51 protein-coding genes (2 of these 51 cut by a window edge) are annotated in these 57,671 nt (G+C 67.8%); 18 read left to right on the top strand and 33 right to left on the bottom strand.

The features are described 5' to 3' along the window. Window positions 1-769 carry the 5' end (the start) of a GMC family oxidoreductase gene (locus tag AB0L97_RS08685; protein WP_364426593.1) on the bottom strand. It extends 953 nt beyond the left edge of the window, so 769 of the gene's 1,722 nt are visible here — the first part of the coding sequence; it begins with the start codon at window positions 767-769; its stop codon lies off the left edge, out of view. Between the two features lie 187 nt (window positions 770-956). Here AB0L97_RS08685 and AB0L97_RS08680 point away from each other — a divergent pair, with 187 nt between their 5' ends. After that, window positions 957-1,655 (top strand): WHG domain-containing protein, encoded by a 699-nt coding sequence (locus AB0L97_RS08680; RefSeq protein WP_364426590.1) that lies wholly within the window; start codon window positions 957-959, stop codon window positions 1,653-1,655. Window positions 1,656-1,773: 118 nt separating this feature from the next. After that, window positions 1,774-2,694: a nitronate monooxygenase gene (locus AB0L97_RS08675; protein ID WP_364426794.1), complete on the top strand. Its 921-nt coding sequence runs from the start codon at window positions 1,774-1,776 to the stop codon at window positions 2,692-2,694. A 5-nt stretch (window positions 2,695-2,699) separates the two neighbouring features. Here AB0L97_RS08675 and AB0L97_RS08670 read toward each other — a convergent pair whose 3' ends face one another. After that, entirely contained in the window at window positions 2,700-2,894 is a 195-nt protein-coding gene (locus tag AB0L97_RS08670; protein WP_355074114.1) for a hypothetical protein, read from the bottom strand. A 34-nt stretch (window positions 2,895-2,928) separates the two neighbouring features. Beyond that, window positions 2,929-4,248, bottom strand: a complete 1,320-nt coding sequence (locus AB0L97_RS08665) for a family 1 glycosylhydrolase (protein WP_364426586.1) — start codon at window positions 4,246-4,248, stop codon at window positions 2,929-2,931. Between the two features lie 462 nt (window positions 4,249-4,710). Here AB0L97_RS08665 and AB0L97_RS08660 point away from each other — a divergent pair, with 462 nt between their 5' ends. The 4 genes from AB0L97_RS08660 (at window position 4,711) to lexA (ending at window position 9,228) form a co-directional block, all read left to right on the top strand. Next, a complete protein-coding gene (locus tag AB0L97_RS08660; protein ID WP_364426583.1) occupies window positions 4,711-5,169 on the top strand; it encodes a nitroreductase family deazaflavin-dependent oxidoreductase in 459 nt (152 codons plus the stop codon). 62 nt (window positions 5,170-5,231) lie between these two features. Next, window positions 5,232-7,526 carry a molybdopterin-dependent oxidoreductase gene (locus AB0L97_RS08655; protein WP_364426580.1) on the top strand — a complete coding sequence of 765 codons (2,295 nt, stop codon included), beginning with the start codon at window positions 5,232-5,234 and terminating at the stop codon, window positions 7,524-7,526. Next, on the top strand, window positions 7,523-8,536 hold the full coding sequence (locus AB0L97_RS08650; protein WP_364426577.1) for a LysR family transcriptional regulator: 1,014 nt from the start codon (window positions 7,523-7,525) through the stop codon (window positions 8,534-8,536). Before AB0L97_RS08655 ends, AB0L97_RS08650 begins: the two co-directional genes overlap by 4 nt. A gap of 29 nt (window positions 8,537-8,565) precedes the next feature. Beyond that, window positions 8,566-9,228 (top strand): transcriptional repressor LexA, encoded by a 663-nt coding sequence (lexA, locus tag AB0L97_RS08645; RefSeq protein ID WP_364426574.1) that lies wholly within the window; start codon window positions 8,566-8,568, stop codon window positions 9,226-9,228. Between the two features lie 135 nt (window positions 9,229-9,363). On the opposite strand, the gene AB0L97_RS08640 is transcribed toward lexA, so the two are convergent. The 13 genes from AB0L97_RS08640 to AB0L97_RS08580 form a co-directional block, all read right to left on the bottom strand. Next, on the bottom strand, window positions 9,364-10,839 hold the full coding sequence (locus AB0L97_RS08640) for an NAD(P)/FAD-dependent oxidoreductase (RefSeq protein ID WP_364426571.1): 1,476 nt from the start codon (window positions 10,837-10,839) through the stop codon (window positions 9,364-9,366). Then, window positions 10,836-12,596, bottom strand: coding sequence for a DUF3556 domain-containing protein (locus AB0L97_RS08635; protein WP_364426568.1), 1,761 nt, complete (start codon window positions 12,594-12,596; stop codon window positions 10,836-10,838). The genes AB0L97_RS08640 and AB0L97_RS08635 overlap by 4 nt, the downstream gene beginning before the upstream one ends. A gap of 32 nt (window positions 12,597-12,628) precedes the next feature. Further along, complete coding sequence (locus AB0L97_RS08630; RefSeq protein WP_364426565.1) at window positions 12,629-14,107, bottom strand: AMP-binding protein; 1,479 nt, start codon at window positions 14,105-14,107, stop codon at window positions 12,629-12,631. 132 nt (window positions 14,108-14,239) lie between these two features. After that, window positions 14,240-15,469 carry a helix-turn-helix domain-containing protein gene (locus AB0L97_RS08625; RefSeq protein WP_356964427.1) on the bottom strand — a complete coding sequence of 410 codons (1,230 nt, stop codon included), beginning with the start codon at window positions 15,467-15,469 and terminating at the stop codon, window positions 14,240-14,242. A 16-nt stretch (window positions 15,470-15,485) separates the two neighbouring features. After that, entirely contained in the window at window positions 15,486-16,112 is a 627-nt protein-coding gene (locus tag AB0L97_RS08620; RefSeq protein ID WP_364426561.1) for a TetR/AcrR family transcriptional regulator, read from the bottom strand. Window positions 16,113-16,195: 83 nt separating this feature from the next. Then, window positions 16,196-17,293, bottom strand: a complete 1,098-nt coding sequence (locus tag AB0L97_RS08615) for an acyl-CoA dehydrogenase family protein (protein ID WP_364426558.1) — start codon at window positions 17,291-17,293, stop codon at window positions 16,196-16,198. Next, window positions 17,290-18,483: an acyl-CoA dehydrogenase family protein gene (locus AB0L97_RS08610; RefSeq protein ID WP_364426555.1), complete on the bottom strand. Its 1,194-nt coding sequence runs from the start codon at window positions 18,481-18,483 to the stop codon at window positions 17,290-17,292. The genes AB0L97_RS08615 and AB0L97_RS08610 overlap by 4 nt, the downstream gene beginning before the upstream one ends. 22 nt (window positions 18,484-18,505) lie before the next feature. After that, window positions 18,506-18,958 carry a MaoC family dehydratase gene (locus tag AB0L97_RS08605; protein ID WP_364426552.1) on the bottom strand — a complete coding sequence of 151 codons (453 nt, stop codon included), beginning with the start codon at window positions 18,956-18,958 and terminating at the stop codon, window positions 18,506-18,508. Between the two features lie 17 nt (window positions 18,959-18,975). Next, complete coding sequence (gene fabG / locus AB0L97_RS08600; protein ID WP_364426549.1) at window positions 18,976-19,737, bottom strand: 3-oxoacyl-ACP reductase FabG; 762 nt, start codon at window positions 19,735-19,737, stop codon at window positions 18,976-18,978. Between the two features lie 41 nt (window positions 19,738-19,778). Further along, window positions 19,779-20,762 carry an NADPH:quinone oxidoreductase family protein gene (locus AB0L97_RS08595; protein WP_364426790.1) on the bottom strand — a complete coding sequence of 328 codons (984 nt, stop codon included), beginning with the start codon at window positions 20,760-20,762 and terminating at the stop codon, window positions 19,779-19,781. A 10-nt stretch (window positions 20,763-20,772) separates the two neighbouring features. Beyond that, the gene (locus AB0L97_RS08590; RefSeq protein WP_355074089.1) at window positions 20,773-21,528 is read right to left on the bottom strand and encodes an SDR family oxidoreductase; all 756 of its coding nucleotides are present in this window, start codon (window positions 21,526-21,528) and stop codon (window positions 20,773-20,775) included. A 25-nt stretch (window positions 21,529-21,553) separates the two neighbouring features. Continuing rightward, window positions 21,554-22,771, bottom strand: coding sequence for an acetyl-CoA C-acetyltransferase (locus AB0L97_RS08585; RefSeq protein WP_355074087.1), 1,218 nt, complete (start codon window positions 22,769-22,771; stop codon window positions 21,554-21,556). A gap of 663 nt (window positions 22,772-23,434) precedes the next feature. Further along, window positions 23,435-23,938, bottom strand: coding sequence for an SPW repeat protein (locus tag AB0L97_RS08580; protein WP_355074085.1), 504 nt, complete (start codon window positions 23,936-23,938; stop codon window positions 23,435-23,437). Between the two features lie 143 nt (window positions 23,939-24,081). Between AB0L97_RS08580 and AB0L97_RS08575 the strand changes: the two genes are divergently transcribed. Further along, window positions 24,082-24,504, top strand: a complete 423-nt coding sequence (locus AB0L97_RS08575) for a MarR family transcriptional regulator (RefSeq protein ID WP_355074084.1) — start codon at window positions 24,082-24,084, stop codon at window positions 24,502-24,504. 528 nt (window positions 24,505-25,032) lie between these two features. Here the strand turns inward: AB0L97_RS08575 and AB0L97_RS08570 are convergent. Further along, the gene (locus AB0L97_RS08570) at window positions 25,033-26,748 is read right to left on the bottom strand and encodes an alpha/beta-hydrolase family protein (RefSeq protein ID WP_364426542.1); all 1,716 of its coding nucleotides are present in this window, start codon (window positions 26,746-26,748) and stop codon (window positions 25,033-25,035) included. A gap of 687 nt (window positions 26,749-27,435) precedes the next feature. Here AB0L97_RS08570 and AB0L97_RS08565 point away from each other — a divergent pair. Together AB0L97_RS08565 and AB0L97_RS08560 are read left to right on the top strand one after the other, a co-directional pair. Then, window positions 27,436-27,558, top strand: a complete 123-nt coding sequence (locus tag AB0L97_RS08565; protein WP_364426539.1) for a hypothetical protein — start codon at window positions 27,436-27,438, stop codon at window positions 27,556-27,558. 267 nt (window positions 27,559-27,825) lie between these two features. Continuing rightward, on the top strand, window positions 27,826-28,596 hold the full coding sequence (locus tag AB0L97_RS08560; protein ID WP_364426536.1) for a 2-phosphosulfolactate phosphatase: 771 nt from the start codon (window positions 27,826-27,828) through the stop codon (window positions 28,594-28,596). A 13-nt stretch (window positions 28,597-28,609) separates the two neighbouring features. On the opposite strand, the gene AB0L97_RS08555 is transcribed toward AB0L97_RS08560, so the two are convergent. From AB0L97_RS08555 to thrS, 6 genes are all read right to left on the bottom strand, one after another. Beyond that, window positions 28,610-29,227: a TetR/AcrR family transcriptional regulator gene (locus AB0L97_RS08555; RefSeq protein WP_364426533.1), complete on the bottom strand. Its 618-nt coding sequence runs from the start codon at window positions 29,225-29,227 to the stop codon at window positions 28,610-28,612. A 61-nt stretch (window positions 29,228-29,288) separates the two neighbouring features. Next, window positions 29,289-30,797, bottom strand: a complete 1,509-nt coding sequence (locus AB0L97_RS08550; RefSeq protein WP_364426530.1) for an NAD(P)/FAD-dependent oxidoreductase — start codon at window positions 30,795-30,797, stop codon at window positions 29,289-29,291. Continuing rightward, a complete protein-coding gene (locus tag AB0L97_RS08545) occupies window positions 30,794-31,651 on the bottom strand; it encodes an SDR family NAD(P)-dependent oxidoreductase (RefSeq protein WP_364426527.1) in 858 nt (285 codons plus the stop codon). Before AB0L97_RS08545 ends, AB0L97_RS08550 begins: the two co-directional genes overlap by 4 nt. Continuing rightward, window positions 31,635-32,540 carry an alpha/beta hydrolase gene (locus AB0L97_RS08540; protein WP_364426524.1) on the bottom strand — a complete coding sequence of 302 codons (906 nt, stop codon included), beginning with the start codon at window positions 32,538-32,540 and terminating at the stop codon, window positions 31,635-31,637. Before AB0L97_RS08540 ends, AB0L97_RS08545 begins: the two co-directional genes overlap by 17 nt. After that, complete coding sequence (locus tag AB0L97_RS08535; protein ID WP_364426521.1) at window positions 32,537-33,880, bottom strand: cytochrome P450; 1,344 nt, start codon at window positions 33,878-33,880, stop codon at window positions 32,537-32,539. The genes AB0L97_RS08540 and AB0L97_RS08535 overlap by 4 nt, the downstream gene beginning before the upstream one ends. 110 nt (window positions 33,881-33,990) lie before the next feature. After that, entirely contained in the window at window positions 33,991-35,211 is a 1,221-nt protein-coding gene (gene thrS, locus AB0L97_RS08530; protein ID WP_364426518.1) for a threonine--tRNA ligase, read from the bottom strand. Window positions 35,212-35,462: 251 nt separating this feature from the next. Between thrS and AB0L97_RS08525 the strand changes: the two genes are divergently transcribed. The 7 genes from AB0L97_RS08525 (at window position 35,463) to AB0L97_RS08495 (ending at window position 45,609) form a co-directional block, all read left to right on the top strand. Next, a complete protein-coding gene (locus AB0L97_RS08525) occupies window positions 35,463-36,761 on the top strand; it encodes an ABC transporter substrate-binding protein (RefSeq protein WP_364426515.1) in 1,299 nt (432 codons plus the stop codon). Then, window positions 36,758-38,572 carry a hypothetical protein gene (locus tag AB0L97_RS08520; protein ID WP_364426512.1) on the top strand — a complete coding sequence of 605 codons (1,815 nt, stop codon included), beginning with the start codon at window positions 36,758-36,760 and terminating at the stop codon, window positions 38,570-38,572. The genes AB0L97_RS08525 and AB0L97_RS08520 overlap by 4 nt, the downstream gene beginning before the upstream one ends. 31 nt (window positions 38,573-38,603) lie before the next feature. After that, entirely contained in the window at window positions 38,604-40,346 is a 1,743-nt protein-coding gene (locus tag AB0L97_RS08515) for a tetratricopeptide repeat protein (protein ID WP_355074061.1), read from the top strand. Between the two features lie 130 nt (window positions 40,347-40,476). Beyond that, entirely contained in the window at window positions 40,477-41,631 is a 1,155-nt protein-coding gene (locus AB0L97_RS08510) for a formyltransferase family protein (protein ID WP_364426508.1), read from the top strand. 201 nt (window positions 41,632-41,832) lie between these two features. After that, on the top strand, window positions 41,833-42,774 hold the full coding sequence (sigJ, locus tag AB0L97_RS08505) for an RNA polymerase sigma factor SigJ (RefSeq protein ID WP_364426505.1): 942 nt from the start codon (window positions 41,833-41,835) through the stop codon (window positions 42,772-42,774). Between the two features lie 81 nt (window positions 42,775-42,855). After that, entirely contained in the window at window positions 42,856-44,043 is a 1,188-nt protein-coding gene (locus tag AB0L97_RS08500) for an FAD-dependent oxidoreductase (protein ID WP_364426502.1), read from the top strand. 975 nt (window positions 44,044-45,018) lie between these two features. Further along, entirely contained in the window at window positions 45,019-45,609 is a 591-nt protein-coding gene (locus AB0L97_RS08495; RefSeq protein ID WP_364426499.1) for a hypothetical protein, read from the top strand. A 172-nt stretch (window positions 45,610-45,781) separates the two neighbouring features. Here AB0L97_RS08495 and ligD read toward each other — a convergent pair whose 3' ends face one another. From ligD to AB0L97_RS08465, 6 genes are all read right to left on the bottom strand, one after another. Further along, window positions 45,782-46,723 carry a non-homologous end-joining DNA ligase gene (gene ligD / locus AB0L97_RS08490; protein WP_364426787.1) on the bottom strand — a complete coding sequence of 314 codons (942 nt, stop codon included), beginning with the start codon at window positions 46,721-46,723 and terminating at the stop codon, window positions 45,782-45,784. A 128-nt stretch (window positions 46,724-46,851) separates the two neighbouring features. Next, window positions 46,852-47,511 (bottom strand): TetR family transcriptional regulator, encoded by a 660-nt coding sequence (locus AB0L97_RS08485; protein WP_364426496.1) that lies wholly within the window; start codon window positions 47,509-47,511, stop codon window positions 46,852-46,854. Then, on the bottom strand, window positions 47,405-48,910 hold the full coding sequence (locus tag AB0L97_RS08480) for an MFS transporter (RefSeq protein WP_364426493.1): 1,506 nt from the start codon (window positions 48,908-48,910) through the stop codon (window positions 47,405-47,407). Before AB0L97_RS08480 ends, AB0L97_RS08485 begins: the two co-directional genes overlap by 107 nt. Before the next feature lie 232 nt (window positions 48,911-49,142). After that, a complete protein-coding gene (locus AB0L97_RS08475; protein WP_364426490.1) occupies window positions 49,143-49,436 on the bottom strand; it encodes a hypothetical protein in 294 nt (97 codons plus the stop codon). Between the two features lie 295 nt (window positions 49,437-49,731). After that, entirely contained in the window at window positions 49,732-50,937 is a 1,206-nt protein-coding gene (locus tag AB0L97_RS08470; RefSeq protein WP_355074040.1) for a site-specific integrase, read from the bottom strand. Between the two features lie 257 nt (window positions 50,938-51,194). Further along, entirely contained in the window at window positions 51,195-51,440 is a 246-nt protein-coding gene (locus AB0L97_RS08465; RefSeq protein WP_364426486.1) for a hypothetical protein, read from the bottom strand. A 391-nt stretch (window positions 51,441-51,831) separates the two neighbouring features. Here AB0L97_RS08465 and AB0L97_RS08460 point away from each other — a divergent pair, with 391 nt between their 5' ends. Beyond that, window positions 51,832-53,421: a carboxylesterase family protein gene (locus AB0L97_RS08460; protein WP_364426784.1), complete on the top strand. Its 1,590-nt coding sequence runs from the start codon at window positions 51,832-51,834 to the stop codon at window positions 53,419-53,421. Between the two features lie 105 nt (window positions 53,422-53,526). On the opposite strand, the gene AB0L97_RS08455 is transcribed toward AB0L97_RS08460, so the two are convergent. From AB0L97_RS08455 to AB0L97_RS08445, 3 genes are all read right to left on the bottom strand, one after another. Then, window positions 53,527-53,712 carry a hypothetical protein gene (locus tag AB0L97_RS08455; RefSeq protein WP_364426483.1) on the bottom strand — a complete coding sequence of 62 codons (186 nt, stop codon included), beginning with the start codon at window positions 53,710-53,712 and terminating at the stop codon, window positions 53,527-53,529. A gap of 272 nt (window positions 53,713-53,984) precedes the next feature. Beyond that, complete coding sequence (locus AB0L97_RS08450; RefSeq protein WP_355074036.1) at window positions 53,985-54,668, bottom strand: type 1 glutamine amidotransferase domain-containing protein; 684 nt, start codon at window positions 54,666-54,668, stop codon at window positions 53,985-53,987. A 114-nt stretch (window positions 54,669-54,782) separates the two neighbouring features. Then, window positions 54,783-55,364: a TetR/AcrR family transcriptional regulator gene (locus AB0L97_RS08445; RefSeq protein ID WP_355074034.1), complete on the bottom strand. Its 582-nt coding sequence runs from the start codon at window positions 55,362-55,364 to the stop codon at window positions 54,783-54,785. A gap of 61 nt (window positions 55,365-55,425) precedes the next feature. Between AB0L97_RS08445 and AB0L97_RS08440 the strand changes: the two genes are divergently transcribed. After that, window positions 55,426-56,709: an NADH:flavin oxidoreductase/NADH oxidase family protein gene (locus AB0L97_RS08440; protein WP_364426478.1), complete on the top strand. Its 1,284-nt coding sequence runs from the start codon at window positions 55,426-55,428 to the stop codon at window positions 56,707-56,709. A 166-nt stretch (window positions 56,710-56,875) separates the two neighbouring features. On the opposite strand, the gene AB0L97_RS08435 is transcribed toward AB0L97_RS08440, so the two are convergent. After that, window positions 56,876-57,671, bottom strand: the 3' portion of a protein-coding gene (locus AB0L97_RS08435; protein WP_364426475.1) for a sigma-70 family RNA polymerase sigma factor. Its footprint extends 146 nt past the window's final position; only the last 796 of its 942 coding nucleotides appear in the window; its start codon lies beyond the right edge, outside the window; the stop codon is at window positions 56,876-56,878.

The following is a 57,671-nucleotide window of genomic DNA, read 5'->3' as shown; positions in this document are numbered from 1 at the left end:
GCGTGCGAGGTTGCTTGCGAATCCAGGCGCCGGTACGAGCGGTGGACACGTCCCACGTGCCGTCCGGGTGCGGACGCAGTTCGGTGACCGTCGTCATCGGGATGACTTCGGCGCCCGACTGCTCGGCCAGGTACAGGTAGTTCTTCACGAGCGTGTTCTTCGCGCCGTACTTGCAGCCCACCATGCAGTCGCCGCATTCGACGCACCCGGTGCGCTCCGGCCCGACGCCGCCGAAGTAGGGGTCGGGCACGGTCTTGCCCGGCTCGCCGAAGAACACGCCGACCGGCGTCTGCACGAAGGTGTCGCCGACACCCATGTCGTCGGCGACGGCCTTGAAGACCTCGTCGGCGGGCGTCATGTGCGGGTTCCGCACCACGCCGAGCATCTGCTGCGCCCGCTCGTAGTACGGGGTGAGTTCGTCGCGCCAGTCGGTGATGTCACGCCACTGCGGGTCGCGGAAGAACGGCTCCGGCGGCACGTACAAAGTGTTCGCGTAATTCAGCGATCCACCCCCGACGCCAGCGCCGCCGAGGATGAGGACGTTGCGCAGCGGATGGATGCGCTGGATTCCGTAGCAGCCGAGTGCGGGCGCCCAGAGGAACTTCTTCAGCTCCCAGCTGGTCTTGGGCAGTTCGTCGTCGGCGAAGCGCCGGCCCGCCTCCAGTACGCCGACCTTGTACCCCTTCTCCACCAGTCGAAGCGCGGTGACGCTGCCGCCGAACCCGGAACCGACGATCAGCACGTCGAAATCCGTCGTCCGCTGGTCCATGTGGAACTCCTCGATCGTGTCGCCAGTGACTCGGCTAACACTACTCCCGGGTAAGTAACGGTTCGCAAGTCGGCTCGAACCAGCCGATCACTCCGGTGATCAGCGGTGCCGGTGGTCGCCCGCCCCGATTAAAGAGCGATGCTCTCAATAGTTGACAACGCTCTCGGATGCGCGCATCGTTTCTGTTATGCCGACGACACCCCGCGCCCGCGCCAGGGCCCAGACCATGAACGACATCGTCCGGATCGGGCGCGAACACCTGGCGACCGAAGGCGCCGCCGCCTTGTCCCTGCGCGCGGTCGCGCGTGACCTCGGCGTGGTCTCCTCGGCTGTCTACCGGTATGTCCGCAGTCGCGACGAGCTGCTGACCCTGCTCGTCGTGGACGGCTACAACGCCCTCGGCGACGCGGTCGACGAGGCGCTGGCCGAGGCCGGGGACGATCCGATCGACGGGCTGCGGGTTCTGGGTCGCACGGTGCGGCGTTGGGCACTGGCCGAACCCGCTCGCTACGGGTTGTTGTTCGGTACGCCGGTTCCCGGCTACGACGCACCCGCCACCGAGACTGCCGCGCCGGGCACCCGGGTGATCGCCGCGCTGCTGACCCTGTTCGCTCAGGCCCATCGTGCCGGCCGACTGGCCGCGCCCGGTAAGGAGCCGCGGATCTCCGCGCCTCTCGCGGGCAGCTTCGCGGTGATCCGCGACGAGTTCCCGCTCGAGGTGCCCGACTGGCTGGTCGTCCGCGGCGTAACGTTCTGGGTCGGCCTGTTCGGGGCGGTGAGCGCGGACGTCTTCGACATGTACGGCACCAACACTTTCGCCGACCGCGACGAATTGTTCGAACTCCAGCTCGACGGACTGCTGGACATGCTCGGTTACCGCGGGTGACCACCCGCGGTGACCGGGCGGCCCGGCACTGTTCATGGCACGGTGTGCTGCGATGGAACTCGTGACGATTCCCGGCGAACAGTTCCCCGCACACGACGCGATCGCATGGGCGCACCGGATGGGTGCGCGCATTCCACTGGTCAATGCGCCGATGGGGGGTGTGGCGGGCGGACGGCTCGCCGCGGCGGTGACCGCGGCCGGCGGGCTCGGGATGATCGGGATGGGCAGTGCCGGATCGGTCCGGGCGCTGCAGCGGGAATTGCCGCACCTGCGTGGCATCGACGGCCCGTTCGGCATCGGGCTGGTCGATTGGGTGGTCGCCGGGGAGCCGCGACTGCTCGAGGTCGCGATCGAGGCGCGTCCCGCACTGATCTCGGTGAGCTTCGGGGAAGACTTGGGCTGGGCCGCCCGAGTCGCGGACGCCGGGATCGTCCCGGCCACTCAGGTGTACAGCAAGCAGGACGCGCGGCGTGCGCAAGCCGCCGGTGTCGGCGTCCTCGTGGCCCGCGGCGTGGAGGGTGGTGGGCATGGCGCCGTGAACGCGTCGCTGCTGCCGCTGCTGGAAGAGGTGCTGGACGCGGTAACGGTCCCGGTGCTCGCGGCGGGCGGCATCGGCGCACCGGGGGATCTCGCCGCCGTGCTGCGCGCCGGGGCCAGTGGCGCATGGCTCGGCACCTGCCTGGCGGCCTCCTCGGAATCGCTGCTGTCGGATGCGGGCCGTCGTGCTCTGATCGAGGCACGCGGCGACGACGCGGTGCTCACCCGCGCGTACGACGTGGGAATGGAATTGCCTTGGCCCGCCAGGTTTCCCGCGCGGGTGCTGCGCACCGGGTTCACCGACCGGTGGACCGGGCGAGAAGAAGAGCTCGCCATGGACGCGGCGGCCAAGCGCGCTCTCACCGCGGCGCTCGCCGCTGACGATCCCGCCGTCGCGCCGATCGACGCGGGGCAGGGGGTCGGCCTGATCACCGCCGTGGAACCGGCCGCGCGCGTGCTGGAGCGGCTGTGGGCGGGGGCGACCGGATCGGTCGTGAGCTGAGCGGTTCAGTCCTCGCTGCTGGTTCGCTCACCGAGATAGCGGATCAACTCGGGATCGGAAGAGACCAGGCGGTCGACCTCCTCTCCGCCCGTGCACTGGTAGAGGGCGACGGTGACCGAACCGGGCCGGCGTCCGGTGACCCGCCAGATTCCGCCGGAATCGGCCCAGCGCCGCAGCACCGCGACGGGATCGTCGGTCATCGTCCACCTCCACTCGATGGTGTGCCCCGAAGTGTCACCGCGGGACGGTGACCGGGTCGGAACAGCTGGCGGGCGCGTCGACGAAGGAACAATCCTTCGGCGCACGGGTCGGCCGGTAACCGGGCGCGACGCCGCCGGTCCGGGTGATGTCGGTGTATGCGGCCACCGCGTCCGTCGGCTTGCGCGTTAGGGCGGGATCGGTGAGGACGTCGACGGTGTAGAGGCCGAAACGTGGTGTGTAGGAGCCCCACTCGTAATTGTCGGTCAAACTCCAATAGTTGTAACCTATCAAGTTCATGCCGTCGTCCTTGGCTCGCTGGAGCCAGTAGACGGTGTCGCGGAGTGAGTCGGCGCGGCTGTATCCGTCCGCGCGGGGCAGGCCGTTCTCGGTGGGCATCCCGTTCTCGACTATGTAGAGCGGCTTACCGGGGAACTGACGCGCATAGTGTTGCAGCGCGTAGTAGATGCCTTCCGGCTGCAGCGGGTTCTTCCACAACTCCGTGAAACTCGCCGTGGCGGTGAGGCTGTCGGGGGAGAGGCCGTAGTAGTAGTCGATGCCGATGTAGTCGAGCTTTGTGTCGAGCCTGTCCACCAGCGGCTTGTTCACCACATCCTCACCGCCAGGGATGTAGGCGACATTGCTGGTCACCATGGCGCCCGGTTGTACCCGGTGGATGTAGTCGTAAATGCTGTTGTGCGCCTGGGCGATCCGGTCTTGCATCGCGGGCGCGGCCGCGGGCGAAAGTCCGCCGTGGCGCAGTTCGTTCAGCAGGTAGAAGGTCGGCTCGTTGAACGTCACCCACAACGGCTGGAACGGGGCGTAGCGATCGACGACCGCTCGTGCGTTGGCCAGCCAGTCCTCGACGAGGCCCGGGTTGTTCCAGCCCCCGCGGTCGACCGCCCAGCCCGGGTAGACCCAGTGGTCGATGGTGATCATGGGACGCATGCCGGCAGCCGTGATCGCGGCGACGACATCGTCGTAGAACTTCAGCCCCTCGAGGTCCCACTTGCCCGGTTCGGGCTGGAGGCGTGCCCACTCGACGCCGATGCGGTACACCTTCACGCCCAGATCGGCCGCAAGGGCGATGTCGGAGCGGTAGCGCGCGTAGAAGTCGATCGAATCCCGGTAGGGGTCGGTCGTTTTCCCGGACGCGACGTAGCGGGACCAGTTGCTGTCCGGGGCATGGCCTTCCGATTGATATCCCGACGAGGCGACGCCCCAGAGGAAATCCGGGCCCATCGGGGTGACCGCGGCGGGCGGCTCGGGGCGGGCGGCTGCTGGGGCGGCGCCTCCGAGCAGTACCGCGGCGACGGCCACCAAGGCGGCAGAGACATGGCGGCGGTGTGAACGCATCGAACTCCTGTTCCGAAAGGGGCTGATCCTCGTCGTCCTTCGGGTGCTCGAACCAGGGTGGGGGAGGACGGCACGGGGGACAGGGTAACTGGTCGCTTGTCCGTTTTCTCGAAAGTCGGGGAGGGGTGCGCTTCGAGTACTTGCGCGGAACGGAGTTGCGTGGAGGGCGATATGGCGGAGTCCAAATAACATGTTGATACGTAGATATTCGCATTCAACTATGCATCGACCTCAAAGTCACGCAACACTTCCGTAGCCACCAAACAGTCATGCGCCACAACTCCGCCTAGGACGAGACAGGCGGCGATCGCGAAGATCAATACTTCGCAATGGATATCGAAGACCGAGAGGCCGACTGTGCATAGATGTTGGTACGAGGTGTTAGATCTGTTGTAGAGCGCCTGCCAGCCTGCGAGTCGTACGGAGAGGTGTCCTGAAGTGGTGTCTAATCCGTTGCCGCGCGTGGCGAGACGGCTCGCTCAGCAGCGCTGGGTGATGCGGTCGGCGCCGGTCGTGCTCCGACTCGAGCGCGTGATCCGGCGGGTGAGCGGCGGGCGAAGGGGTGTCCTGGATCTGGCGGGGTTGCCGTCCATCGAGGTCACGGTGCCGGGTCGGAAGACGGGGATCCCGCGGACCACGTCGTTGCTGTATGTGCCGCATGGTGCGGACTTCATCGTCCTCGGCTCGAATTGGGGGAGTGCCGAACATCCGGCGTGGTCGGCGAATCTGCGTGCCGCGCAGACTGCCTCGGTCCGGCACGAGGGTGAGCAGTTCCTGGTCGCGGTGCGTGAGATCGACGGTGTGGAGCGCAAGCCCTTCTGGGATCTGGCGGTCGAGTTCTGGCCAGGTTATGCCATGGAGTACGAGCTCTCCGGCGGCCGTGTGTTCCGGATCTTCGAGCTGCGCCGTAAATCCGGCTGAGGTGGCGTTGGTGGGGGGACGGGCGGCGCCGCGATGTCGGTGGGGCCGATTACGGTGGGGCGGTGACCACGCATCTGACCCACTGGGGCGCGTTCGAGGCGGACAGCGACGGTGAACGACTGACGGAGGTCCGGCCGTGGCGTGGTGATCCGGAGCCGATGCCGTTGATCGGGAACGTCGCTTCTGCGCAGCACCACCCCACTCGGATTGATCGGCCGTATGTCCGCCGGGGTTGGCTGGAGAACGGGCCGGGGCCGGGGCGGCGCGGTTCGGAGGCTTTCGTTCCGGTGTCGTGGGAGCGGGCGTTGGACCTGCTGGCCGGTGAGCTCGGCCGGGTGTACCGGCGGTATGGGGCGGAGGCGGTGTATGGCGGTTCGTACGGCTGGGCGAGTGCGGGGCGGTTCCATCACGCGCAGAGTCAATTGCACCGCTTCCTGAACTGTCTCGGCGGCTACGTCCGGCACGTGAACAGTTACAGTCTGGGCACTTCGACGGTTTTCCTGCCGCACGTCATCGGCGACATCGGCTGGTTGACGCAGCAGGCGACGGCGAAGGCGGTACTGGCCGAGCACTCCGAACTCGTGGTGGCCTTCGGCGGTCTGTCACCGAAGAACGCGGCGGTGTCGCCTGGTGGCGTCTCCCGGCACAACGTGCGGGGCTGGATCACGGCGGCGCGGGAGCGGCGCTGCCGGTTCGTGTCGATCAGTCCGTTGCGCGACGACACCCCGCCGGAGAGCGAAGCCGAGTGGATCGCGCCGCTGCCTGGCACCGACGTGGCGATGATGCTTGCGCTGGCTCAGGTGCTGGACGCGGAAGGCTTGGCGGACACGACGTTTCTGCGTGAGTACACGGTCGGCTTCGAGCGTTTCGCGGCGTATCTTCGTGGCGCGGTGGATGGAGTCGTCAAGGATCCGGAGTGGGCCGCGGCGATCACCGGTGTGGGGGCGGAGCGTATCCGGATGCTGGCGTGCGAGATGGCCGCCGCTCGAACTCTGGTGACGGTGAGTTGGTCGTTGCAGCGGGCGCGACATGGTGAGCAGCCGTTGTGGGCGGGTGTGGTGCTGGCGGCGATGCTTGGGCAGATCGGCCTTCCCGGCGGCGGGTTCGGGCATGGTTACGGATCGGCCGCGGGCGTCGGGGAACCGGCGCGCGGGCCGGTGCCGCGACTTCCGCAGGGGCGCAACGGTGTCGATGCCTTCATTCCGGTCGCGCGGATCGCGGACATGCTGCTGAATCCGGGTGCGCCCTATCGGTACAACGGTTGGGATCTGGTGTATCCGGATGTGCGGTTGGTGTATTGGTGTGGCGGCAATCCGTTCCATCACCATCAGGATCTGGCCCGTTTGCGAATGGCGTTCGAACGGCCGGACACGGTGGTGGTGCACGATGCGTTCTGGACGGCTACCGCGCGGCACGCGGACATCGTGTTGCCGTCGACGATGTCCATCGAGCGCGATGACTACGGCGCGGGGGAAGGTGACCGGTCGTTCTTTCCGATGCGAGCGCTGACCCGCCCGCCTGCCGAGGCGCGCGACGATTATCGGATCTTCGCCGAGATGGCGGATCGGCTCGGGGTCGGCAAGGAGTTCACCGAAGGACGTTCGGTCGCGGAGTGGCTGCGGCATCTGTACGAGGGGTGGCGCGTAGAGCAGTCGCGTGCGGGACAGGAGTTTCCGGATTTCGACGCGTTCTGGTCCGGCGAGGCCCTCGAGCTTCCGGTGCCGGACCCACGGCAGGTGCTTGCCGCGGACTTTCGCGCAGACCCGGACCGGTACCCGCTGAGCACGCCCAGCGGGAAGATCGAGATCTTTTCGTCGACGATCGATGGCTTCGGGTACGTCGATTGCCCGCCGCATCCGGTGTGGCTGGAGCCGGAGGAGTGGCTCGGTGGCGCGGCGGCGGAGCGGTTCCCCGTGCAGTTGGTGGCGAACCAGCCGCGGACGAAGTTGCACAGTCAGCTGGACGTGGGCGCCTATAGCCAGTCGGTGAAGATCTCCGGGCGGGAACCGATCCGGATGCATCCCTCGGACGCCGAGGCTCGCGGTCTGCGTGCCGGTGACATCGTGCGGGTGTTCAACGATCGGGGTAGTTGCCTGGCGGGGTTGGTCGTGGACGAGGGGGTGCGAGCCGGTGTCGCGCAGCTGTCCACCGGCGCGTGGTACGACCCCGACCCGGCGGATCCGACGTTCTGCCGTCACGGTAATCCGAACGTGCTGATCGCCGACCGCCCGTCCTCGACGCTCAGCCAAGGGTGCGCCGGGCAGCTCACTTTGGTGGAGATCGAGCGTTATGCGGGCCCGCTCACGCAGGTGGAGGTGGTCCGCCCGCCGGAGCGGACGGGCGCGGAAGCGTTGTGAGGTCGCCGAGCAAGGCGGAGGTTGCCTGGTCGATGGAGGTGATGGTGGATCTGGATCTGGCGGCGTTGCGGGCGTTCGTCGCTGTGGTGGAGGAGGAGCAGTTCGGTCACGCCGCCGCTGTGCTGGGTATCAGCCAGCAGGCGGTGTCCAAGCGCATCGCGAAACTCGAATCGCAGTTGGGTGCGGAGCTTTTCGAGCGTGGACGCGGTGGCAGCGCGCCGACCGCCGCGGGTCTTCGGCTGTTGCCGCATGCGCGTTCACTGCTCGTGGGCGCCGAGGCGGCGGTGCGGTCCGTGCGCGAGCGGGTGCGGCCGTTGCGGGTGGCGGTTCTGGGTAAGCGTATGGCCGCGACGGAGTTGATGGAGTTCTATCTCGCGCGTCATCCGTGCTGTGAGACCGAGATCGTCATGTCGAACATGATCACGACGTCGCGGGAGGCGCTGCGCAGCGGTCTGGTCGACGCGGCCTTGGCCCGCGCGCACGGCGGCCCGGTGGCGTTGCCCGGTGACATCGTTGCGGCTCCGGCGTATCTGGAGCCGCTGTATCTGCTCGTGGGTAAGGACCATCCGTTCGCGGGCCGGTCGACGATCGGGTTGCGGGAGGTCGCGGGGCATCCGGTGTGGGTGCCCGGTGCGGCCGTGCCGTCGGAGTGGGCCGATTTCTATCGAGAACTCAGCGCGTTCAGCGGGATTCCGATCGATACCGGGGGTCCGCTGGAGAATATGGCGGGGATCGTCGAACGTATCGCGGATTCGTCGTCGTTGGCGACCTTCGCCGGTGACGGCGGGCAGACGCCGTGGCATCCGAATGTGCGGCGGCTGATGATCGTGGATCCCATTCCGGCCTATCCGCTGGCGCTGTTGTGGTCGGCGGGTGACCGGCATCCGGGATTGCGGCATTTGATCGAGCATGTCGCGGAGAGCTACAACCGGGATACCGCCGCCGCCTGCTGGGTTCCCGAACCCGATCAGGAGTTGTTCGGCGTGCCCGGTGTGGTGGCCGGTCCGTAGTGTCGGCCCGTGCCTCTACCATTCCCCGGGTGACCGGATACGATCCGCTCGACGCGTTCGAGCACCTCGACACCTCGACGTTGCCGCCGCGCCAGCAGCGGATTCTCGCCACGATTCGGGACTGGGTTCTGCGGTACGGGTATCCGCCGAATACGCGCGAGATCGGTGACGCGGTGGGTCTGCGGTCGGCGTCGTCGGTGTCCAAGCATCTGAAGAGCTTGGAGGAGCGTGGTTTTCTGCGCCGCGGCCGGACGGTGTCGCGTCCGATCGACGTGCGGATGTTCCTGCGGGCTCCGGTGCGGCGGGAGACGGCGGAGGATTCGGTGGCGGTGCCGGTGGTCGGCGATATCGCGGCGGGTGCTCCGATCCTGGCCGAGGAGCATGCCGACGACACGATGACGTTGCCGCGTGAGTTGGTCGGCCGTGGCACGGTGTTCGGGTTGCGGGTGCGTGGTGATTCGATGATCGACGCGGCGATCTGTGACGGCGACGTCGTGGTGGTGCGACAGCAGCACGAGGCGCATTCCGGTGAGATCGTGGCGGCGATGATCGAGGGAGAAGCGACGGTGAAGGTGTACCGGCGGCGTAGCGGTCATGTGTATCTCGAGCCGCGCAATCCGGCCTACGAGGTGATCGACGGTGACGAAGCGGTGGTGCTCGGCAAGGTCGTGTCGGTGATGCGGCGGGTCTGAGCTCGGTGCGCTTGCTCGGTGGGCGTCGCGTTGACCGGTGCAGGGGTCTGGACCGACAGGGGATCGCGGTGGTCGAGCAGGTCGGGGCCTTGCTTGTCCCAGTAGCCGCCCAGGTCGACGCGACGCGCGCTGCGATCAATGTTCGGGGGAGTTCGGGCCGTTCCCGCCGCGCGGCACTGCGGATCGATGCCTCGGTGGGGCGGCGAATTCTCGCAGGGCCGCGACCGCGGCGTTGTATCCGCTCATCCCGTGCGCTCCCGGCCCTGGCGGGACGGCGGCCGAGCAGATGAACATCCGGTTCGCCACATGATAGGGGCGCCTGGTGATGCGTGGTCCGCCGAAGACCAGCTGGCGGATGCTCTTGTCGCCGGTCAGGATGTCTCCGGCCACATAGTTGGGATTGTAGGCCTGCATGTCGATGGGGCCTACGACGGTGGTGGCGAGGATGCGGTCTCGGAACCCCGGTGCGAACCGCTCGACCGCGTCGAGCATTACTTCGGTGATGTCCTCCGAATACCCTTGTGGCACATGGGCATACATGTCGACCGGGTGCACGTTTCCTTGTGAGCGTGTTGGGTCGGCGAGGTACTGCTGTCCGACGATGATGAACGGTCGGTCGGAAAGCCGACCTCGATGCACAGCGCGTTCGGCGCGGACCACGTCAGCTGCGCTGCCGCAGATGTGCAGGCTTCCCGACTTCCTGGCGTGCGGGCTGGTCCACGGAATGCCGCCCGCTATGGCCAGGCTCATCTTGTATGCGGCGGGCCCGTGCCGGAAGCGCCGGTACGCCCGGGCGACCCGTGACGGCAGCCGGTCACCGGCGATGTCGGCGATAGCGGCCGGGGCAAGATCGAACATCACGAGGTCGGCCGGCGGCAGTCGGTCCAGCGACTCGACCCAGAACCCGGTCTCGATCTTTCCGCCCAGATCTCTCAGCGCCGCCGCCATGGCTTCGGTGATGGCGCGTGAGCCGCCCACCGCGACTGGCCACCCGTAGCGATGGCCCGCGGTGGTGATGCCGAGACCGATCGCCGCGGACAGGATCCGGTGCTGTGGTTGCCAGCCGTGCGCCATGTTCCCGGCGAACAACGCCCGTCCCCGCTCGGTCCGGAACAGCCGTCCGAGTGCGGCGGCGGGGATCAGGGTCGGGATGCCGAATCGGGCCAGCCGCAGCGGATGTGACGGTATCCGTAGGAGTGGTTGCATGACGTCCTTCGCCAGCAGTTCGTATCCAGCGGCGGGGTCGGCGAACAGGCGGCGCCAGATCGGCCCGTCCGGCCCGAGGCCCGCCGCGGTCTCTTCGACGGATTGATACAGCACTGCCGCTGTTCCGTCGTCGAGCGGGTGAACGCAGTCGATTTCCGGCCATGCCCATTTCAATCCGTAGCGGGCCATGTCGATTCCGGCGAAGAACGGTGAGCCGACGGCCATGGGGTGGGCCATGGCGCAGTGGTCGTGCAGCAGACCGGGGAGGGTCAGTTCGCCGGAGCGGGTGCCGCCGCCGATGGTGGCGGCACCTTCCAGCACGGTGACGTCGACCCCGTGCCGGGCCAGCGTCACGGCGGCAGCCAGTCCGTTCGGGCCGGAGCCGACCACGATCGCCGTGGTCATCGCGCACGCGCCGAGGGCAGATCCTGGGTGTCGTCGTGGTGGAGAGGATGAACCGGGAACAGATCGTCCGGCTCCGGCCATGGCTGGCGGGCAAGCATGTCCTCGACCAGTACGTAGCCCTCCTCGATGACGCCGGTTCTGGCATCGATGATGCGGTATGCCTGGCGTTGCCGGTGGATGGGCTGAGATTCGAGGACGACGACGCGAAGCTCGCCCTCCTCGAACTGGCAGCGCCGCTGCAGCGCTGTCAGCAGTTGTTCGTTGTGCAAGTGCCCTTCACCGAAGTTCCAGCCCAGCAGCGGGCCTGCGACAATCTCTCCGTCGCGGACGGCGTAGTCCTCCGGGTTGTCGACGGCGCGTGCGATGAGGCCGTTGAGTGCCCGGCCGTGGGTGTGCATCGATCGCCAGCCGAGCCCGGTCTGGATGAGGATGTCGGCGGTCTCGGGGCCGTACAGCTTGGTCAGCTGGGTGACCGGCAGCGCGGCGCTCATGGTGACGTGCTGCTCGAGTTTCAGCTCGGCGTCCCCGCGGAAACACCAGGCGCTTGTGGCCCAGTTGCCTGCGTAGTAGCGCATCGATGTCAGGAACGAAACCCATTGCGGCCGAATATGTCCCACGACCACGACAAGTGCGGAGAAGAGGATCATCGCGAGCACCAGCGGTGATCGAAGCTGCTGGACGTGGATGTAGCCGTAGTGTCCGAACAGGTAGAACAGGCTGAAGATGAAGAAGATGTTCCATTCCAGCGGCACGCCCATCGGGACGGTGGAGATGATGTGCAGGTGGAAAACGGCCATGAAGATGATCGCCGCCCAGGTCAGTGGGCCGCCGTGGCCGAGGAACACGAGGTAGGCGGGAACCAGGTATTCCACGACGGTGCCGCCGTGAGCCAGCAGAGCCGGGATACGTGACGGCCGCAGGTCCTGCGGTGGGTTGCGGTACATCTTGCGCTCGAGCCATCCGAGTCGCATGACGGGGCTGTTGCTCATCATGACGGCGACCACGTGCCCGAAGTGATGGTTGAGCTTGGACGTGGCCGCACCCCACCACAGTGCCAGCATGACCAGCTTGAATCCGATCACCATGTCGGCGAAGGGGACGAAGAACATCAGCAGCATCAACAGGTAGTGCTCGGGGCGTGCGGCCAGAAACACCGTCTTGTCTCGCAGCCCGAGCACGCAGAGGGCGATGACCAGAGCGACGACGACCATGGGATCGAGCAGGCCTACATGGCCGCCGTCCACCGGCGGAACGCCGCGACCGGAGGCGAGCAACGCCTGGATTCCGGATCCGAGGACGACCGCGTACAAGGCGACATCGATGAGCCCGCGCTCGTCACCACGGGTGAACGGCACCTTGCCCGGCCATGGCGGCAGCCGCAGGGTGCCGGGACGCAGGAAGTACAGCAGCCCGCCGAGTGGCGGCAGGAACCGCATGGTGAGCGGTCCGAATCCGCATCCGAGCCCGAGTATTTCGAACAGCAGAGTCCAGACGACGAGTTTCTGGTAGACGATCGGTTCGGTCCACCACGAGCTGATGTCGGTGAGCGCCCCGAGCCCGGGGGTCAGGGAGATCACCGCGGCCGCGCCGAGGACGTATAAGGCGCATTTGACGAGGTAGAGCAGGTAGACGGCAAGAGGCGTGCCGAAGCCGTGCTCGACCCAGTGCTCGGCAACGGTGCGCAGCCGTTCACCGCGCGGGCGGGTCTTCCATTCGGCGTAGTCGATGTTCGGAAGATCGGGTTTCGTGAATCCCATGGCAGGTGTCTTTCGAGAGGGAGAGGAGGGGATCAGAAGGTGGCATCGACCGAGCGGCGGCGCAGAATCCGCTTGTCGATCTTCCCGACGGGGTTCTTCGGGATCTCGTCTACGGTCACGATCAGCTCGGGAAGCTTGTAGGCGGCCAAAGACTTCCGCAGTAGCTCGAGAATCTGTTCCGGCTCGACCGCGGCACCGTCGCGATAGGACACGAAGGCGATGGGCACTTCGCCGTAGACCGGGTGCGGTCGACCGATCACGGCGGCCTCGAGCACCTGTGGGTGGGTGTAGATCGCGGACTCGATCTCCTTGGGATAGATGTTCTCTCCGCCGCGGATGATCATGTCCTTGATGCGGTCGACCAGGGTGAGGTAGCCGTCGGCGTCCATGCGACCGATGTCTCCGGTGTGCAGCCAGCCATCGACGATCACCTTGGCCGTTTCCTCCGGCCGGCCCAGATATCCCCGCATCACGGTCGGGCCTTTGACCACGACCTCGCCCACCGATCCGGCGCTGAGGAAATTGCCGTCGCTGTCGACGATGGCGATCTCTTGGCCCGGCAGCGCGAGACCGACGGTGCCGGGTTTGCGGACACCGTCGAGTGGATTGCCCGTGCTCGCGCACGTCCCCTCCGACAGGCCATAGCCTTCGTAGATCGGGATTCCGTAGCGCTCCTCGAATCGGGTGAGCAGTTCGACCGGCATCGGAGCCGCACCGCAGAGCGCGAACCGGACCGAGGAGGTGTCGGGCCGGATCTCCGCCGGCAGCGCCGACAGCATGGCGTAGATGGCGGGCACCGCGGAGAAATAGGTCGGCCGCGCCGCCTCCACCCTGTCGAAAAAGGTCCGCGGCGAGAACCGGCCCGCGACTGTGGCCCGGCCGCCGGCGAGCAGCGGCGACAGCACGCTGACCACGATGCCGTTGACGTGGAACAGCGGCAGGATCAGCAGACTGTGGTCCTCGGCGGTCAACCGCATACCCGCGACCATCGTCTCGGCCATCACCATGATGTTCGCGTGCGTCAACTCGACGCCCTTGGGACGTCCGGTGGTACCGCTGGTGTAGATGATCAACGCGAGCGCGTCGTTGGAGAACTCGGTCGCTTCCGCGGCGCCGCCGCGGCCTTCGTGCCGATTCAGCTCCGCCAGCGCAATTCGCTGCGGTTGATCGGCCTGGCCGGCCTCGCGTTCGTCAGCGCAGACAAGGACGCGAGCGCGGGAATCGGCCAGCTGATAGTCGGACTCGGCCGCGGTCGACGACGGGTCGATCGGCGTCGCCGCGGCGCCCAGCCGCCAAGCCGCGAACAATGTCACGATCAATTCGAGCCGGTTCGGCAACATCACGGCCACGACATCGCCGACACCGATCCCCGCCTCCGACAACCGATCGGCGTACTTCCGCACGAAGTCGAGGAACTCGGCGTTGGTGATACTTCCCGAGTTGTCGTCGGCAAGACACGGGTTGGTGGGGAAGCCTCCGGCACGTATATCCGGCAGGGCAGCGAAGTGCATGTCGATCTCCTTGCTAACTCGGCAGCTCACTTGCGTGAACGCCACGTTAGGAAGGAGATGTGACCTGGACCATATTGTGAGCGCATGAAGATAGCGGGAGGGATCGTGCGCCGCGCACGACGGATGTCTCGGTCACCCCACGGGCTGCAGCACGGTCGACCCCAGCCATCGGCAGGCCAGCAGGGCGACCTCGACCTCCAGTCGTCGCTCCCGAAGTGAATGTCCCAGTACCGCCTCCGCCTTACGGATCCGGTACTGGACGGTGTTGCGGTGCAGCACCAGCCGCTCTGCTGTTGTCTGGAAGCTGCCGTTCGTCTCCAGGAAGACACGCGCGGTCTCGCGGAGTTGCGCCGTGGCATCGTCATCACGCGCAAGCGACCCGAGAATTTCGCTGATCCATGCCCGGGTGGCGGTCAGGTCCGAGCACATCAGCGCGATCGGCCCGAGCTGAGCCGAACAAGACATCGACGCACGCTGCGGTGCCGGTGCGGACATCGCGACGACCTGCGCTTGTGCCGCCTGGCGATGGGTCAGCCGGAAGCCTTCCAGTCCGGTGGCAGGTCTGCCCACCGCTGCCCATGTCTGCTCCGGAGTGCGCACCGCGGCGGGATCGACATCCAGTTCCGGTTGCGGGAGCCACGCCCACAGGGTCGATTCGTCGGCCGGGATCAGCAGCGGTGGTCCTTGGCAGGACAACTGATCGGCGATGGCCGTCGCCACTTGTTTGGCCGCGCGCAGTTGATCGGCGCCCGCGTCGGACCAAATGACCATGCCGAGGTGGGTTCGGTCGAGCCGATATCCCAGTGTGCGCTCGCTGTCATCCGGGTCGACGCGCTGTCCGGACAGGATCGAGCGCACCCTCGCGGTACGGACGGCCATCTGGTTCTGCAGCCACCGGTCCCGCTCGTCCTGGTAGGCGGTCACGACTTGTTGGGAGACCCGATCGATATAGGCGAACGAGCGGTCGGTCATCTCGGCCACTGCGGAGGTGATCAGGGCGACGTCGTTGGTCGCCGCGGTGAGCTCGCCGAGCATGTGGTCGTTGAACAGTCGCTGCCCGATGCGGTAGGCCCGCAGCAGGGCGGCGATCGAAGTGCCGCGCTGGGCCATGCGCCGGGCGTATTCCAATGCCTCCGTGGGAGCTTCGAGTTCGTCGATGTCGAGCCCCAGTTCGTAGATATGCAACGCGATCACGACGTTGCCGGTGACGCTGGCCCGCAGTAGTGACTCCACGCGGCTGTCGCCGCGCAGCTCCGGCTCGATGTGGAGCATCTGCTCCGTCAAACGTTCGGACAAGCCGAGCGCATGTCGGCTCAGTTCTCCCGCGATCCTCGCGAGCAGTTCCGCGGCGTCGCTCCGCATGATCATCCTGACCGCTTCACGATCGAGCGGACTCCGGGGGGCTCGACCTTCGACCGCCCACGATCCGCAGCGCGAGGTCCGCGTAATAGTCGCCGATGTCCTCCGGTGACCAGGAGCCACCCTCGTGGTACCAGCGCGCGATATCTATTCCCAGCGAAAGCAGAGCGGCCGCGGCCATATGGGTATTCGAGTTCTCGAACACCCCCGCGGCCGCCCCGCGCTCGATCAAGCACCGGACCTCGCCCTCGATCGCACGCCGGATTGCCTTGATCTCCTGTTGATGTTCTGGGCTCAGTGCGGCGAGCTCATAATTGATGATTCGGGCGACGGTGTGGGAGCGGGCGTGATGGATCGTGAACTCCCGCATCACGGCGATCAGTTGCTCGGCGGGGTCTTGTGCCGAAACGATGGCAGTGCGGACGCGCTCCAGGGTCTCCAGGTGACCGGCGCGTGAGATCTGGTAGAGCAACTCTTCCTTGGAACGGTGATACACGTAGATCGTCCCCGTGCTCACCCCGGCGATCGATGTGATGTCGCGGGTGGTCGACCCGTGGAAGCCGCGTTCAGCGAAGGCCACCACCGCGGCGTCGAGCAGCCGCGCTCGGGTCTGATCCGCGCGCGATAGGTCCTCTGTATCGGTCACCTGGACAGTATGGCTCTACACAACGAGCACGAGTTTGCCGGTATCGGCACCTGTGAGCAGCATGTTCAGTGCATTCAGCTTTCTCACGCGGGCAGCCCGACGAGGTCCGCCAGCAATCTCCGATGGTGGCCGGGACTTCCCAGTCCTATCTGGTCGGCCTTCGCGCGTTTGAGGTACAGGTGTGCCGGGTGCTCCCAGGTCATGCCGATCCCGCCGTGCAATTGGATGGCCTCCTCGGCGGCCCGCACCGCGATATCGCTGCAATAGGACGCCGCGACGGCGGTGGCGATCACGCTGTCGGGGTCGTCGGCCGCGTATGTTCCCGCCGCATACCGCGCGGCGGCCGAGGCCGACTCGACCTCGACGTACAGGTCGGCGAGGCGGTGCTTGATCGCCTGGAATCCGCCGACCACCCGGCCGAATTGGCGTCGCAGCTTCAGATACTCGACGGTTGTCTCCAGGCACCAGGCGGCGATTCCGGCTTGCTCGGACGCGAGGAGTGCGGCGCCGAGTGTCAAGCCGGATTGGATAGCTGCCCAACCGGATTCGGCGGCGACGACGACCCGGCCCGGCACGGAGTCGACAGCGACGTCAGCCAGCGGGCGGGTCATATCCAGGGAGACCACCGGCTTGATCTGCGCCGCGGCGGCCGTCAACGCGTGCACCTCCGTGCCGTCGGCCGTCTCGACGGCGGCCAGCAGCACATCGGCGTCGAGCGCGCCGGCGACGCTGGTAACCAGTCCGGACAGCCTGCCCTGCGCATCAGCCGTCAAGGTCGGGATGTGCGTCGCGAGCGCGGTGGAGAACGGCGTCAGCAGCGCTGCGCTGCAACTACCGTCGCCGAGTCGACCGACCAGCGTGGAGTCGCCCGCGAGCAGGACGGTCGAGGCAATGACGCTGCTGGTCAGAAATGGGACCGGTGCGACGAACCGTCCGAACTCCTCGAGGACGACGGCGGCGTCACGGGCCGTACCGCCCGCTCCGCCGCGGTCCTCGGGGATGAGGAGACCAGCGAGCCCGAGGTCGTCGGTGATCGATGTCCACAGCGTCCGGGTCAGTGTCCGATCGCCGTCGTAGGCCCGCGCGACCGCGGACGGGTCGCATCGGGTGGTGAGCAGGTCACGCACCGCGCTGCGCAAGGAGGTCTCGACATCGGTATCGAGCAGCAGGATGTCGCTCATCGGCTCAGGTCCTTCCAGGCGATGTCCTTGTCCGCACGGGGTTCACCGGGCAGCCCGAGGACCCGTTCGGCGATGATGTTGCGCAGGATTTCGGAGGTTCCGCCCTCGATAGAATTGCCTTTGGCCCTCAGGAAGCGGTAACCGGCGCCACGACCGGCGAAATCGACCCGGTCGGGGCGCACCATCGTCCAATCGTCGTATCGCAGGCCGTCCTCGCCGTGCAGTTCGACCTCCAATCCGGCAACCTGCTGGTTGACTCGGGCGAACGACAGCTTGACGGCGGAGGTTTCCGGCCCGGGCTGGCCGCCGGCCACCTGCTGACGCAGCCGGGTCGCCGCCAGCCGGGAGACCTCGGCATCCACCCACGATCGCAACAGCCGGTGGTGCAATTCGGGGGTGCGCTTTTCCGGGAATTCGCGCCAGAGGCCGGCGGCGGCGCCCAGCACTCCGCTCTCGCGGGGGAGCGCGCGCCCCCCGATCGAGACGCGCTCATTGTTCAAAGTGGTGGTTGCGACTCGCCAGCCTTCTCCTTCCTTGCCGAGGCGGTGCGTGTCGGGGATCCGAACGTCGGTCAGGAAGACTTCGTTGAATTCCGCTTCGCCGGTGATCTGCCGCAGCGGCCGCACCTCGACTCCGGGTGCGGTCATATCGCAGATGAAGTAGGTCAGCCCCGCATGCTTGGGCCGGCTGGGATCGGTGCGTGCCACGAGGATCGCCAATTGCGCTTTGTGCGCGACCGAAGTCCACACTTTCTGCCCGTTGACGACCCAGTCACCGCCGTCACGCACTGCTCTGGTGGCGATCGCGGCCAGGTCCGAGCCTGCCCCCGGTTCACTGAACAGCTGGCACCAGATCTCCTCCCCGCTCCACAGCGGACGCAGGAAGCGCTGCCGTTGTTCCGTCGTGCCGTGGGCGAGGATCGTCGGCGCGGCCATACCCAGACCGATACCGTTGATCGCCGCGTTGTTGTCCGGAGATCCGGCCTGCTCGAACAGGGCGTCGACGAACGGTTGCAGTTCCCGGTCGACGGCCCGGCCACCGAGCCCGATCGGAAAGTGAACCCAGGCCAGGCCCGCGTCGAACCTGGCGCGGTGAAAGGTCACGGCATCGGTGGTGGCCGGATCGTGCTTTTCGAGTACGGCTTCCACCCCGCGCCGCAGATCGTCGCGGACCGCGTCGGGTCGAGTCATCTGTCATCCTTCTGATCGGCCGTCACGGCACCAGCACCGCGACCGTCTCGGCCACACACGCGGGCTTGTCCGAGCCGTCGAGTTCCACGGTCACTCGGAGCACTGCTTGCGACCCGATCGTGCCCGGCGCGAGCGAGACCAGTTCGACACCGGCTCGGACCCGGGATCCGGCCGGGACCGGAGTGGGGAATCGGACCTTGTTGGTGCCGTAGTTGACACCCATGGACAGGCCCCGCACGGCGTATACCTGACCGGCCAGCATCGGCACCATCGAGAGGGTGAGAAACCCGTGTGCGACGGTGGTGCCGAACGGTCCGGCGGCGGCTTTCGCGGGATCCACATGGATCCATTGGTGATCCCCGGTAGCTTCGGCGAAGCGATCGATCTGTTCCTGGGTCACCGTGTGCCAATCGCTGTATCCGAGGTGGGTGCCGACCGCGGCCTCCAGCTCGGACAGGCCCTGGAATATCTGCACAGCTCTCCTTCCTCCGTTCAGTTCCGTGGGCCGCCGGCCACGTAGATCACCTGGCCGGACACGAAGCCGGCCCCCTCGCTCACCAGGAACGACACGGTGTGCGCGATGTCGGCGGGAGTGCCGGTACGGGCAACCGGAATCTGGGCGGCCATCGCCGCCTTGAGGTCCTCGAAGGAGATGTTCATCCGGGCGGCCGTGGCCGCGGTCATCTCCGTCTCGATGAAACCAGGGGCGACCGCGTTCGCGGTGACGCCGAACTTGCCGAGTTCGAGTGCGAGTGTCTTGGTGAATCCCTGCAGCCCGGCCTTGGCGGCCGCGTAGTTGGCCTGGCCACGGTTGCCGAGCGCCGAGGTGCTGGACAGGTTGACGATGCGACCCCACTTCTGCTCGATCATGTGCGCCTGCGCTGCCCGGGCCAGCAGGAACGAACCGCGCAGGTGCACGTTCATGACGGCATCCCAGTCGTCGGCACTCATCTTGAACAGCAGATTGTCACGCAGGATCCCGGCGTTGTTGACCAGCACCGTCGGTGCGCCGAGCGCGGCGGCCACGCGATCGACCGCCTGGGTGACCGCGGCCTCGTCGGAAACATCGACACCGACCGCGAGCGCGCGTCCACCGGCTGCCTCGATGTCGTCGACGACCGTCTTGCAGGCGGCCTCGTCCAAGTCGAGCACGGCTACTGCCATACCGTCGGCGGCCAGCCGCCGGGCGACAGCGGCGCCGATTCCGCGAGCCGCGCCGGTGACGATGGCGGTCCGCTGTGTCGGATCGGTCATGAATACTCCTCGAAGATGTGATTGCGGTGGAATTGCTGAGTTCAGGGGGTGTAGACCACGCGACCGACGGTCTTGCCGTCCGCGAGTCGCTGCACGGCGTCGGCGACCTCCGCCAGTCCCAGCCGCGCGCCGACCAGAGGACGGATCGCGCCGTCGGCGGCAAGTGCGGTCAGCGCGCGATGGCATTCGGCGACGGCGCCCGGGTCCTGGGTGTTGTACAAACCCCAGTGCAGGCCGAGGATCGAATAGTTCTTGACCAGCGCATGATTCAATGCCGGTGCTTGGATCTCGCCGCCGGCGAATCCGACGACCACGATGCGGCCCTCGAAGGCGACGCATTTCGTGGACCGTTGGTACACCTCGCCGCCGACCGGGTCGTAGATCACGTCGGCGCCACGACCGCCGGTTACGTCCTTCACAACGTCGACGAAGTCCAGCTGATGCCGATCGATGACCACGTCGGCGCCCAGATCCTCGGCGTAGGAGGCTTTTTCGGCGCCACCGACAACTCCGATCACCCGGGCGCCCGCGGCCTTGCCGAGCTGGATCGCGGCGCTGCCCACGCCACCTGCCGCGGCATGCACCAGGAGGGTCTCGCCCGCGGTCAATCCGGCGCGCCGATGCAATCCGAACCAGCCGGTCTGGTAGCCGATGAACAGCGAAGCCGCCTCCGCGTCATCCAACGACGGCGGCGCTGGGAAGGTCTGGGCGGCCTCCAGCACGGCGAATTCCGCGAAACCACCGTGCGGCAGCGCCGCGCCTCCGAGCACCCGGTCACCGGCAGCGATCCCGGCCACGTCGGCACCGACCGCCACCACTTCGCCACACAACTCGACGCCGGGCGTGAACGGCAACGGCGGCCGGACCTGATAGAGGCCGCGGCACATCAGTACATCGGGAAAGTTCGCCGCGGCGCCGCGGACCCGCACGACAACCTGGCTTGGGCCGGGCTCGGGAACTTCCACCTCCTCCAGCCGCAGCACCGTGCCCGGTTCGCCCAGCTCATGGACTCGCCACGCTTTCATCCGCGCCATGTCAGATTCCGCCTGTCAGCGTGACGCCGCCGTCCACGACCAGCAATTGCCCCGTCAGCCAGCTCGCGTCGTCGGAGAGCAGAAACGCCACCACACTGCCGATGTCCTCGGGCACGCCGAGCCGCTTCAGCGGGTACGCCGCGGCGACCTCGTCCTCCCTGCCGTCGTAGAGAGCAGTGGCGAACTTCGTCTTCACCACCGCCGGGGCGACGGCGTTGACCCGTAGGTTCGGGCCGAGTTCGACCGCGAGTTCCTGAGTGATGTGCGTGAGCATCGCCTTGCTCGAACCGTAGAAGCCGATGCCCGGCGCCGGCTTGAGACCTGCGACCGACGACACGTTCACGATCGCGCCGCCGAAGTCCTTCATCCAGGCCCGATACGCCTGCTGCACCCACGACAGCGCGGCCAGGCAGTTGACCTCGACTATCTTGCGGGCCACGTCCAACGGCAGATCGACCATCGGCCCGAACGCCGGGTTGATGCCGGTGTTGTTGACGAGGAGGTCGGCGCTACCGAACGTGTCGATCGCGCGAGCGACGGTCTCCGCCTGGTGCTCGACGTCATCGGCACGGCCCGCGACGGCCAGCGCGCGGTCCGGCCCGCCCAGTGCTTCCACCGCTTCGTCGAGCGCGTCCTGTTTGCGGGCGGTGATCACGACTCGCGCCCCCTCGTCCACCAAACGCTGCGCGATGCCGAGCCCGATGCCCCGGCTCGCACCGGTGACTATCGCTGTCTTGCCTTCGAATCTGTTCATCATTGAATCCCTTTCGCGGAGTCAGCGGTTACGACAGGCGCTCCAGCACCATCGCCATGCCCTGACCGCCGCCGACGCACATCGTTTCCAAACCGATCTGCTTGTCGTGGAACTGCAGGGAGTTGATCAGGGTGCTGGTGATGCGGGCGCCGGTCATGCCGAATGGGTGACCCACCGCGATCGAGCCGCCGTTGATGTTGAGCTTGTCGAAGTCGACGCCCAGCTCCCGCGCCGAGGGGATGACCTGGGCGGCGAAGGCTTCGTTGATTTCGACCAGGTCGATGTCATCGATGGTCATCCCGGCCCGGGCCAGCGCCTGCTTGGACGCCTCCACCGGCCCCAGGCCCATGATCTCCGGCGACAGCGCGCTGACTCCGGTCGCGACGATCCGAGCCAGTGGCGTCAGGCCGAGTTCGGCGGCCTTGGTGTCCGACATGATGACGACCGCGGCGGCGCCGTCGTTGAGCGGGCAGCAGTTTGCGGCCGTCACCGTCCCGTCTGGCCGGAACACCGGCTTCAGTTCGGCGACCTTCTCCAGGGTGACTCCAGGCCGCGGGCCATCGTCGTGCGAGACGACACTGCCGTCGGGCAGGGTGATCGCGGTGATGTCGCGCTCCCAGAATCCGTTGGCGAGGGCGGCCTCGGCGAGGTTCTGGCTGCGGACACCGAAAGCGTCCTGTTCGGCACGGCTCACACCGCACAGTTGCGCCACGTTCTCCGCGGTCTGCCCCATCGCGATATAGACGTCCGGCAGTAGATCCTCGGTGCGCGGGTCGGTCCAGGCCTCGCCGCCCGCAGCGAATTTCGCCGTACGGCGCACCGCGTCGGCGAATACGGGGTTCTCGGTGCCGGGCAGGCCGTCGGCACTGCCCGTGACGTAGCGGCTCACGGTCTCCACGCCGGCCGAGATGAAGACGTCTCCCTCGCCGGCCCGGATGGCGTGTAGCGCCATGCGGGTCGTCTGCAAACTGGACGAGCAGTACCGGTTGACCGTTGTGCCGGGCACCCGATCCAGGCCCGCCAGAATCGCCACGACTCGAGCGAGGTTGAAGCCCGACTCACCGGCGGGCTGGCCACACCCGAGCATCAAGTCGTCGATGCCGTTCGGACTGAGGGCAGGCACCTTCGCCAGCGCGGCCCGGACGATCTGCGCCCCCAAGTCGTCGGGGCGGAGATCCCGCAACGAGCCCTTGCCTGCGCGACCGATCGGCGAGCGGGCGACAGAGACGATGACGGCTTCGGGCATGACTGTGAACCTTCCAGCAAGTAACTGAGCGCTTGTTAACCTATCGACACCATGCTGGACGGACCGTCGATGGTCAATACGTCACAGTGAATTGGGACTGTGACACAGGGCACAAGACGGCGCGGTCGCTCAGCAGACGGCTTGCGTCCGACGCAGCAGCCATCATTGGATGAGTACAGCGACGATCGAATGGATAGCCTTGTGGGGCAACGGATCCCCGGCCCTGTGCGGCAGCGGATCCGGCGGGACCTTCACCACCCGATTCTGAGGTGCGCCGCCCCCGAGCGCGGCGGTACGGCCGCGCTCGGTGCGGTTGTGCCTCTGCTGGTCGCCACCATCGATGGGGGTCGGGACCTGTCGTCGATGTGCGGGATACCGGCCGACAGCTCCTATCGTCTGCTGCCGGCCCGACGGCTCCGCCTCATTTCAGGTGCCGGGCGAAGAATCGGATCCCTTCGTCCGCCCGAGCGGCCGCACCGCGAAACCCGATGAGGCAGGTGGCGAAGCTGAGCATCAACCCGGTGGAGTCGGTGTTTGCCTGGGAACAGTGCCCGCGCTCGCCGAGGGCCTGGACCGGACACGCGTTGCCGGCCAGGGCCGAATCAGCTGGACGCGCGTAGCGTCGATTCGCTCACTCGGCAGAGCGCTCGGGGAACTGCGTTTTCACCGTGTGGAGGTCTCCGGCCCGAGCCCGGACGGGCGCTGGGTTCGCGTGGCTTCCGCTCGAGGTGCTGGGCCGGTGAGTCCCCCGGTCCTGCGCATTCCGAGGAACATCGAGGCCAGGCCGAGCAGCACGGCGACGGCGCCGGTGACGACGTTGTTCCAGATCGTCGAGGTGGTGTCGACGTTGCCGCTGACGATCCAGGGGGCGACGATCGTCCAGAGGCCGATCAGGGGAGCGGCCCAGACGATGCCGTGCGTCCGGCCGTACACCGAGGCGAACCCGAGTGCGAGCATGGCCAGAGCGATGCCGACGACGAGGTTGTTGACGGTCAATGTGGAGAGTCCGTTGAACCCGACGACCCAGGGGGAAATCGCGAGGTAGAGCCCGGTCAGGAACATCAGGCCGGTGACCGCTTGGGCGTCGGGTGCCTCGGAGGCGCGCTCGTACTTCTCCCGCAATTCCACGATGTCGGGATGCCGGCTCATCATGGTTTCACTACTCATGTTTCCACCACCCTTCGGACGTAGTGGCGTATCGAAGCTCTCCCGAGCCGGGCGGCTCACGATCGGTTCAGGAACGCGACCCGTCCTGATCGCCGCTCACTTATATCATCCTGTGATAATATCACTCCATGATGGAAGGGTCGATGTCCTCATCGGGCCACCTCACCGACCAGGAATACACGCGGCTGCTGGCGTTTCGTACCGTGCTGCGCCAGCTGCTGCGCTGGAGTGAGCGTGGGGCGGCCGAAGTGGGACTCACCGACACCCAGCACCAACTCCTGCTGGCGATCCGAGGACACTCCCACCCCGGCGGGCCGAGCATCGGGGAGGTCGCCGGTTACCTGTCCGCCCGCCACCACAGCGTGGTGCAGCTGATCGATCGCACCGAGCAACTCGGCCTCGTCACTCGGAAACGAGGGCAGGGCACCGACCGTCGCGTCGTACACCTCACGCTGACCGAGGCAGGCAAGGAAACGTTGGCCTTGCTCAGCGCCACACATCGGGAAGAACTGGAGCGACTGACTCCCCTCATCGGCGCGCTGGACGATCTCCCCGCCGTAGGGTGAGCGTTGCTCGGTCCGGGTAGGGCCACTTGAGCCGGGATCACCTCGCGATCCGCTCTGGTGGGCCGGGTGCGCCGAGAAGGGTGCGCCCCTCAGCGGCCGAGCAAAGCGCCTGCCCCGTGCGGATTTCGCCCGTCCATGCCCGCATCGTGCCTGATGGGGTTGGTGCGGCAGGAGTGGGAGGACCCGCGCGCGGTTCAGGATCGCGGAAAGCGGATGCGTGGCCCGCGACGCTATCGGGCGGTCTGGGCTGCACCGAACTGCCACTCTCTCGCCTCCCACTGACGGCATTCTTCGCTGACTCTCCAGTCGCCGAACTCAATGCCCAGGGTGTGCTCGCGGATGACGAATTCGAAGCTGAGAAGGCCAGAATCCTCGAATCGTGAGGAAGCTCCTTACATGCCACTGTCCGCCTGTAGAAGGGCGGTGGGTCTCCCAGCAATGGTGCGGGGAGTCGCCGCTCCGACCACAGCTGACCCGTACCGAGCATGCCGTTGTCATCGTTGCGGACAACGACCAGGAAGACCGGGTTCAGCCGTCTCCGCCGATGCCGACGAGTGCGGTTCGCAGGCGGTCGGTGTCCGTCGCGGTCCATCCGGGCGGCGAGAGGATCGCGCTCCAGGCGTCGGCGATATCGACGACGTAGGTGTGTCCATGTCCGTCGGGGACGTTGGTCGACACCGCCATGTCGGCCGCGACCTGGAGAAACGTCACGAACGGGTACCAGCGGGTACTGTCGAGCACATCGTCGCCACGTTCCTCCCGAAGCCAATCCGGCTCATTCAGCAGCAGTTTCGGTGACCACCAGACGATCGGATCGGAGGCGTGCTGCAGATAGACCATCCGTGGCCGTCCCCATGGGGCATCGGGGCGTGCCAGATCCTCGGGCGTCTGCGCGCCGAAGCGGACAGTCCGGCCGTTCTCATAGATGGGCAACCGCTCCGGTGAGCCCGGATCCCGGTTTGTTGTGACGTCGGTCCATATCCGGTTGGCATTGGGCGGTCCGGTGAACAGCACGCCATCGGTCCGCATCTCGACGTCGTCGACGCCACCGAAAGCGCTTTCGCCTCCGAAAGAGCCGAGGCTCTCCCCCATCACGACGAGTTTCGGGCGAGACTCCCGCGGCAGCTTCTTCCACTTGTCGTACACCGCCCCGAACTGCGCCTCTCCGGCCTGGCGGGCCCGTTCCTTGTCCACCAGGAAGGACAGCCAACTCGGCAGATAGGAATACTGAAGCCCCACGATCGCGGTGTCACCGCTGTACATGTATTCCAGCGAAGAAGCCAGACTTTCGTTGATCCATCCGGTACCGGTGGTGACCGCCACGGCGACCACGGCACGGTCGAACCCGCCGGCACGTTCGAGCTCGTCAGCTGCCAGTTCGGCATTCTCCCGAATGGAGTCACCGCCGCTGGCCAGCCCCGCGTAGGCACGGATCGGCTCCACCGCGGGTCGACCACCGTGAAACGCGGACAATTCCTCGACCGTCGGGCCGCGCGAGATGAACGCACGACCTTGACGTCCCAGGGAATCCCAGGAAACCAGTGAGCCAGGACCACCCGAACGTAGCGGCGAGGCCGGCGGGGCATCCCCCGCCTTGGTTTCCTGATTGAGGGACGCGAACGAATCATTGAGCGCGGACATGATCACGCGCACCGCTGCCCCGTTGACGATCGTCACCAGAAGCGCCACCGCGAGCACCCCGATGACGGTCGCCGAGAACCGCCGCGGCACCACTCGACCGACTTTGCGCTCGACCCAGAGCACCGCGTGTAACAGCACCCGTGCGAGCGCGACCAACCCGATGTACAGCGTGGCCGCCAACACCACTATGAGGACATAACCCCACCAGGGGAAGTGGGCGGCGTTCATGAGTTCGCGCAGCTGCGATTGCCAGTTGCCGAACCACACGAGCATCGCTGTGGTTCCGAGCGACGCGATCACCACGGCCGTCCGTCGTACGACTGTCTTCACCGGGGGAGGCGGCTCCCGCTGGACCAGGTAGCGAACGAATTTCGACGCGAAAAACCCTAAGCAATAGCCAATTGCCGCCGATATGCCGGTAACCAGTCCTTGGAAGAATGGCCCGCGCGGAAGAAGGGTGGGAGTCAAGGAGAGCCACGCGAACAGCACCGCGACAACCAGCCCGCCGAACGCATATCGGCCTGGCAGCCAGCGACGACGCTCGTTCGAGCGAACTGAACCAGATTGACGGCCAGCTACACCGTCGGCCACCTCGGTTGGCACACGGCAAGCCTAGCCGCAGGATCGGTATTGCTGGGCAGTTGCGAGCGTCGAAGACTCGCGTCGCCTCCGTTAGACGAAGCTACGGTGTCGGCGCCGTTCGGCGGACCAGGCATCCGGCGTCGCATCCTGGGCCCTGCCCCGCAACCGATGCCTGGGACCGCATATCCCCGGCTCCGTGTTCGCCGCGAACCGTCCGTCGCGCGGGTCGACGGCATTACGCGGTCGCGGAAGCGTGCCGGGGAAATGAACGGCGCTGTGTCGAACCCAGCTCTACGCTGACCCACCTGGACTCGAACCGGTTGAATCGTCGGCGACGGTTGTCAAGGTCAGGGCGTCGAAGGGCCTCTACGACGTCGTCGCTGTTGTGGATCTGCACGGGGACCCGTGTGACGCTCCGCCGTTGCCGCGGGTCGGAGAACAGGTGCGCTGCGTGCGCTCGCGTGTCACGTCGACCAGCTGGCCTCGGCAAGTCGGTGCAGCGCTCTGCGCACAATGGCGCACTGGGCGTCGTGGGCTCGGCGCGGCTGTAGACCACGCCGGCGAGGGTCGGCACCGATTTCCAGACCGGTTCGCCGGTCTGCTCATACGTCTTGGCGTCCTCGGCGAGTGCAGCGTGCTCGCGGCAAGGCTTGGCGGGCATATCCGTCTACCTCGTGACCGGCGCCGGGTTTCATCGGCGCGAACTATGTGCACCACCCGCTGGAGTGGGAGCCGGACGCCGAGGTGGTGGCGGTGGACTACATCGGCTTCGCCAGCAATCTGGCGAACCTCGATGCGGTGATCGTCGGCATCGGCCGGATTTCGTGGTGAATTTCGCGGCGGAGTCGCATAACGATCGCGCGATTCTGGGTCCTCGTCGTTCCGGTGGAGTGGTTCTACCGGCCCGAGCGGCCCGCGCGGGGCTGACCCGAGCCGAGCGTCGGTCGCCGGATGCGCGAGGCTGGGTACCGGTGACCCGGGTGCCATTCGGCCTTCGTCAGCAGCGGCTCGGTGACGCGCGGCACCGTAGGTCGCAGCGCGGGAGGTGGATCGGATCGAGGTGGCCTCGAAGGGCGTCGATCATCGGGAGGGAAGTTTGTGGCGGAGATCGCGGAGTGGGCGCGGCAGCGGCCGTGGGGGGTGCGGCTGGAGTGGGGGCTGGCCGGTGCGCTGGCGCTGGGGCCGGGGAGCGCGTGTGTGGTGGTCATCGACGTCCTGTCGTTCACGACGTCGGTGTCGGTCGCGGTCGAAGCCGGGACGCGAGTGCTGCCCTATCCGTGGCGGGACGGCGGTGCGGCGGAGTTCGCCGCGCGGCACGGCGCGGAGCTGGCGGTGGGGCGGCGGGCGGTATCGGAGCGGCAGCCGTGGTCGCTGTCTCCGGCGGCGTTGCGGTGCGCGCCGGTCGCCGAGCGGCTCGTGTTGCCCTCGCCCAATGGTTCGGCCATCTCCGCGGCCGTCAGCGGTGTGCCGGTGGTCGCGGCGTGCCTGCGCAACGCGAGCGCGGTCGCTCGCTGGATCGCCGGGCGAGGATGGGGAAGCGCGCGCCAGCCGGTCGCCGTGATCGCGGCAGGTGAGCATTGGCCCGGCCGCGACGGGCTGCGGCCAGCGGTGGAGGACTGGCTCGGTACGGGGGCGGTCGCCGCGGCACTGGCGCGCAGCGCAGCCGGGCCGCTGTCTCCGGAAGCGCACGCCGCCGCGGTGGCGTACGGCGGGATCGCCGATGTGGCGGCGCTGATCCGGGACTGCGCCTCCGGCCGCGAACTCGCCGAGGGCGGGTTCGCGCAGGATGTCGCGGCGGCCACCGAACTCGACAGCAGCGGGGTGGTGCCGGTGCTGACCGATGGGGCGTTCGTCGACGCCGCGCGGTGAGCGCGGCCTGGCGCTAGCGGTGGGGGCCGATCAGCCCGATCGCGGATTCGACTGCCACGTCGATGATGTCCGCGATGTCGTCGCCGTCTTCCACGGTGGTGGCGATGAGTTCGCGGAAGCCGCCGAAGAGGATGGTCGCCACTTGGCGGGAGGGCGGCCGTAGTCCGGCGGCCGCGAATTCGGGTGTGTCGGCGAGCTTCTGGATGAGCGCCACGAACGACTCGCCGACCTCGCGCTGCAACTGGCGCGTGTCGTCACCGAGGGCGGGAACGACACGGATCCAGCTGAGAGTGAGGGATGGCTCTTGCTGGGCGGTGCGTATCCACTCTTCGATGGCTTGGCGCACCTGGGTGCGCCAAGCCATGTGCGGGTCGACCGCGGCATCGATCCGCTGGATCATGTCCTTGTGGTGCTCGCTCAGCAGGGCGATGAAGCAGTCCTGTTTGCTGGTGAAGTGCTCGTAGAAGGTGCGGCGCGAGGTGCGGGCATAACGAACCACGTCGGCGACGGTCGAGTCCTGGTAGCCGCGTTCGCGCACGGCGGCGGCCATGGCGTCGAGCAGGCGGCGGCGGAACCCCGAATCCGTGCCGTTGTCGGCGGAGGTGCGGGGTACGGGCGCGGCGCGGGTCACGAGAATCAGGTTAGTTACTCCTTTCGGTTCGTCGCGTCCGGCCCGAGTCCGCGGCCGGATGTCAGGCCGTGGATTGCCCGGAATCGTGTGCCGATGCCATCGCCTGGTCGTCGTCGGAGGGTGAGCCGCCGCGGGTGAAGCGGATGGTGCCGTCATCGATGCGGCCGTAGCGGAGGGTGAGCACGTCGTGGGCGTAGCTCATGCCCAGCCGCCACGGAGCCCGCGAACCCGCTTTGGGGAATCGGTCGATGTCGCGCAATACGTAACCGGCCTGGAAGTCCAGCAGCGGTGTGGGTGTCACGGCGGGGTCGGGCCACGGGGTGGTCTGCCGGTAGCCGCCTGCGTCCATGTGCCGCAGCAGTCGGCAGACGAATTCGCTGACCAGATCGGCTTTCAGCGTCCAGGACGCGTTGGTGTAGCCGATGGTGAACGCGAAATTCGGCACTCCGCTGAGCATCATGCCCTTGTAGGCCATGGTGTGCTGCAGTGCGACCTCGTGTCCGTCCACCGTCAGGCGCAGGCCGCCGAGCGCGAGCAGTCGCAGCCCGGTCGCGGTCACCACCACATCGGCGTCGAGCTCGCGGCCCGATGCCAGGCGCAGCCCGGTCGCGGTGAACCGGTCGATGCGATCGGTGACCACCGTGGCGCGGCCGTCGCGGATGGCGCGGAACAGGTCGCCGTCCGGCACAAGGCACAGCCGCTGATCCCACGGCTGGTAGACGGGTTTGAAATGGGTGTCGACGTCGTAGCCTGCGGGCAGTTGCTTGACGGTCAGGTTGCGGATGAATCTGCGCATCTGCCGGGGCCGCCGTCGGCTCAGCTGGTAGATCAGTGTGCTGACCAGCACGTTCTTCCATCTGACCACGGTGTAGGCCCGTTTCGGTCCCAGGAGTGCGCGCAGCCGGTTGGCCAGGGCGTCGCGGGCGGGCACGGGCAGGATGTAGGTCGGGGAGCGTTGCAGCATCGTCACGTGCGCGGCGGTGTCGGTCAGCGCGGGTACCAGGGTGACCGCGGTGGCGCCGCTGCCGATGACGACCACCCGCTTGCCCGCGTGATCGAGGTCGGTGGGCCAGTGCTGCGGATGCACCAGCTGTCCGCGGAAGTCGCCGATGCCGGCGAACTGCGGGGTGTAGCCCTCGTCGTAGTGGTAGTAACCGCTGCACACGAGCAGGAAGTCGCAGGTGAATTCGCGGGTGCCGCCGTCGTGTTCGGCCGACACCTTCCAGCGTGACTCGGCGCTGGACCAGGATGCGTCGGTCACCCGGTGCCCGTACCGGATGAACCGGTCGATGCCGGCGTCGGCGGCCGTTTCGCGGATGTAGCGCAGGATCGCGGGACCGTCGGCGATGGCTTCGGCTTGCGTCCACGGGCGGAATCGATATCCGAGGGTGTGCATGTCGGAGTCCGAACGCACTCCGGGGTAGCGGAACAGGTCCCAGGTACCGCCGAGAGTGTCGCGTGCTTCGAGGATCGCGTAGGTGCGGTGCGGGAAGGCGGCCTGCAGGTGGTGGGCCGCGCCGATGCCGGACAGGCCCGCTCCGATGATGAGGACGTCGAGGTGTTCGCTCATGCCCGTGCTCCTTTCGGTTCCCGGGTGCGCAGGCTGCGCTCCAGCAGCGCGACCACACCGTAGTAGTGGGTGGGTGTCACCCGTGCCAGGGCGTCGAACAGGTAGGCGTCGGGGCCGACGAGGATGCGGGACTTGCCGTGTTCCACTCCGCGGCGGATGATTTCGGCCGCCTTCTGCGGCGTGGTCAGTGCTATGGTCTCGAATTCCGCCGCCATCTGCTCGTGCGTCCGGCCCCGGCCCTCGGGGTCCTTGCGGACGCGGGCGTTGCGGGCGATGTTGGTGCTGATGCCGCCAGGGTGGACGTTCACCGCGGATACACCCGTGCCGCGCAGTTCCTGGCGCAGGGCGTCGGTGAATCCGCGGACGGCGAATTTGGCCGCGCAGTAGGCGCTTTGGTTGGGCATGCCCAGCAGCCCGAACACGCTGGAGGTGTTGACGATCACGCCGTGGTCCTGCTCGGCGAGAATGGGCAGGAAGGCGCGGGTGCCGTTGACGACTCCGTCGAAGTTGATGCGCCGCAGCCATTCGTCGTCTTCGGCGACGGCGTCGAGCACCGAGGAGGAGACCGCGACACCGGCGTTGTTGAACACCGCGGCCAGCGGCGCGGACAGCCAGTCGCGGACTTCGTCGGCGAAGGCGAGCTGATCGGCCGCGTCGCGCACGTCCAGGACGCGGGTCAGCACCGGCCCGGTCAGCGACGCCGCCGTCTCCTTCAGCCCGGCCTGGTCGATATCGGCGATCGCGACGGGAGAGCCGGTGCGGGAAAGCAACTGGGCGAGGCTGCGCCCGATCCCGGAGGCCGCGCCGGTGATCATGACCGGGCGGCCGGATAACGGCCTATGGATGCGGGGCATCGATGCTCCTGCTTTCGGACGTGCGGATGTGTTCGTGGATGAGGTCGGCGAGTGTCGGCCACACCGCGGCGGGCAGGTCGTGGCCCATACCCGCGAGGGTGTGCAGGCGCGCGTGCGCGATCGCGCGAGCGGTGGCGCGGGCGCCGGTCGGGGCGACCATCCGGTCACGGTCGCCGTGCAGCACCAAGGTCGGGGCGGTGACCGCGCGCAGTTCGTGGGTCCGGTCACCGGATTTCACGATGCCCGCCAATTGCCGGCCGACGCCCGCTGCGGGCCCGGGGTCGCGATCCCAGGTGCGGGCGGCTCGCGCGCGCACGGCGGACTCGTCGAAGGGGTATCCGGCCGAGCGGATGTGCCGGTACATGCGCACGGTGCGATCGATGTGCTCGTCGCGGGTGCGTGCCGGTCGGGCGAACATCAACCGCCAGGTCGACCAGGCCGGGCGGCCGACCCGCGCGGCGCCGGTGGTGGACATGATCGAGGTCAGGGATGCGACCCGGGCGGGATGGTGGGCGGCGACGGTCTGGGCGATCATTCCGCCCATCGACATGCCGACCAGATGCGCCGAGGGCAGCTCGAGCGCGTCGAGCAATCCGACGGTGTCGGCGGCCAGATCGGCCAGCGTGTACTGCTCGCGATGCCAGCGCCGCCGCAGCATCTGCACCGGCGCCGGTGGCGGGAAATTCGCGTGCGTCGAGCGGCCGACGTCCCGGTTGTCGAAACGGACGACCTGGCAGCCGCGCGCGACCAAGAGCTCGCACAACCCGTCGGGCCACTCGTGTAACTGTTGACCCAATCCGGCGATCAACAGCAGTGGGACACCGCCGGAGCCGTGCTGCTGGTAGGCGAGGGTGACGCCGCCGCCGACTTCGGCGAACTGCTCGCTCATACCGCCGCCTCGGCGGCGCGGTCGAGCGCTCGCCCACTGGACGGCGGTGTGCGACGGCGCACCACGGCGCGGCCCTTCTCGGCCGGGACGAGCGCGACGCCGCGGAAGTGCGTGCGCTCGTCGCGGGCATCGGTGGGTTCGAGCGTGAAATCGCGCAGCAGCGTGCGCAGCACGACGTTCATCTCCATGGTGGCGAACGCGGCGCCGATGCAGCGGCGGCTGCCGCCGCCGAACGGGATCCAGCTGAATGTGCCAGGACGGACGCCGACGAACCGGTCGGGGTCGAAGGCGCGGGCGTTCGGGAAGAGTTCCTCGTTGTCGTGCATCAACCGGATGTTGGCCACGACCTTCTGGCCCTTGGGCAGGGTCCACCGGCCCAGCTGCAGGGTTTCGGCCCGGACCTGCCGGAACGTCGCGTCGATGACCGGCCGCACGCGCTGCACCTCCAGCAGCGTCGCCTCGCGCAGTTGTGATCCGCCTGCATCGGCTTCGGCGACCAAGCGGCGCAGGATATCCGGGTGCCTGCGCAGCCGCTCGATCGTCCACGACAGCGTCGTCGCTGTCGTCTCGTGTCCGGCGGTGAGCAGGGTCAGCAATTCGTCGGCGATCTCACTGTGTGACATGGCCGAGCCGTCGTCGTAGCGTGCTTGCAGCATCATCGCGAGCACGTCGTCGCGCTCCTCGATCCGGTCGCTCGCGGCGCGGTCGATGAGTTGTCCGACGATCTCGTCGTAGCGGCGGCGGTAGGCCGCGAAGCGGGCCCAGGGGCCGAACCGGCCCAGCGCCCGCTGGGGAACCGGGATCGCGGCGAGACCGGAGCCGATCAGGACGAGTCTGGGCAGCAGTCGGCGCAGTTCTTCGAAATCCGCGCCTTCGGCGCCGAAGACCGCGCGCAGGATCACGTTCAGCGTGATCCGCATCATCGAGTCCATCGTCGCGAACTCGCGGCCCGAGGGCCAGGACGCCATCTCGTGGACGGCTTCCTCTTCGATGAGCGATTCGTACACTGTCAGTCTGCGGCCGTGGAAGGGTGGGGTGAGCAGTTTGCGCTGCTTGCGGTGTTCGTTCCCGCTGAGCGCGAACAGCGAACCGGGACCGAGGAATTGACCGAGGTTGATGTCGATGTTGTCGACGAGGTCGGCGCTCGCGGTGAACAGGGCTTTGATCTCGGCGGGGTCGGCGAGTACGACGGACCGCCCGAATCGGGGCATCTGGATGGTGAAGGCCGATCCGTAACGGTCGTGCATGCGCCGCCAGGTCCGGGTGCGCCCCGTCAGGATCTGCAGGTTCTGCACGATCGGCGGGGTGGATGGCCCGTCGGGAAGTCGCACAGCGGGCATACGCCCACCTCCTCGTGTGGTACTTCGATGTACCACCCGTACGGTACGCGCACGTACCACGTTGTGGCAAGGCTCACATCATGCCGACCCGGGTTGCCGCCGCGATCCCGTCAGCAGTCGTCCCACAATGCCGCGCTGTGGGCGGCGAGCAGAGCGGCGATGCGGTCGAGCGCTTCGGCGGCGGGCAACGGGTCGAGGCGGCGGCCGTCACGCAGCCGCAACGCCACACGGTCGGCGGTGAATTCCGCCGCGCCGATGATCGCCTGATACGGCGCGAGCCGGTGCTCCCGGATGCGAGCGGCGAGGCTGCCGCGATCCGGCGGCGCGACCGCCACCCGCAGCCCGCTCTCGCGGCAACGGCGTTCGAATCGGGCGGCCGCGCAGTGCTGGGCCTCGGTCACCGGCAGCACGACCACCTGGGTCGGCGCCAGCCAGGCCGGGAACCGGCCACCGTGGCATTCGATCAGATGGGCCACGGCCCGTTCGATGCTGCCGATGATGCTGCGGTGCACCATGACCGGACGGTGCGCGACGCCGTCGGCGCCGGTGTAGCGCAGATCGAACCGCTCCGGTTGATGGAAATCGACCTGCACGGTGGACAGAGTGGCCTCCCGTCCCGCGCTGTCGCGCACCTGCACGTCGATCTTCGGGCCGTAGAACGCGGCTTCGCCGTCCACCGCGTCGTAACGCAGGCCGCGCTCGTCCAAGGCGGCGGTGAGCACGGCGGTCGACCGCTCCCACAAACCCGGAGCGGCAACGTATTTCCCGCCGCGACCGGGCAGCGACAACCGGTAGCGGGCGGCGCGGATATCCAGTGCGGCATAGGCGTCGGCGATCATCGCCAGCGCTGCGGCGACCTCGTCGGCGGCTTGATCGAGGGTGCAGAAGATATGCGCGTCGTTGAGCTGGATCCCGCGCACCCGGGTCAATCCGCCCAGCACGCCAGAGAGCTCGGAGCGATACATGCCACCCAATTCCGCTATGCGCAGGGGCAATTCGCGATAGCTGTGCGCACGGGAGCGGAACAGCAGCGCGTGATGAGGACACAGGCTCGGGCGCAGCACCACCTGCTCACCGCCGAGATCCATCGGCGGGAACATCTCGTCGCGGTAATGCTCCCAGTGTCCGGACAATTCGTAGAGTTCACGTTTGCCGAGCACCGGCGAATACACGTGGTGGTAGCCCGCGCGGCGTTCGGCGGCGCGGATGTAATCCTCGAGAGCGTGGCGCACGGCCGCGCCGTCCGGCAGCCAGAACGGCAGTCCCGCGCCGATGAGCGGGTCGGTATCGAATAGATGCAGCGCACGGCCGAGGCCGCGGTGGTCGGGCATGATGGTCTCCTCGTCGACACAGGGCGAGTGACCACGAGACGAAACCCCGGGGCACTCGCCCCGGAGCTGGAATGAACGTGGATCAGCGCGCCGGGACGAATTCCGGCGTCGTCGTCACAGCTGCGCGCTCCATGCCGGTGACGCTAGCAGAGGCGTCCGCGCCCGCGCACGAGAGTTTTCAAAGCGGCCACCGGCGCGACGGCTCTGACGCATAATCGAGTTCGACTGGCACGCAATGACATCGGGGGTCGATGGGGACGCGCAGAGCGGTGCTGCAAGCGGGAATGGTCCTCCCGCTGGCTGCCGCGTGCGCGCCGGAGGTGCTGCTGGGCGGCTCGGACGCGGTGCGCGTCGGCGTGTCCTGGAGCGGCCAGGAACTCGCCGCCTTCCACGCCGTCCTGGACGAGCTGGACCTCGGCTTCGAGGTCGAGGTCATCCCCCTCGGCGACAACACCGACACCGCGTTCACCGCAGGCGGCCGCTCCGCGCCGGACGTGGTGCTGCTTCCGCAAGCCGGGCGGGTGCGCGAACTCGCCGACGCGGGCAAACTGCGGCCCCTCGCCGAGACGGTGTGGGCCGATGAACTCGGCACCCGCTACGCCCAACCCTGGCAACTGTTGCTGCGCTACCAGAGTCGGCTCTACGGTGTGCCGTTCAAAGCCGCGGACAAATCGCTGGTGTGGTTCGACCGCCAACAGTTCGACACCCACGGCTTGGGTGAGCCGGCGGCATGGACGCTCGACGGCTGGGTCGACCGGATGGAGGTGCTCGCGCAGACGCCGACCCGCCTGCTGGCGCTGGCCGCCGCCGACGGCTGGGTGCTCACCGATTTCTTCGAGAACGTCCTGCTCGCCGAATCACCCCGCATCTACGACGAATTGGCCTCCAAGAACCACCGGGAACGGGAATGGGACAACCCGGCGGTGCGGGCCGCCTTCGGTCATCTGGGGATTCTGTGGGGACAGCGGCACGCGTTCCCTGGTGGCGTCGGCGTCGCGCTGACCAGGCAGTTCTCCGACGCCATCCGAGAGGTGTTCCAGCATCGCCGGGCCGCGGCGGTCGTGGCGCCGGACTTCGCCGAACCGATCGTGCGCAGCGCGGTCCGCGCGTCCGGGCGCGAGATCGACGACGCCGTCGGGGTGGTGGCCTTCCCGCCGGTGGACACCGCGCCGGGGGGGCCGAAGATCGTCGGCGGTGACGTGATCGTGGTGACGCGGCAGGCGACCCCGCGCGCGGACGAACTGGTCGAGAAACTGGCCGCCGCTCGCGCCCCCCTGCCGTGGATCGAGCGCTACGGCGGCTTTCTCGCCCCGAACCTGCGCACCGAGGCGGACTACTCGCCGCTGCTGGCGCCCTCGGCAGGTGAGCTCGCCGCGCGCAGCACCTTCGATCTGTCCGACCGGATCGGGCCGGTGGGCGGACGGGAAGGATTGTGGCGGGTGCTGACGGAGTTCCTCATCGCGATCGGCGATGGCGGGCAGGCACGAACGACCGAGGCCACCGACCGTGCCATCGCCGCGCTGGACGACGTCGATCGGCGGGGCCGATGACGATGCCTCCGGATTTCGACGTCAACGGTCTGCGCATCGAGCTGGCCACCCGCCGCATGCGCGGGCCGCTGGTCGCGGGCGGCAGGCCACGGCGCTGGCTGGGCTGGGTGGCCGGGCTGCCAGCGACGCTGCTGACGGTGGCGCTGCTGGTGCTACCGGCGGGATGGACCGTGCTGATCGCCGCCCGGGCCAGCCCGTTGTCGGTGCTCGCGTGCGCGGTCGCGGCGACCGGTGCGCTGCTGCCCGCCGCGCTGCGCAGGCGGCGGGGTGTGCCGTGGATCCGAATTCTGCTGTGGCCGTCGTCGATCGGTGCCACGATCGCCGGACTGTGGCTGCTGGGCGGCACGATGAACGCCGACGGTCGCGGCGCGTACCTGCGCACACTGTTGTGGGTGGCGTTCGGGATCGGGCTGCTGCTCGTGGCGCTGGCGATCGCCTGGTGGGGCCGGGCGGCGCGCTGGTTGTGGCTGCCGCTGATCGTGCCGTTCGGGGTGTCGGCGTTCGTGTCCGGGGTGGCGTTCCGGGTGATCTTCGGCAACGGCGCGCGGTGGCTGGACATCGAGGACGTCGGGCTCTACCGGTGGTGGCTGGCGGCGATGCTCGGGTCGGCGTTCCTGTGGACCTGGCTGGGTTTCCTCACCGCGCTGTTCCGCGCGGGAATCCATGCGATCGAAGCCGATCCGGCGCGCGCCGGGTACCTCTACCGCGACGACGGCAGACCGCTGGCGGTCCGGCTGTACGAGTTGCTGCGGCCGGTGCTGCTGATCGCCGGACTGGCCGTCGGCGTCGCGGCCGCGCGGGTGTTCGACGTGGTGCTGATCGGGGTGCCGGGGGCGCTCGAATACCAGGTCGACAGCGCGACCGTGCACTGGTGGCGGCTGGCCGCCGACGCCGAACCCGGCGCGGCGGCGGCCTACGCGCTGCCGCTGGCTGTACTCGTGGGCGCGGTCGCCTGGCTGCTGCAAGTGGACGTACGCCATCACCGCGCGAGTTGGTCGGCGGTGCGCGCGATCTCAGTGGCGGGACGGCGGCGCATCGGTCCGGTGCGGGCGGCGGGCATCGTGCTGGTGTCGGTGCTGGTGCTGTACCCGATCGGCGTGCTCGCCTATACCGGGTTGCGTACGCACGACGGCTTCGGCTTCTCGGCCATAGCTCTGGTGTCGGGTGACGACGGACTGTGGCGTTCGCTGCAGACCACCGCCTGGGTCGCGGGGATCGTCACGGTGGTCGTGGTCACCGCCGCCGCGCCGGTGGCCTACCTGCTGGCCGCGCTGCGACCCAACGGCACCGCCGCACGACTGGCCGTCGTAGCGCTGGTGGTGCTGGCGGTGACGCCCGCGCAGACCTACCTCGGGCCGATCGACGGTCTCGTCGACACGTACGAACTGTCCGGAACCCGCATCCCGCTGATCCTCGTGCACGCCGCCGCCGGACTGCCGATCGCCATCCTCGTGCTGCGCGGCGCGATGCTGTCCCCGCCGGGCAGCACCGCCGCGGACGCACTGCACGGTCTGGCCAGTCCGGGGACCATCGCCCAGCGCGTGCTGGCCTCCTCCGGACCCGCGCTGGGAGCGGTGGCGGTACTGGAGTTCGTGCAGGTGTGGAACGACTTCTTCATCGGCCTCGTGGTCAGCGGAGCGGGCGCGAGCCCGTGGTCGCTGCTGCTGTGGGGCGAAGCACGGCAATTCGGCGAGAACAGCGCGCAACTGGCCGCGGGATCGCTGGCGTCGGCCGTGCTGCCGGTGGCGCTGCTGCTGGTGACCTGGCGGCGCTGGGTGGTGCCGGGCCTGACCGGTGGAGTGCTGCGATGACGCGAGCCGCCGGCGGCGAGGGAGGAATCGGGTGAGCACCTCGACCGAGCACACCGAACCGGTCGGGCAGACCGCCACACCCAGATCCTCGATCTGGATCGGGTTCCTCGGCACCGCGTCGCTGGTCGCCTACACGGTGTTGTTCGAACTGGTGCGCACCCTGGTGGTGAATTCGTTCGGCGAGAACGCCGTCGTGCAGTTCTTCAACGGGCCGCTGCGCTGGTTGTCGGTGCTGTTCATCGCCGCGGCGGCGACCTACGCGCTGTACCGGTTCGCACGCGGGTATCGCACCAAGATGCGCACCGCCCGCGACATGGACCTCATCGCCGGTCTCATCGAGCCGGGCCCCGCGCTCGCGGACCGGAGGCCGCGGGAAGCCGCGCCGCCGCGACGGACGGTCGCGGCGCTCGACGGGCATCTCATCGCCGCGGTCCTGCGGGACCTGCCGGTGCACGACTATGAAACCGTCGCGCTGCTGGCGGTGCTCAACGCCATTCGGGACACGCCGGGACGGTTGCCGCTGGCACGGGAACCCTCGGCCCGCACCGCGGCGAGACTGCTGGACGGTCTGCACCGCCGCGGAATTCTCGCCGGGCACGGTGCCCAGCGGTGGTGCGTGCGACAAGTGCCCAGGCTGCCGGATCGAGCGACGGTCACCGCCGGACCGCAGTGGGCCGCGGCGCTCACCGCGCTGCTGCACCACTACGCCGACCGCGCGGGGCGCTGGGCCATCGCGCTGGAGTCACGGCGCTTCGCGGTGGGCGCTCGCCGCTGGTTCGAAACCGAGGAACCGTACCTGCGCGCCCTGGTGGACGCGTGCGCGGCTCGAGTGAATCCACCGGATTCTCCGGATCCACCGGCTCGAGGCGTGGATTATCCTCCGGCGGCCGTCGCGCACCTGGTCGACATCGGCAACGCGTTGGACGTGTGGTACGCGCGTATCGGACTGGGGGAGAACGGGCGCGGAGTGGCCGACGATCTGTGCTCGCTTCCCGAAACCGACGAGCTGAACCGCGATCTGCTGTTGTTGCGGGCGGGACGGCTCACCGAGCGGCCGCGCGGCTACCGGCCGCGGCGATTGTCGACGAGCTTGGCCGCCCGCTGGGAGCATCAGGCGGCGCTGCGGGAGCTGGACGCCGGCTCACCGGTGCTGGACAAGGTGGCCGAGCAGCTGGAGACCGCGTGGTGGCTGCTGCCGCGTGACGACGTCGCCGGTGAGGTGTGCGCCCTGATCAATCTCGCCGTCGTGCACATCCGGCAAGGACGCCTCGACGCCGCGCAGGATCGTCTCGAACTCGCCGAGTCCCTCACCCGCGCCGGCCTCGATCCCGACGGACGCGCGCAGACCCACGAGACCATGGGCACGATGTGGTGGGCCCGCGGCGAACCCCGCCGAGCCCTGCGCTGCTGGCAGCTCGCCCTGACCGCCTACCGCGCCCTCGACGACGACCTCGGCATCGGCCGCTGCCTGCAACACCTCGGCTCCGCGATCGTCGTCGACCCCGACCACGCCACCCTGTTGCTCCCCACCGACCCACCCCTTACCCGCACCGAAGCCCTCCGCCAAGCCACCGGATGGCTCGCCGAAGCCCGGCGCAGGCATCCCACCGCCCGCCACGTCGAACACTATGCGGCACGCGCACATTCGCAACTGCGCGCCGATCGCGGCTTCCGCGACCTCCTGCGATCCCGCCGCCGCACCCCGCAGGCTCGGATCGATCAGTGGCCCGCATCCGTCGAAGATCACGCCCACCGGCCGCAAGACCTTCGCTGACCTGCCTGTGGCCCGGCCGTTCGAGTTCGCAACCCGCAGCAGAGAAGCGAACCCGGCCGCTGCGCCCTCCGCGACGCCCAGCGTCGATCACACCGACCATGGCGAATTCGCTGTGCCAGACTACGAAGCCGTGCCGGAACTTCGCGTCGCGGTGATCGCCTCCCACAACGGATCCAATCTGCGTGCGCTGCACCGAGCTTCCCTTGTGGCGGACGCACGGTTCCGGATCGTGCTCGTCATCAGCAACAACAGCGACTCCGGTGCGCTGCGCTACGCCCGCGACAACGCGATTCCCGCCCGCCACCTGTCCGGACGCACCCACGACGACCCCGACGAAGCCATCCGCGCCGCGCTCGTCGAGCACTCGGCCGACTGGGTGGTCACCGCCGGATACCTGAAGAAGATCGGGCCGCGCACCAGAGCGGAGTTCTCCGGACGGATCATCAACGTCCACCCCGCACTGCTGCCCCGACACGGCGGCCCCCGTATGTACGGCGGGCACGTGCATCAAGCCGTCCTCGACGCCGGAGATCCCGTCAGCGGCGTATCCGTCCACCTCGTCTCGGACGAATACGACACCGGCCAGATCATCGCCCAGGTAGAGGTACCGGTCCAGCCGGGTGACACCGTCGAGACACTCGGCGCGCGGGTGCTGCACGCCGAACACACGTTGCTTCCCGATGTGGTGCGACGAATCGCTACCCGGCACACTGCCCGCTCCACTCTCGTCCTGGTCCGTCACGCTGAGCCGTTCACCCCTCGCGCGGGAGGGCCGGGCGACTACGAGCGGTCACTGACCGCGGCAGGCGAACAACAAGCCGAGCTGCTGGTCACCGACCTGGCAGCCCTGTCGCCCACCGTGATCTTCTCCAGCCCCTACCTCCGCGCAGTCCGAACCATCCAACCGCTCGCACGTCGCACCGGCTTGCCCATCGAAACCGACCACGATCTGCGCGAGTGGGAGTCCGGGATCGGCCCGACACCCGACTATGCGCGCTACTACTGTGAAAGCTGGGCCGAGCCGTCGCTCGCCAGGCCCGGTGGCGAGAGCCTGCGACAGTTGTCCGACCGGGCCGCGGCGATCCTGACGACGCTGGCGCACCGGCACCGCGGCCGGACCGTCGTCGTGGGCAGCCACGGGACGTTCATCTCCCGGGCGCTGATCGCGTTCGGTCGCGGCGAGGTCGACTGGGCATTCAGCCGCGCCATGCCGATGCCCGCGGTCTACCGGCTGGACTTCGAGGACGAACGCGTTCAGTCCACCGGTCCTGGCCTGCGACCGTGACTCGACCGAACAATATTGTGCCGGCGGCACTGTGCATGTCGAAGCCGGATACGCCCCCGAGCGTTGTGCTGAAGGATGAGCTGCTTGTCGGCGAGTGCGAGTTCCCGGTCGCGGCCGGCACGTGCGCGACGCCTCCGAGCAAGCTGGTTGGGGACCGCTACCGCTGGACACGACCGGTGCGCATGGCCGACCATGACCGACATGTTGCTCACGCGCGAGGCCGATCTGTTCGAACGCTCCAGGGGTCGCCTGGAAGCGATCGCCTACCGGTTGCTGGGCTCGGCCGGCGACGCCGAGGACGCGGTGCAGGAGACGTATCTGCGCTGGCAGGCCGCCGACCGCGAATACGTGGAGACGCCCGAGGCATGGCTGACCAAGGTGCTCACCAATCTCTGCCTCAACCAGCTCACCTCCGCCCGTGCGCGCCGGGAAACCTATGTGGGGCAATGGCTTCCGGAGCCGGTGCTGGCCGGCGCCCCGATGCTGGGCCCGGCCGACACCGTCGAACAACGCGAATCGGTGTCGATCGCCATGCTCACGCTCATGGAACGGCTCACCGCCAAGGAACGCGTGGTGTATGTACTGCGCGAGGCGTTCGGCTACTCGCACCACGAGATCGCCGACCTGCTCGACATCACAGAATCGAATTGCCAGCAGGTCTATCGCCGCGCCAAACAGCACTTGGCCGTGGAACGGGCGCGTATCGAGGTGGACGAGACCGCCGCGCGCCGGATCGTGGAGGAATTCCTGGCCGCGGCGGTCAGCGGACGAACCGACGAGCTGGTGCGGTTACTCACCGATGACGCCGCCATCATCGGTGACGGCGGCGCCTTCTTCGCCACCTTGAACAGGCCGCTCGTCGGCGCCGAGCGCATCGCGATGTTCGTGCGGCTGGCCATCAAACCTACGGGTGCCAAGTGGGACAAGCTCGGCGGCAAGCCCACACCCTTCGCCGCGATCGTCAATGGCAGGCCCGCGCTGATCCTGGTGGCCGAGGATCGCATCGTCGGCGTCGTGGTGCTGGAGGTGACCGCCGACGGCATCGCCGCCATGCACGCCCACGTCAACCCCGACAAGCTGGCATTCGCCAATCGCCAGTGGGCCACCTACGCGCCGGGAGAACCCCTGCCCGATTTATGGTGACCCACATCACACCCTGCTCCTGTCAGCATTCGTGCGGCTGTCCGGTTCAAGCTCCGAACCCACCGAGACAGGAGCAACACCATGAAGCACCGCATCGTCGTCCTCGGAGCCGGGTACGCCGGAGCCACCGCAGCCGGCCGCCTGGCCAAGCGACTGCACCGCGACGACGTCGAGATCACCCTGGTCAACGCCGATCCCGACTTCGTCGAACGGGTGCGCCTGCACCAGCTCGCCGCCGGGCAGGACCTGCCGGTTCGTCCACTGCGGAAGATGTTCGCGGGCACCGGCGTCCAGGTGCGCATCGCATGGGTCGATTCGGTCGACGCCGACCGCAAGACCGTCGAACTGATCGGCGATCAGGGGGCCGAGACCCTCGCCTACGACACACTCGTCTACGCCCTTGGCAGCACCGTCGCCGATTTCGGCGTGCCCGGCGTTGTCGAACACGCCCACCAGGTGGCGAGCAAGCAGGCGGCGCTGCGGCTGCGGGAACGTCTGAGCCGGCTGCGGGCGGGCGAGACCGTGCTGATCGTAGGTGGTGGCCTGACCAGTATCGAGGTCGCCACCGAGATCGCCGAGGCGCGCCCGGATCTGAAGGTCGCGATGGCCGCGCGCGGCGGCGTCGGCGACTGGCTCGACGAGAAGGCGCAGAGCCACCTGCGCGGCGCGTTCGAACGCTTCGGTATCACCGTTCACGAGCACGCCGACGTCATAAGGGTCACCGAAGATGGCGTGGTCACCCGATCGGGAGCGCAGATCCCTTCGCAAATGACCGTCTGGACAGCGGGATTCGCCGTGCACCCGATCGCGGCCGCCAGCACTCTGACCGTCTCCGAGACCGGGCGGATCGTCGTCGACGCTACCCAGCGCTCGGTCTCGCACCCGGATGTATACGCCGTCGGCGATGCCGCGCACGCCGCGGGAGTGGGTGGCAGGACGTTGCGCATGGGCTGCGCCACCGCCTCCCCGATGGCCTGGCTGGGCGCCGATGCCATTGCCGCTCGGCTGACCGGACGTGAGATTCCCGATGCCCCCATCGGCTACAACAGCCAGTGCATCAGCCTCGGCCGCCGCGATGCCATCGTGCAGAAGGTGACCGAGGAGGATCAGCCGACCTCCAAGGTCGACGTGGGCCGCAAGGCCGCCCGCGTGAAGGAGTTGATCTGCTCGCTCGCGGCCTGGTCCGTGAAGCACCCGACCCTACTGGCGCCGAGGCGGCGTCGCCGGGTCGTCGCGACCGGCGCAGGGGCTCCGGTCGCGACCGTCTGAGCGCGCGGGCGCGGAACCGGTGCAGGTCCGCCCCGGCCGGACAGGCTGGGGCGGACCACCCGGTTCCGCGGGATTTCCGGATGCGTCGGCTGCGTGGCACGGTCGGCGGCTACATTCACCCAGCGCAGGTCCCTGGCCGAAACCGACCTCACCGCGGTGGGCGCGGACGCACGGCGGTGGCTGGAGATCGCTCGCGTTTTCCTCTGAAGAGGTTGGTTCCCCGAGCCGCTAGGCACACCGACCGGCCGCTCGACGCCGGGCCTGGCCTACGGGCCTCCGGCGACCAGGTCGTCGACCTCGACGATCAACTCGCGACCTGATCACGTTGCGCGAGGAGGGCAAGATCGGCGCGATCGGGCTCAGCCGCAACTGCTTCGGGCGGAGCCGACCCGCGACGGTGACTCGGCCGACGACGCATTCGACTGCGGTGGCAGCACTGCCGACCCGGAACCGGACATCACGTAGCCGTTGCCGGTGGCGAACACCCGCACCTGCGCCCGCCGTCCTTCCAGAAGTCCGAACGAACTGGGTGTCCGTGCGGGAAGGGCACCGCTACTTCGAGCCAGGGCAGACCTTTTCCAGCCACACCCGCACGGTAACCCGATGGGACGCAGGCCATTAGTGAGCCACACCGAACGAGCCGGGGGCAGCCACATAGGGAGCCTCCCACCGGGCACCTGGGACTCGATCCTGGCCGGGATCAAGCCCTGACACCAGTCTTAAGTAGCCGCATAGCGCGCTGACTGAATCGGTCAGCGCCGGGCCCAGTGAGCAGCGAGGCGACCGGCGCTGACATTTGCGGGAGATCGCCTGGCTCCAGGCTTCCGTTCCATTCGCGTCGACGGATAGGTCGTAGGGGTGCAGTAGCATTCGCCGAAACCGGGCGGATATGGCGCGCCCCGACGAGAGATGCACAGCCTGAAGGACAAACAATGCCACAGCATGGTGGGGCACCGACTCGATGGGAACTGGAGCGTGAGTGAGGATCAGCCCGCCATGGCGGGCCTCGGAGAAGTGCTGTCGTGCATCGGGCCGACCTGCGGGGACACCGTCAACTGGAGTGCGGCGGAGAAGATCTACGAAACTGCTTTTCCGGCCGACTATCGGTCCTTCGTTGCAGCCTTCGGCAGCGGCACGATCGAGGAGTTGGTCGTCGTGTTCACCCCTGTGGTCTCCTCGGAGGAGGTGCGGATGGTGAAGGTATCGAGGCTCTCGCAGGCAGCGCTCGCGGACAAGGGGGTCAACGAGTGGGCTCCCGACGGGGGCCGGTATCGGCTGGAGGACCTGCTCATCTGGGGCGGAACAGCTGCGGCCGACACTCTGTGCTGGATCACGACGGACCAGGACCCGGATCGATGGCCGGTCGCGGTGTACTCCCGCATGAACCACGAGTGGTCGGTGTATCCGTGCGGAATGGCCGAGTTCCTGCTGAAACTCGTGCGCAATGAGTGGCATCCAGGACCGATCAGCGACACTTCACTCGAGGGCGTGGTGGACCCGCGTTTCCTGCACGACAAGGACGAGGCAGCCGCATACGAGGCGGGGCTCGACCCCTGGGAGTACTGATCCGCACGACCCGGTCAATCCCGCTCGCAGAACTTCGCGTGGTAGCGATTCGCCACCCGAACGCGGATCGGCAGGAGCGCAGTTCCAGTCAGCGGTGATGTACGCCTACGCTGACGAGCGATCTACGAGCAAAACGGTGCGAGCAATCAGCAATACAGCGGTGCATTTGGTTCTATAAAGGCATTTTCGCCTCACGCGGAGACTTGTCGGGGCGCAGCCCGCGCCAGCTGGGGTGGCGCAGGCCCTCGGGGGTGGCTTCGCGATATTCGATGTCGCCGACGAGGACCGGCTCGACCCAGTGGGCGGATGCCGCCACCGCGCGCGGCGGAGGGACGTCGAAGGGCGTGTCGGAGCGGGACAGCTCGTTCAGGCGAACTTGCAGCGAGCGGCGGTCGCGCATGGTCCAGCCGGTGCCGACATTGCCGACGTGCACCAGCTGATCGTTGTCGTCGTAGGCACCCAGCGCCAATGAGCCGAACGTCGCGGAGAAACGGCCCGTACCGGGCAGCCAGCCCGCTACGACGACCTCGGTCGTCTTGCGCAGCGGCGTCTTGATCCACAACGGAGACCGCCGCCCGGGGTAGTAGGCCGAATCGAGACGCTTGGCGACTATTCCCTCCAAGCCGTGTTCGCGAGCGACGTCGAGCAGCGTGTCGGCGTCGATATCGCGGTAGTACGGCGGGGTCCGGACCAGAGGCCGGTCCAGCGCCAGTTCCGCCAAACGCTCGCGACGCTCGGTGTAGGGGAGGTTCATGATGGACGCACCCTCGACAGCCAGGAGATCGAACGCCAGATACTGCGCCGGGAATCCTCGCAGCAATTCCGCGCTGGGGGAGACGACATGCATCCGCCGTTGCAGGCGAGCGAACGACGGCGCCCCCGTCTTCGGATCCGGCGCCACGATCTCCCCGTCGAGGATCAGCTCACCCCCCTCGCCCAGTTCGGCGAGAACCGCCGTGAGCTCAGGAAATGAGCCACTGAGATCCCGATTGTTGCGACTGTAGAACCGGCATTCCCCCGCCCGGCACCGCGCGAGGGCGCGAATGCCGTCCCATTTCATCTCCAGCGCCCACCGGCCGTGCTCCCGCGGTGGCCGTCCGGAGACGGCCAGCATCGGCGCCTGGACTGACAGCACTCAGTCAGCATACCGCCAGCAAATATCAGGTACGGGCTTCTCTCCACGGCACTTACACAAGGCCACTGACACCCCACCCAGTGGGGGTTCGGCCAATCCCGCGCTGGTCAGCTGCCCGCCGGGGCCTCGCCGCAGAGCAGGGGTTGCAGGAGTGGGACGTACAGGTCGGCGACTTCGTCGGGGTCCAGTTGGGTGAGCTGGTCGGCTTGGACGGTCGCGTAGAGGGCGCCGAGGCCGAGCAGCACACCGATGGCCATCTCCGCTCGCAGCGGGGCGCCCGGGCCAGGGAGGCGGGCGGCGAGGGCGTCGATGACCTGCGTGCGGAAGTTGGCTCGTGCCTGCCCGCCGAGTTCCAAGTGGTGGCGGGAGAAGGCGATGCGCAGGATCGGGTCGCGGGTCTTTCCGCGTTGGGTGGCGATCAGATGCAAGACCATGTGCCGGGCGAGGCGGTCCAAGGGGGCGTCGAAGAGGGCGGTGGCGTCGGCGTCGAAGGTGAAGACCTGGGTGAACAGGTGTTCCTTGGTGCCGTAGTACTTCATCACGAGCGCCGGGCTCACGCCTGCGTCGTCGGCGATGGCGGCGATGGTGGTGTCGGCGTAGGCGTGGCGTGCGAAGGCGCGCCGGGCTGCGGCGAGGATGTCCGCACGGCGGGCGTCGGCATCACGCGGTCGTGCCGACCGGTCCTGGGCCGGGTCGGGCTTCGGCGGATCTATGGACCTCGATCGCAGGCGGGCACTGCGCGGAGAGGGGGAGTTCGGGTCGGACATCTTGTTCAGGCTCCTGGAGGAGGGACGGCGCGGATCGCGGCTGGCGCGGGACGAGACAGGCGGCCGCGCAGGCCAGCAGAGCGACCGCGCCTGCGACGGCGAAGGCCATCCGGTACCCGTTCAGGGTCGGCGCCGCCACGGCCACGCCCGCCGTGTCGGCGAACGGGCGGGTGTGCTGGGCCAGCACGGTGGCGACCACCGCGCTGCACAAGGCTTGCCCGATGGTGCGCATGAGAACATTGAGGCCGTTCGCTGCGGCGGTCTGCTCCAGCGGCACCGCCCGCATGATCAGCAGGGGCAGGGCGGAGTAGGCGAGTGCCGTGCCGACCGAGACCACGGCCGCGCCCACGATGACCGCCCACAATTGCCGACTGTCGGCGATGCGTAGGCCATAGCCGCCCGCGATGATCATCGTGCCCAGGGTGAGGGTGGCCTTGGCCCCGCGGGCGGCGGACAGGCGGGCGGACAAGGAAGCACACAACACCATGATCACACCGCTGGGCAGTAGGCATACACCCGCCGCCACCACCGAGAGCCCTAGACCGTACCCGGTGACCCGGGGCGCCTGGACCAGTTGCGCGGTGACGAGGGAGTTGGCGTAGAAGGCGAACCCGGCCAGCGACGCGGCCAGGTGGGGCAGCAGAACCGCCGGACGCATCGCGAGGCGCACGTCCACCAGTGGCCGCGACACGCGGCGCTGGTGGACAGTCCAGCCCGTCAGGATCAGCAGCGCCGCCCCCGACAGGCCCAGAACCCGCCAACTGCCCCAGCCCCACTCACCTGCCTTCGACAAAGCCAGCAGCAAGAACACTAGCCCCACACTCAGCCCGCACGCCCCGAGTAGGTCGAAACGCCCCGGCGACCGGACCAGCTCTTTCCGCAGCAGCCGCCACGCCAGGGCGAGCACACCCGTCGAGAGCATGGTCATGGCCCAAAACATCGCGTGCCAGTCCGCGTACTGCACCAACAGCGCGGCCAGCGGCAGACCAAGAGCCGCGCCGATGCCCACCGTCGAACTCATCAGCGCCACCGAGGAACCCGTCCGCTGCGGCGGCAGCACACCCCGCAGGAAACTGATCGACAGCGGCACCACCGCCGCGCCCACACCCTGCAGCGCCCGCCCTACCAACAGCCACGGGAGGGTGGAGGCGAATGCGCACACCAGCGACCCGGCGGCGAGTGCCCCGAGCGCGAGCAGAAGCATCGGCCGCTTGCCGTACATGTCCCCGGCACGCCCAAGCAGCGGGGTGGCGACCGCGCCGGTCAGCAGCGTAAGTGTGACCACCCACCCGACATCGACCGGTGCCGCGCCGGTCAGCCGGGGCAGTTGCGGCAGCAGCGGCACGACTGCGGTCTGCACCAGCGTGGTGACGATGCCACCAGCCGCCAGAACGGCCATGACGCCACGGTCGGCAGTCGGAGACGTCGACGGATGCGAATCAATGGGCACAGCGAAACCCCCTCGGAGGTGAATGGCGTTCACCACCATAGGTGAACGCCATTCACCTCACAAGGGCCGGCCGCCGCCGCTTGCCACGCCGGCCACCGGCGTTCGACCCGCTATCTACCGGCACGCAACATGCTCGCCGCGGTATCAACCGGCTCGAACAACCCCGCACCGTCGCCGGCCGCTACGAAAGAACGCCGGCCGCCACCTTGCCGTCCCGCTCGATATGAGCGATCGCTTCGTCGGTCAGTTCCGCCGAGGTGACGTCACCGGCACGCAATGCGGCCGCGCACTCTTCGGCCGACCGAAAATTCCACTCCGTGAATTCGACGGTATCGGCCTGTCGCAGCGGACATAAAATGCCGCTTCGCGCAAACGAGAAAGTCGAACAGGTGGCCTTCGGTTCAAATTGACGCACTCGTTCTGTCATATCCCAGGTCAGGGAGTCGGCAGTGCCGACTCGATTGGCGCGGGCCATGAAATGCCATCTTGCACAACGGGATATCTGTCACGATGGCTACTGTGTTCCGCTCCGGCCGCCGACTGTTCGACCGCCGCCAGTCATGGCGACGTGCCGCGAGATCGGTGCCGCCCCGGAAATCCGGAGACGTGCCCACGAGGCAGGTGGACCCCGCGCACGGCCGGAAAATGTAATCAAGCAGGGCGCGATTTTCGCGGCGACCCGCTAGGTGGCAATTGCTCTCGACGTGCGTCGCAGCCTTCATCGCGAGAACGTGGTGCTGCATTGAATGCGATTCATCCTGATTCCGGGCTCACAATCCGAGCTTGGTCACCGCGTTGTCTTCCAGGGGGTTGGCGGTGCGGATGTAGCCGTGAACGGTGCGCGGGTTGGTCCAGCGTCCCTGACGCATGATCTCGCGGTCGCTGGCGCCGCCGAGCGCGGCCTGTGTGGCGAAGCCGGCGCGCAGCGAATGTCCGGAGAACAGGTCGGGGTCCAGCCCGGCCCTGGCGGCATAACGCTTGACAAGTTCGGCGACCGCCCGCCCGGACATGGCGCGGTCGCCGATCGCACCGTGCCGGTTGACGGTGGGGAAGAGAGGTAGATCCGCGTCGGTGAGCGTGGTGCCGGTGAAGCCGTGGCAACGGTGGATGTCGGCCGATCTCGCGGGAAGGTCGGCGAGCCAGGACCGGACACCGATAGTCCCCGCAGCGGCGTGTGTTTCGCGTAGGCGTAGCCAGTCGGCGAGGGCGCAGACCGGGCAGGTCGCGGGACGGCGGCCACGGGGGAGCGCCACGCGCTGTTCGGCCGCGCCGGTAGGGTCGGTCTTCGTCGCGGGCAGCCGGATCAACAGAATCGGTTCGCCGGTCGTGTGGTCGAGACCGACTTCGACGTCCCCGATGCGCAGACCGGCCAGTTCACTGCGGCGAAGGGCGCCGGCGAAACCGACGAGCAGCACGAGCGAATCCCGGCGCCGGGCGGGTTCGGCGGGCCAGCCCGGTTCGGGTAGTCCGCCCAGCAGTTGATCGAGAGTATGCAGCAGGACAGGGCGTTTGCGTCGGGGTTGCGCCCGCCGGGTGCGGCGGATGCCGCGCAGCGTCAGGCGCACCACATCGGATCGAGTCGGTGACGGCAGGCCGTTGGCCGCGTGTACCGCGGCGATCGCGGCCGACTTGCGTTCCAAAGTCGCGGGACTGAACGCCCATTCGCCGCCGGCGCGGCGGGCGTCGGCCGCCGCCGCGAGATAGACGGCCACGTCGAGCGCGTCGGCAGGCAATGCCTGACGCCCCTCGGTGGCACACCACGCCGACCACGCCACCCAGTCGGCTCGATAAGCGCGCAGCGTGTTCGCCGACTGCGACGCTTCGAGATACCGCCGCAGCGATCCGGCTTGATCGTCATCGAAACGGTCACGCACCAGCCGCAGTGCCGCCGCATCGACCAGCACGCTGCGCACCCCACGGCGCAACTCGGTGCGCACCGACTCCGGAACCGCGACCACACTGGATCGATCGTCCATGGTTCGGGCTCCCGCGTTCCTAACGATGACGGACTTGTTCGCGCCACGACTTTCGGCGCAGGAATGCCAGCCTACGGCACCGAAGCGGCGGCACTTGCGGAGTCTGTCGAGTGACAATTCGCCTGTGTTAGTGCCGTCCGATGCGCGTTGGCGCACGGAAACACCATGCGTCACAGTGACGTTATAGGTCCGTTCGGATCAGGTGTTGTCACCGGCCGCGCCGACGCGGCCCACCGATCCGGTCATGCCGTGAAGAGTCAGGGCGTGCGAACTTTCGGCTGCGGAATCGGCCGGGCTTGCGATCCGCGATCGGTATGCAGGATGCCGCCGGACACCGGCTCGGTTCCCTCGTCGACGTCGGCCTGGCGCATCCATTTCGGCAGCGTCACCGGGTGGATCCCGAAATCGGCGGCGATCTGCTCCAGGGTCACCTCGGCGTTGCGAGCGACACGGCCGACGTCCTCACGAAGCTCGCGGGGGATACGGCTTTGGGCAGAGGGCATCCTTCGGCCCGTCCCGACAGGCAAGCCACTTCGGTTATCACCTATCCCGGCAGATCAGATGAGAACTGACATTTGAAGTCAGCAGAGGGGGTACCCAGTTTTTCGCTCTTTTCGTGGCGGTTTAGTTACGTCACTACTAACGCTACGAAACGTAATAGTCGCAACGGTAGCCGGACATGAAGCGTCGTCCTGACCACCGATAAGGTTCACTTATCGGAGGTCAGAACTGGAGGGCTGATTTTCGGAGACGACTGGACCTGGAGTGGTCCCGTCTCGATGAAACTGGCCAAGTATCAGTGAATCTGACGACCGTAAATGTGTATCTGGCCAATGTCTCGAAATTCTCGGCCACTGTGGCATGATCACCCGCGATCTGGCGTCGACGAACGGCATGGACGGGGTGGTGGGCGTGACTGGCGGGGGTTCTGATGTGCGCGTCGAAGGTTGGGGGCGTTTCGAACCAGAGATCCGAACGACTGCGGGGGTTGTGCGCGGCAGGTGGGAGAACGCAGTCGCGATCTTCCGGGGCATCCCCTTCGCCGAGTCACCATTCGGCGCGCGTCGGTTCGCGGCTCCCGTTGCAGTACAGCGGTGGGATGGTGTCCGCGACGCGCTGGAGTTCGGTCCACCGGTTCCCCAAGCGAGCCATCGAGGTTCGGTGATGTCGTCGGTGTCCGGCAGCGCCGATGATGATTCCGCGGACTGTTTGACGCTCAACGTCTGGTCACCCGAGCTCGGTACCGCCCGGCTGCCGGTGATGGTGTGGATCCATGGGGGCCGATACCTCGAGGGCGCCGCCAGCAACCCGCACCAGGACGGTGCGACTGTCGCCGCGTGCGGTGTGGTGATGGTCAGCATGAACTATCGAGTGGGCGTGGAAGGTTTCGCCCACATCGCCGGAGCCCCGGACAACCGCGGCATTCTCGACCAGATCGCAGCCTTGCGGTGGGTACAGGACAATATCGCCGCGTTCGGCGGCGATCCCGACAACGTCACTGTGTTCGGCCAGTCCGCAGGAGCTGGTTCGGTCGCGGCGCTGCTCGCTATGCCCATGGCAGCGGGGCTGTTTCGTCGTGCGATATCGCAGAGCCTGCCGGGCACGTACTTCTCCCCACGGCTCGCCGGCGCGATCTCCGCGACGATCGCCGCGGAACTCGGTGTGCGCGCCACCGTCGATGAGCTCGCCGGCATCCCGCCGCGTGCGCTGATCGAGGCGACCGACGCGGTGATTCGGAAGATGCCCGAATTCGTCGAATCATGGGGACCCACGGCGCTGACGCCTACGCCGTTCTCACCGGTTGTCGATGGCGTCGTACTGCCTGCTGCGCCATGGCATGCGCTCGCCAACGGTGCCGCGCGGGGTATCGATCTGCTCATTGGACACACCCGTGACGAGTACTCGCTGTTCAACGCCCGGCGCGGCACAGAGATGACCGATGAGCAGGCGACCGCCGCACTCGAACGTCTCGCGCCCGTCTCGGACAGCAGCGGCGGATACCGCGCCGCCTACCCGGAGGCCGCCCCTGAACAGCTGTATGAGCTCGTCAACTCCGACTGGCTGCTTCGGATGCCGAGCCTGCATCTCGCCGACGCCCAATACGCCGGGCATGGACCCGTGTGGCTCTATGAACTGTGCTGGAGCTTCCGCCGGGATCAGGGTGCCTCGCACAGCCTGGACATGCTGCTTGTGTTCGGCACGCTCAGCGCCGATGAGGTGCGTGGCCACCCCTTGGCCCACCCGAACGCCGCGAATGAGGTCCTGGAGGTCTCCTATCAAATGCGCAGCGACTGGGTGCGTTTCGCGACCACCGGAAACCCTGGCTGGGCGTCCTACGATCCGGGAAGCCGATCCACTCGTGTCTACAGCGCCGAGCCGACTACCCAGCCTTATCCCGAGGAACGCTCACGCCTTATCTGGCATACACACCGGTTCGACTCCCTGGACCTATGTCAAAGCGTCGGAGCGGGAGGTGGTCGGTGACCAGCCAGGGGCATGGTCTGCACCTGGTGCCCAACCGCAGCCGTGGGTCACCCCGACGCCGTCGTGCGTGAAGCCCGGTATCCGGTGGTGGACTACACCTGCTTGTCACGGGCCGAGGAACAATCGTTCGTACGGCAGGCGGGGCAGCGGTAGATGTTCTTCGATGGTGTCGCAGATCAATTCGATTGTGACCCAATGCTTTCGGCTCCAGTCATCGATCACATTGCGAGCCGCCACGGCGGTGGCCGCGTAGTCGAAGACCATGCCACCCAACCAGATCCGCAGGTGCACATCGCTTCCGGGCGCAAACCGTTCATCGGTTGTCATGGCCTGGCGGCCCGGTTCGATCTTTCCGGACGAGGCACTGGGAGCGAACGGGAGTTGCCAGGGGTTGTCGGCAGTCGATCTCTGGCTCGAAGGATCTCCGGTGACTGGTGTCAGTTCCGCGCCGGCTCGCCTAGCCGGGAGCCGAACACAACTTTGCCGAACGCTTGCGGTTGGCATCCGCCCGGCCCGGCGGCGCGTGGGCCATCCGCTTCGGGTCGGACGCCGGTGCGGAGGGGTCACAGCAGGGCGGCGACCTTCTTCGCCGTCTCCTTGGCTGATCCGGGGTTCTGGCCGGTCACGAGGTTGCCGTCGACCACGGCGTAGGACAGGAACGGCAGCTTGCCTTTCTCGTAGCGGGCGCCGCGCTTTTTCATCTCGTCCTCGGCGTTGTAGGGCACGAGCTTGTCTACGCGGATGAGGACTTCCTCCTGCCAGGCAAACCCGGTCACCCTGCGACCGGCGACAAGGTGGGACCCGTCGGAGAGCTTGGTGTTGAGCAGGCCGCAGTAGCCGTGGCAGACCGAGGAGACGATGCCGCCGCGCTCGTAGATCTCCCGGGTGATGCGCTGCAGGCCCTCGCTGTCGGGGAAGTCGTACATCACCGCATGCCCGCCGGTGAAATAGATGGCGTCGTAGTCGGCCGAGTCGATCTGGTCGGGGCTGACGGTGTTCTCCAGCAGCGCCATCCGTGCCGGATCGGCACGCCAGGCTTTCGCGGTCTTGTCGTAGTTGGGGAACTTCAGTGACCGCGGTTCCAGGGGAGCGGGGCCGCCCGCCGGGCTGATGATGGTCTGCTCGAATCCGTGCTCTTCGAAGACCTGCCAGGCGTGGGTGAGCTCGGACAACCACAAACCGGTCGGGTGGGACGGGTCGTCGTAGTGGCCGACGTTGGTGACGACGTTCAAGATGCGTTTGCTCATAATTGGTCATCCTCCTGAATGTTTACATTGCGTACATTAGCGAGGCTAGGGCGGGATGTGAGCACTGTCAACACCCGTGTCGGTGTGAGTGGGCACACTCTGGGCGGCGCCGGCCTACTGTGTGCGCGCGGAAAGGATCGCGGCGAACGCGGCGCGCACTCGATCGGCCACTTCGTGGCTCGACTCCGCCGGGAGCTTGCCGTCCAGGTGTAGGTATGCCATGCCATGGGCCAGCGCCCACCATGCCGAGGCCAGCGCCTGGGGGTCGCCGTCCGGGAAGACCTGCTTCATCGCGAGTTGTACGAGATCGTGGATTTCCGCTGCCGCCTGGACCCGCTCCTCGTTGCCCTCGTCGCAGGCGTTGCCGAACATCAGGCGAAACAACGCCGGTCTGCGCAGGGCGAACTCGACATAGGCGACCGCCAGCTCGCCGAGCCCCGCCGCCGATGTCGGGAGCTCGCGTCCGTCGCTCAGGTCCGCCTTCAGGTCACGTAAGCCCTGCACGGCCAGGGCGGACTCCAGGGCGTCGCGGTCGGCGAAGTGTCGATAGGGCGCGGTCGGCGACACGCCTGCCTCGCGAGCGATGGCACGCAGCGAGAACGGTTCGCCGACTTCGAGTAGGTGCATCGCCGCCGTCAGTAGCGACGCCCTGAGGTTGCCGTGATGGTAGCCACTCCTTTTCGCCGAAGTTGACATCGCTTACATCCCTTTCTAGGCTCATGTTAGCAATGTAAACTTACCGCATTCAGGAGCGGCGATGCCATCAACAGCCCCCATCCCTGCGAGGTCAGGCGGCGCGGAGCGGACTTCACCGGTCTTCGCGCCGTTCACCCTCCCGAACGGCTCCGTGGTCGCCAACCGGCTGGCCAAGGCCGCTATGGAGGAGAACATGGCCGCATCCGGTCAACTCCCCGACGAGTCCCTGTTCCGGCTCTATCGACGTTGGAGTCGAGGCGGGGTCGGACTGATCATCACCGGCAATGTCATGGTCCACGCCGAGGCGCTCACCGGGCCGGGCGGAGTCGTCCTGGACGCGGAGTCGCCGCTGGAACCGTTCCGTCGGTGGGCCGTCGCCGCGAAGAGCGGCGGCGCGCGGGTGTGGATGCAGATCAACCATCCCGGCCGGCAGGTGCGCGCGGACATGCCCGGCGTCGCCTGGGCGCCGTCGGCGATCCGTGTCGATGTCGGCAAGAACAGCAAGCGATTCGCCGACCCGGTCGAGATGACCCCGCGGCAGATCGAGGAAACCGTGCAGCGCTTCGCCGAGACGGCGCGTCGGGCCGAGGCGGCTGGGTTCGACGGTGTGGAAATCCATGCCGCCCACGGCTATCTGCTGTCGCAGTTTCTCTCGCCGCTGACCAACCGGCGCGCCGACCAGTGGGGCGGCAGCCTGGAGAATCGGGCCCGGCTGCTGCTCGATATCGTGCGTGCGGTGCGGGCCGCGGTCGCTTCCGGCTTCGCCGTCGCGGTCAAACTCAACTCCGCCGACTTCCAGCGCGGCGGCTTCGATGCTGACGACGCCGCGACCGTGCTCGCGATGCTGGCCCCGGTCGGCGTCGACCTCGTCGAGCTCTCCGGGGGCAGCTACGAGGCCCCTGCCATGACCGGCCAAGCCAGTGACCAGCGGACCCGAGCCCGCGAGGCCTACTTCCTCTCTCTCGCCGAAGAACTCGCGGCAACCAGCCCGCTGCCACTGATGCTGACCGGAGGTGTCCTCCGGCGACCGGTGGCCGAGGAGGTCCTGGCCGGCGGCATCGATCTCGTCGGCATGGGCAGCGCGCTGGCCGTCGACCCTGACCTGCCGAACCGGTGGCGCCGGGACGCTGACGCCAAGGTCGAACTCGCACCCGTCGAGATCAAGGACAAGGCTGTCGCGTCCGCCGCGAGCATGGCCCGAGTGCGACAACAGCTTCGCCGCCTCGGCGCCGGACGGCGCGCGCGTCCCGGGATCAACCCCAAGGTCGCTCTCCTCCACGAGACCGTGCTCCAGCGTCGCGCACTGCGCCGCTACCGCACCTGGCTGAACAACCGTGCCGCGTAAGGCCACCGGCCTCTTTCCCGGCAAATCGATCGCATCCCCATGCCTCCGGCAATATCCTGTTCCACGCGCCGATCCGCCCCGTGTTGATCTTGCGCATCAGCTCGAACAGATCCACCAACGCGTCAGTGGCCACTGACGAACATGAAATCGACTGTCGGACAGCCGCTTACCACGATTCGATCAGCGGGGCGGCATGCTCCTGCCGCTGCCATTCTTCGGTGAGGCGACCGAGTCGGTCCGGCGCGGCGATGGCGCGAACGCCTGCGATCTTGTCGTCACGCATCTCCAGGATCACGACACCCACGACGCGGTCGTCGAGCGTGGCGAGCATGGCCGGGCAGCCGTTGACCACGGCGGCATGGATCGAGGGCGAGCCGCCGGCGAGTCTCCGCTTGGCCGGAGACGGTTTGAAGCCGGCCCGCACCACGCCGGCGATCCGCTGCGGGGTCGAGTACCGGATCAGCTTCTCGGCCAGCCCCAGCCCGGCGCCGTCGGAGATGCCGGTCGCGTCGTCGGTCAGCAGCGCCAGCAGCCGTTCGGTCCGGCCCGAGGAGGCGGCGTCGACGAACGCCTCGACGATTCGGCGCGCCGCGGCTCGGTCGACGTCGGTGCCGTTGCCCGCGGCGGCGATTCGGCGCCGGGCTCGGTGGGTGTGTTGCTGACTGCCGGCCTCGGTGATGCCGAGAATCTCGGCGATCTCGGCGTGGCTGTAGGCGAAGGCCTCGCGTAGCACGTACACGGCCCGTTCGATCGGCGACAGACGCTCCATGAGCGTGAGCACCGCCAGGGTCACCGATTCGCGCTGCTCGACGGTGTCGGCCGGACCCAGCATCGGGTCACCGTCGAGGAGCGGTTCGGGCATCCAGGCGCCGACCGCGCGTTCGCGGCGCACCTTCGCCGAACGGAGCCGGTCGAGCGCCAGATTGGTGACGATCTTGGTCAGCCATGCCTCGGGCACATCG

This window comes from Nocardia sp. NPDC051911, assembly GCF_040681035.1.
Lineage (GTDB): Bacteria > Actinomycetota > Actinomycetes > Mycobacteriales > Mycobacteriaceae > Nocardia > Nocardia sichangensis.
This window is presented reverse-complemented; position numbering and strand designations above follow the sequence as displayed.

Excerpts from the sequence above, each read along its gene's own strand:
- AB0L97_RS08680 (WP_364426590.1), top strand. The coding sequence starts at position 957 with ATGCCGACGACACCCCGCGCCCGCGCCAGGGCCCAGACCATGAACGAC.
- AB0L97_RS08675 (WP_364426794.1), top strand. The coding sequence starts at position 1,774 with ATGGGTGCGCGCATTCCACTGGTCAATGCGCCGATGGGGGGTGTGGCG.
- AB0L97_RS08670 (WP_355074114.1), bottom strand. The coding sequence starts at position 2,894 with ATGACCGACGATCCCGTCGCGGTGCTGCGGCGCTGGGCCGATTCCGGC.
- AB0L97_RS08665 (WP_364426586.1), bottom strand. The coding sequence starts at position 4,248 with ATGCGTTCACACCGCCGCCATGTCTCTGCCGCCTTGGTGGCCGTCGCC.
- AB0L97_RS08640 (WP_364426571.1), bottom strand. The coding sequence starts at position 10,839 with ATGACCACGGCGATCGTGGTCGGCTCCGGCCCGAACGGACTGGCTGCC.
- AB0L97_RS08635 (WP_364426568.1), bottom strand. The coding sequence starts at position 12,596 with ATGGGATTCACGAAACCCGATCTTCCGAACATCGACTACGCCGAATGG.
- AB0L97_RS08630 (WP_364426565.1), bottom strand. The coding sequence starts at position 14,107 with ATGCACTTCGCTGCCCTGCCGGATATACGTGCCGGAGGCTTCCCCACC.
- AB0L97_RS08625 (WP_356964427.1), bottom strand. The coding sequence starts at position 15,469 with ATGCGGAGCGACGCCGCGGAACTGCTCGCGAGGATCGCGGGAGAACTG.
- AB0L97_RS08615 (WP_364426558.1), bottom strand. The coding sequence starts at position 17,293 with ATGAGCGACATCCTGCTGCTCGATACCGATGTCGAGACCTCCTTGCGC.
- AB0L97_RS08610 (WP_364426555.1), bottom strand. The coding sequence starts at position 18,483 with ATGACTCGACCCGACGCGGTCCGCGACGATCTGCGGCGCGGGGTGGAA.
- fabG (WP_364426549.1), bottom strand. The coding sequence starts at position 19,737 with ATGACCGATCCGACACAGCGGACCGCCATCGTCACCGGCGCGGCTCGC.
- AB0L97_RS08595 (WP_364426790.1), bottom strand. The coding sequence starts at position 20,762 with ATGAAAGCGTGGCGAGTCCATGAGCTGGGCGAACCGGGCACGGTGCTG.
- AB0L97_RS08590 (WP_355074089.1), bottom strand. The coding sequence starts at position 21,528 with ATGATGAACAGATTCGAAGGCAAGACAGCGATAGTCACCGGTGCGAGC.
- AB0L97_RS08585 (WP_355074087.1), bottom strand. The coding sequence starts at position 22,771 with ATGCCCGAAGCCGTCATCGTCTCTGTCGCCCGCTCGCCGATCGGTCGC.
- AB0L97_RS08580 (WP_355074085.1), bottom strand. The coding sequence starts at position 23,938 with ATGAGTAGTGAAACCATGATGAGCCGGCATCCCGACATCGTGGAATTG.
- AB0L97_RS08575 (WP_355074084.1), top strand. The coding sequence starts at position 24,082 with ATGTCCTCATCGGGCCACCTCACCGACCAGGAATACACGCGGCTGCTG.
- AB0L97_RS08550 (WP_364426530.1), bottom strand. The coding sequence starts at position 30,797 with ATGAGCGAACACCTCGACGTCCTCATCATCGGAGCGGGCCTGTCCGGC.
- AB0L97_RS08545 (WP_364426527.1), bottom strand. The coding sequence starts at position 31,651 with ATGCCCCGCATCCATAGGCCGTTATCCGGCCGCCCGGTCATGATCACC.
- AB0L97_RS08540 (WP_364426524.1), bottom strand. The coding sequence starts at position 32,540 with ATGAGCGAGCAGTTCGCCGAAGTCGGCGGCGGCGTCACCCTCGCCTAC.
- AB0L97_RS08535 (WP_364426521.1), bottom strand. The coding sequence starts at position 33,880 with ATGCCCGCTGTGCGACTTCCCGACGGGCCATCCACCCCGCCGATCGTG.
- thrS (WP_364426518.1), bottom strand. The coding sequence starts at position 35,211 with ATGCCCGACCACCGCGGCCTCGGCCGTGCGCTGCATCTATTCGATACC.
- AB0L97_RS08525 (WP_364426515.1), top strand. The coding sequence starts at position 35,463 with ATGGGGACGCGCAGAGCGGTGCTGCAAGCGGGAATGGTCCTCCCGCTG.
- AB0L97_RS08520 (WP_364426512.1), top strand. The coding sequence starts at position 36,758 with ATGACGATGCCTCCGGATTTCGACGTCAACGGTCTGCGCATCGAGCTG.
- sigJ (WP_364426505.1), top strand. The coding sequence starts at position 41,833 with ATGTTGCTCACGCGCGAGGCCGATCTGTTCGAACGCTCCAGGGGTCGC.
- AB0L97_RS08500 (WP_364426502.1), top strand. The coding sequence starts at position 42,856 with ATGAAGCACCGCATCGTCGTCCTCGGAGCCGGGTACGCCGGAGCCACC.
- ligD (WP_364426787.1), bottom strand. The coding sequence starts at position 46,723 with ATGCTGGCCGTCTCCGGACGGCCACCGCGGGAGCACGGCCGGTGGGCG.
- AB0L97_RS08485 (WP_364426496.1), bottom strand. The coding sequence starts at position 47,511 with ATGTCCGACCCGAACTCCCCCTCTCCGCGCAGTGCCCGCCTGCGATCG.
- AB0L97_RS08480 (WP_364426493.1), bottom strand. The coding sequence starts at position 48,910 with ATGGCCGTTCTGGCGGCTGGTGGCATCGTCACCACGCTGGTGCAGACC.
- AB0L97_RS08475 (WP_364426490.1), bottom strand. The coding sequence starts at position 49,436 with ATGGCCCGCGCCAATCGAGTCGGCACTGCCGACTCCCTGACCTGGGAT.
- AB0L97_RS08470 (WP_355074040.1), bottom strand. The coding sequence starts at position 50,937 with ATGGACGATCGATCCAGTGTGGTCGCGGTTCCGGAGTCGGTGCGCACC.
- AB0L97_RS08465 (WP_364426486.1), bottom strand. The coding sequence starts at position 51,440 with ATGCCCTCTGCCCAAAGCCGTATCCCCCGCGAGCTTCGTGAGGACGTC.
- AB0L97_RS08460 (WP_364426784.1), top strand. The coding sequence starts at position 51,832 with ATGGACGGGGTGGTGGGCGTGACTGGCGGGGGTTCTGATGTGCGCGTC.
- AB0L97_RS08450 (WP_355074036.1), bottom strand. The coding sequence starts at position 54,668 with ATGAGCAAACGCATCTTGAACGTCGTCACCAACGTCGGCCACTACGAC.
- AB0L97_RS08445 (WP_355074034.1), bottom strand. The coding sequence starts at position 55,364 with ATGTCAACTTCGGCGAAAAGGAGTGGCTACCATCACGGCAACCTCAGG.
- AB0L97_RS08440 (WP_364426478.1), top strand. The coding sequence starts at position 55,426 with ATGCCATCAACAGCCCCCATCCCTGCGAGGTCAGGCGGCGCGGAGCGG.